Origin of the sequence: Holdemania sp. 1001095H_141210_F2 (genome assembly GCF_015558105.1) — a bacterium.
Taxonomy (GTDB): domain Bacteria; phylum Bacillota_I; class Bacilli_A; order Erysipelotrichales; family Erysipelotrichaceae; genus Holdemania.
Genome location: NZ_JADNPO010000008.1, coordinates 1 through 57,671, shown reverse-complemented (window position 1 = coordinate 57,671; position 57,671 = coordinate 1). Strand labels below are relative to the sequence as shown.

Below are 57,671 nucleotides of genomic sequence, written 5' to 3'. Positions count from 1 at the left end.
ACACTGTATTTCATAATGACGCCCCTTCCTGTCGTTATCTTCATTTTGATTATAAAGAAAAACAGTGCCGAATAAGAAAAAAGTGCACGAAATGCAAAATTTCATGCACGAATGGTCTTATAAAGGAAGCATAATTTCCGTGACGAAGATCCCTGGCTCATTCTTGCGGTTGATATACCCGCCGTACTTCTCCACTTCCCGATTGATGCGCAGTAAGCCATGCCCATGGTTGCCTCGTTTGTGCGTGATGTATTCATCATCCATCTTCCGCACCACCTCCGCGGTCGCATTGGCAACGGAGATGTAAAGCTGCTGCTTAAAGACGCCGATATATAAACGGATAAACCGGTCCGACGCCAACCCTTCGCACGCTTCCATCGCATTGTCGATCAGATTTCCCAGAATCACGCACAGATCCAGATCAGCGACAGTAAGCTGACTCGGCACGGTCGCTTTGTAATCCAGCGCGATCTCTTTCTTGATCGCCATCGACAGTTTTGAATTCAGGATCGCGTCGACGTTCAGGTTGCCGCTGTCCACCAGTTCATAGACGTCTTCCAGATCCTGTTCCAGTGCGTTCAGATAGTTCTTCGCTTCCTCGATTTGATTCATCCGCAGCTGGGCTTTCAGATTCTGTAAATGATTGTGATAATCATGCCGCCAGCCGCGCATAATCTGATAGATATTATTGACTTCCTCCATCTGCTGAACCAGAATTTTATTCTGATATTCCATCATCCGGTCTTCATAACTGCGCCGCAGCAACCGCTGGTTTTCGCAGCCGACGCCGTAAAGCAAAAGGCTGATCATCAGAAAAAGCAGAAGCTGATCCTGCAATACACCGCAGCCGACGAGGAAAAGCATACTCACGCCGATCACCGCCAGAATCGCCGGCCGGCTCTGACTTCGCTGCTGTTCAAGGACAAGACAAAGCAGATAAGCAACGCAGAAAAACGGCAGAAAGGAGCGGGTTCCCATATAACTGAGTGCCGCGCCGGCCAGCACCGCCAAATCCAGTGCCAGACTTTTTCGCTGAAACCGCAGCCAGAGCAGAATCATCAGTCCGATTCCCGGCAAACACTCCACAAGATAAACCGCGATCATAAGCCTGTTCCTTTGTTATATTGAATGAACGCCTCGTTGACAATCTTTAACTGCGACCGGGCGACCGGCAGCGTAAACGGACCCGCAGAGATATCCTCACGGCGGATCTGATCCACCTTGGCGATATTGACCAGATACGAACGGTGAATCATCACAAACGTTTCGTCCAGCATCGCCTTCAGCTCCCGGATGCCGATCTTCTCTTTCTGCCGATGATCTTCAAAAACAAGATGACAATAGTGGGCTTCCGCTTCCACATAAATTAGATCATTCAGGTTAATCCGACTTCCGTTTAATAAAATCGAGTGCTGAGCTGCAGATTGAATTTCATCGAGGATCGCGAACAACGCCGTATCCTGAACTGGTTTGATCAGATACCGCAGAGCTTTGACCTCATAACCTTCAAACACATACTCCTTGATCGCCGTTAAAAACAAGATCGGTACCTGCGCGTCAGTCTGACGGATCTTGCGCGCCAGCTCCATCCCGTTCTGTTTCTTCATCTGGATATCGAGGATGATCAAATCAAACGGATATCGGCCGTCGCACTCAAAAAGCATCTGTTCTGCACTTTCATACCAGACCAGATCTGTTTTGCCCCAACGGCCAAGCGATTCTTCCAGAATCGCTTTCTGAGTTTTTTCATCTTCACAATAAGCGATTTTCATAATTTCATTTTATAATGTTCTCGATCTTCGCACAAGCCGGAATTCAAGCGTGAAGGAATAAGCGAGGTCGATTATTTCTGTTTTTATGGAAAACAATCGTCAGATAAATAAAGTGTAACGCCTGTTTCTGATCGCTCCGATTGCATTGAAATCCATTTACGACTGTTTTATGGTTTGAAATTACACATTTTTCTAAAAAGCTACGATAACCAATCCACCTTCGAAGAATAAATGATTCAAGCGATCACGCCTGATCAAAGTAGCGGATTCAACGGCTGAGATCAGGTTCTTACCCGGTTTAGGACAGGAATAGCATTTCCATGCAAAGAAGCAGGCAAGATAAAGCTTGATATAAAACGTTATCTTGCCCGCCCTTTTTATTTTTGCCCAAATCCGATTAAGAACCTGAGATCAGCGGGCTGCCTGTCCTTTTTACGGTTTTGCTTTGCGTAAAAATTAAAAAACAGGCAGAACAAAGCTTGATATCTCTGTCCTGCCTGCTTGTTTGTAAGAAGTTTCAAGTCTTTCCCCCAAATCGGGTGAGAACCTTAAACAACGTCTTAAGTTCAGATTTATTTCAGTTCTGCCGCAGCGTTTTCGCCCGCGACCTTACCAAAGACAACCGACTGGGAATAACCGCCGGACTGCCATGTCACTTCTCCAGAAGCGTACAGACCCTTGACGACAGTGCCGTCTTCGTAGAGAACCTGTGCTTTTTCGTTAGCGACAACGCCGCCCTTGGTCATGTGATTTGCCGGTTCGACGCGAACGCCGTAGTACGGACCTTCCGCATCCAATGCACGGGAAGGAACTTCGCCCAAGACCGCGTTTTCTGCGCCCGCTTCCGCATCTGCGTTGTACTGTTCAATGCTGGCCTTCAACCCAGCCGCATCAACACCCAGCGCTTCCGCCAGTTCTTCAATCGTCTTGCCTTCCGCATAGTAGCCCAGACCGACATGCTTGCGGATCCGATAGAATGAATCGTAGCCCGTCTTATCTGTGATATAGAAAGCCGCGCCATCCAACTGACCCTGAACCATCGCTGCGCGATCCAGTCCGCCGTTGTTGTCGTTCAGCAGTTCGCCGGCTTTGTTGACTAACAGATTCATGTCCGCACCGCCTGTCAGATCCCGGCGTGGAACGATGATGTTGGAGAACACGCTCATCTTGCCCATGTTTTCCATCTGGAAGCCGTTCTTTTCAAAGACTTTGACAAAGTCGCCCGTCGTGCCCATCTGGTTCGACGTATTCATGACTTCGTAGCCCGGAGCATATTCGGCTAACAGCTCCTTGTTGCTGCAGAAGCCGCCGGTCGCGATGATGACTGCCTGCGCATTGATGTCATACGATTCGTTATCGTTGTTTGTGACTTTCACGCCGATGACGTCCTTGCCGTCCAGAATCAGATCTTCACCCTTAGTGCCGGTGCGGATATCGACGCCCAGGTCCTTCGCCGTCTTTTCCAGACCTGCCTGAATGACTTCGCCGGAATACTGGTTGTCTTCCGCCATGTGGTTGGTTCCACCATAGTTGTAGTTCAGCTCGACGCCCATCGCGCGCAGCCAGGCATCCAGTTCGTTTTCCTGGTTGGCCCAGACTTCGATGCGTTCGGCGCTTTCGCCGGATTTCGACTTGCTTTCAATGAAGTTTTCGACCTGATTGACCGTCCATTCCTCATTGCCCGCTTTTTTCTGAGCTTCGGTATTGATGATATCGAAGAAGTTCATATCGAATTTGCCGTTGCCGCTCAGGATATCCAGTTTTTCAACCAGAATCACGTTGGCGTTCGCATTGGTCTGCTTCGCGCCGATGGCTGCCGCTAATCCCGAAGGACCGCCGCCGACAACGACGATATCGCAGGTTTCCGCTTCACGCTGAGACGCTGGTTTTTCCGGTCCCTGCGTGGTCATTGTGATGTCTTCCACATCCATGCCCGCCTGCTTCATCGCATCCGCAACCGCAGCCTTCACGCCAAACGACGAGAATGTCGCAGCCGTCACGCTGTCAACGACCGGCGAGTTGGCTTCCAGAATTCTCTCTTTAATCACCGGGAACGCGCGATCAATGACGACATTGGTTTCGTGGCTGTCCACCAGCTCGATGTCCGTAATCTTCTGATCGGCGATCGTGACTTTCAGATTCATCTCTCCGCCATAACCTGTACCCTTGACGTCATAGACGCCGGAGTTTGCCGTGTCAGGAGTTTTTTCCTGACTTGGTTCCGCAGGCGTATTTGAGCAAGCAGTCATGCTTGCCGCTAATAAACCCGCAAGACCGACCTTCACAAATTTGTTGTTCATGTTTCCTCCTATGTAGATCTCCTCTACAACCCCTATTTTACAGAAATCTCTTCATCCGTCAAGTAAATATAATCACAAAGATTTCACAAAATAAACACAATATATCCAGATCATGGCTTCACTCTGAGGCTTTCTTGATCTTTCTGGAATCATTTTCAGGAACTGAAAAGTTTTTGGAAATGAAAAGAAACCCGCTTTCTGCTCGAAAACGGGTCTTTTTTGCTTTATTTTCGCATTTCTTCGCGGACTTCGCAGAAGCAGCGGACAATCGTGTCGATGTCTTCGCGGGTATGCGCGGCGCTGACCTGCGTGCGGATCCGGGCTTTCCCCTTCGGGACGACCGGATAGGAGAAGGCGACGACGTAGATGCCTTTGTCCATCATCCGTCTGGCCATTTCCCCGGCGGTCTTTTCATCATAAAGCATAACCGGCACGATTGGATGCACGCTCGGGATGATATCGAATCCGGAGTCCGTCATTTTCTGACGGTAATAAGCGGTGATGTCTTCAAGATGATCGCGCAGCGAGGTATCGGCTTCCAGAATCTTGAAGACTTCCAGCGAAGCGGCGACGATGGCCGGCGCCAAGGTGTTGGAGAACAGATACGGACGGCTGCGCTGACGAAGCAGATCGACAATTTCCTGACGCGCCGCCGTAAAGCCGCCGGAAGCCCCGCCTAACGCCTTGCCCAGCGTGCCGGTGATGATGTCCACACGCCCTTCCACGCCGCAGTATTCCGCCGTTCCCCGGCCATGCTTTCCGACAAAGCCGGCGGAATGACTGTCGTCGACCATGACCAGCGCATGAAATTCGTCGGCCAGATCGCAGATGGATTTCAGATCGGCGATGATGCCGTCCATTGAGAACACACCGTCGGTGGCGATCAGCTTAATCCGTGCTCCGGCTTCCTCCGCAGCGATCAGCTGCAGCCGCAGATCGGCCATGTCATTGTTTTTATAACGGAAACGCTTGGCTTTGCATAAGCGCACGCCGTCGATGATGCTGGCATGATTCAGCTCATCGCTGATCACAGCGTCCTCCGGTCCCAGAATTGTCTCGAACAGACCGCCGTTGGCATCGAAGCAGGAGGAATACAGGATCGTATCGTCCATGCCCAGAAAGTGCGAAATCGCCGCTTCCAGCTGTTTGTGGCTGTCCTGCGTACCGCAGATAAACCGCACGGAAGCCAGACCGTAACCCTTTTCCTCATACGATTTCTGTGCCGCCTGAATCAGACGCGGATCGTTGCCCAGACCGAGATAGTTGTTCGCGCACATGTTGATGACCTCACGGCCATCTTCCAGTCTCACATGCGCGGATTGGGGTGTGACGATCGGACTTTCACCTTTGAACAAACCGGCTTCTTTAATGTCTTTAACTTCCTGAGCGTAATAGTGCAGCGCTTCAATCTTATTCATTCTTTTTCCTCCTTCTGCAGCGAACTCCAGTCCAGCACCACTTTGCCGGATTGTCCGGAGTTCATCGCCGCGAATCCTTTTTCATAATCCTGAATATCGAACCGATGAGTGATCACAGCGTCGATGTTCAAGCCGCTCTGCAGCATCGTCGACATCTTATACCAGGTTTCCCACATCTCCCGGCCATAGATGCCCTTGATCGTCAGCCCGTTGAAAATGACTTTTTCCCAGTTGATCCGGGCGTCCGCTTTCTGTAAGCCCAACAGCGCGATCTTGCCGCCGTTTTTCATGTTGTCGATCATGTCGTTGAAGCCGGACTGCGCGCCGCTCATCTCCAGACCGACGTCGAAGCCTTCCTTCATGCCCAGTTCACGCATCACCTCCGGCAGCTTCTCCTGAGCGACGTTGACCGTGCGGGTCGCTCCGAGCGTCCTGGCCAGGTTCAGGCGGTATTCGTTGACATCGGTCACGACCACATGCCGCGCTCCGACATGGCGGGAGATCGCCGCCGCCATGCATCCGATTGGCCCGGCGCCGGTGATCAGCACATCCTCGCCGATCATATTGAACTGCAGTGCTGTATGCACCGCGTTGCCTAACGGATCGAAGCATGAATATAATTCCTCGCGGATCGACGGATCGCAATGCCACGCGTTTTTCGCCGGAATCACGAGGTACTGCGCGAACGCACCGTTGCGGTTGACGCCGACGCCCTGGGTGTTGCGGCATAAATGCGGCTGTCCCGCCAGGCAGTTCCGGCAATGGCCGCAGGTGATATGCCCTTCCCCGCTGACAAGGTCGCCAACCTGAAAGCCCTCGACATTTTCGCCAACCTCGACGATTTCCCCGACATACTCATGCCCGGCGGTCAAGCCGATCGGAATCGTATGCTGTGCCCATTCGTTCCAGTTATAAATATGCACGTCGGTGCCGCAGATCGACGTCTTGCGGATTTTGATCTTCACGTCATTTTTGCCGCATTTCGGAATTGGTACCTGTTTCAGCGTTAAGCCGACGTCTGCCTTATCCTTCACTAAAGCCCACATCCATTTTCCTTCGCTCATCTTGTTCCTCCTTCATTCTTGTAAGCGGTCTCTTTGATTTTATAGTGCCTTAGTTTCCAATGAAATGCAAGACACTTTTTTAAATTTGTCCGCAATATAAAGACAGTTCTTCGATTTATCCGCGATGCTTTCTGAAATTTGTGAAAACTCGCTGAAAATGAAAACTTTCCTCTGATTTACGCCCGGCTTATCTCTGCTTTTTTCATGATTCGACAAAATTCGGCAACAATAAAAAGGAGAAAGGAGGAATCGTGATTGAAAATCGAAGCTAAAAACACGAAGCGACAGCACCGGAGTTCCCGCCTGCCAATCCTGTTGTTCAGCATGGCAGGAATCGGCGCAGCAGTGGCCGGATCCCTGTTTCTGAGCACACAAGGCTGGTCAGAAACCACGCGCCCCAGCTTTCTGGAAGCAGAAGACCGGCAGTTGGATCAGGCGCTGCATGAAAAACAAGACGCGGCAGAAATTGTCGTTTTCTATCCGCAGGAACCGCAGGCTGTCCAAGCCACAGCCCGGCAGCAGGCTGGCTTGTTGATGAGCGCGTTGTCAACGGCATACGCCGAGTGGCCGGCTGCCAGTCAGGAAGATCCAAAACCGATCCTGATCAAAGCGGATTATCATACTGAAGCTTTGGCGCAGAACACCATGTCGGTTGTCTATTTAATTCAGAAAAAAGTCGGCGATCATATCGAGGAAGAACACTGGGGTTACATGCTTGATCAACAGACAGGGGAATTGATCGGCGCAGAACAGGCTTTCGATCAAACCGGGCTGGAGCGGATCTCCGCGCTTTTCCGGGATGCGATGAAAAATCAGGAGGCTACCCGCTCCCTCGCATACACGCTGCCGTTTATTCAGGCCAGCGCCCCTACGGCAGAGAATTTCTCCCGGTTTTATTCTGAGGGAGATCAACTGACATTCCTCTTTGATCTTCCCGTCCCCACAGAGACGTTAAAGGAAAACGGCGAGGCTGAACGGGAAGAAGAAACAAGCCACGACGAAGTCAATATTGACGCAGAAAGTAAATTGGATAAAAGCAAACAGGAAACCTCGGAACAGGAATCAATCCATCTGGACCCAGAAAGTCCGCTGCAATGGTCGCTGGACCGGGCGCAGCTGGGTTCTCATTTTCTGTTAAAACCTGCGGAAGACAGCGGGAATCTCTTCATTCCTCCAAGAACTGTCGATCCTGACCGGCCGATGGTGGCGCTCACCTTCGACGATGGTCCGCACCCCAAGAATACGCCGCGGATTCTGGAAGCTTTGCGAGCCAGCGACGGGGCATGTACATTTTTCATGGTCGGGACCAACGTCGAGCTTTATCCGGACGTTGTCAAAGCGGTTGCGGAGAGCGGCAGTGAAATCGCGTCGCATACTTACAGTCATCCGAATCTGACAAAACTGTCCAACGATCGCCTGAACTATCAGCTAAACCGCGTCAGCGAACTGGTCAGCGAGTTAACCGGCCGCCAGATACAGGTCAAAACGCTGCGTCCGCCCTACGGCGCTGTCAGCGAACAAGTCAAAGAGGCTTCCGCTTTGCCGCTGATCTTGTGGAGCATGGACACGCTGGACTGGAAAACCCGCGATGCACAGAAAACGATCAGCCATGTCCTTGAAAACGTGGAAGACGGCGATATCATTCTGATGCATGACATCCACGCGGAATCTGCGGACGCCGCCGCAGCGATTATCCCGCAGTTGACCGCGATGGGTTATCAGCTTGTCACCGTTCAGGAACTGATGGAAGCAAAGGGACTGGAAATGCTTCCGGGGCAGAAGATTTTCAGCGGTCATCCTGCTTCGCAATAATGGATCGCAAAGCGCCAGCTTGCTTTAAAAGACCGGCCGCAAGCTTCTGATTGCCTTGCGCAGACAAGCTTGCATGGTTAAAAACAATCCATGAACATTGAAAAAAGGCATATCCCCGTCTGACGTTCGACGCTTGGATATGCCTTTTTGATTTTCAGTTTACGATTCAGTTTCTTCCAGACAATGAATCAATTCCAGAATCCGGTTCAAATCCTGCGTACCGGAATACTGAATCACGATCTGTTTCTTATCGACCTTGACGCGGGTCTGCAGCTTGTTCTGCATGACTTCCTCAACATACAGCAGATTCGGGTCTTCCGCCTTTTTGGCGGCCTTCGGTTTCGGTTTTTCCTGCCGTTCCTTGACCAGCCGTTCCACCTCGCGCACAGACAGACCTTCCTCGGCGATCTTCATCGCCAGATCATAGGCTTCGCCCTCATCCTCAATCGTGACTAACGGGCGCACATGCCCCATTGACAATTTATTCTCCGTGACCAGCTGCTGGACGGATTTCGGCAGCTTTAACAGCCGCAGGGTGTTGGTGACGTGTTCGCGGGATTTCCCGACGCGCTGGGCCAGTTTTTCCTGCGTGTAGTCCAGCCGTTCGATCAGGCGCTGATATGCCTGAGCTTCTTCAATCGCGTTCAGGTCTTCGCGCTGGATGTTTTCCAGCAGCGAGATTTCCATCATCTGTTCTTCGGTGAACTCCATGACGATCGCGGGAATCGTCTTCAATCCTGCCTTCTTACTGGCGCGGACGCGGCGTTCACCGGCGATCAGCTCGTAGCCTTTGACCGATTTGCGCAGCAATACCGGAGTGAAGACGCCATGCTCCTTGATTGACTGAGCCAGCTCGCCGATCTTCTCGTCGTCGAATATTTTACGCGGCTGGTAGGGATTCGGCCGGATCTCCGACAGCTTGATCTCGCTCTGACGGCTTTCGTCGCCCTGCTGGATCTCCTCGATCACATTGCTTAAATCCTCGCCGAAAATGGCTCCCAGGCCTTTCCCCAGCCGGGCTTCATCCTTTTTCATTGGCTTTTGCCTCCTTTGCGTTATAGGAAATGACTTCCTTTGCTAACGATGCGTAGGCCTTGGCTCCTTCCGATTTTACGTCATATTCAAAAATCGTGGCGCCGCGGGAAGGCGCTTCCGACAGCTTGACGTTGCGCGGAATATACGTTTTATATACCCGCTCCTTGAAATACCGCCGGACTTCCTGCTGGACTTCGACGCTCAGCTTGGTCCGCGCATCAAACATCGTCAATAATACGCCTTCGATCATCAGTTTATTGTTGAAAAGACGCTGTACCAGACGAATTGTCGACAACAGCTGCGTCAAGCCTTCCAGCGCATAGTATTCACATTGCACCGGGATGATCACCGAATCCGCGGCCGTCAGGGCGTTGGTGTTCAGCAATCCCAGCGAAGGCGGACAGTCGATGATGATGTAATCGTAATCGTTCTTCACGGCGACCAGTTTGTTTTTCAGCAGCTTCTCGCGGCCGTATTTGTATTCAACCATTTCCAGATCCGCCCCGGCCAGGTCAATCGTCGCCGGCAGGATATCCAGCGGCGGAATCTTCATGGTTTTCACAGCGTCTTTCACTTCCACGTCACTCATAATGACGTCGTAAATACTTTTTACAAAGCTCTGGCGGGTCGCGCCGACGCCCTGTGTCGCATTGCCCTGCGGGTCAAAATCGACCAGTAATATTTTTTTGCCGAGATAGGCCAGTCCGGCGGAGAGATTGATGCTCGTCGTCGTTTTTCCGACGCCGCCCTTCTGATTGGCGATGGCAATGATTTTTCCCATTTTTTCACATCCTTTTATCTTGATTTAATCCTCACTCGGTATTCACAGAGCATAATTGTCCCCCAGCAAGGTAGGCGAACCTTCCTGTCTTACAGGCAATCTGTTTTATCCATCGCCTGTTGACCTCTGGCCTGTTTTTGTCAGGACCTTCCTTAAAAGTATGGGGTTTATTCCTTATTTATTGGGAAACTTAATGATAATCCGGACGTCGTTGTCCGTTTCTGCTTCCTCAGTTTCAATCGCGATCCCGGTGCGGCGAACCATCTCCACCGCCTGGTAAATTGTGTTCACCGCGATTTTAATATTGCGGGCAAATCCTTTGAAGACCGGTTTCTTCGCTTCAGTTTTCGGCTGCGGTGCTTCTTTCATGCTGGTGATCAGCTGTTCTGTCTGACGGACGTTCATGCCCTTCTTTACGATTTTTTCATAGACTTCCCGCTGCTTTTCCGGCTCCACCGAAAGCAGCGCCCGCGCATGGCGTTCCGTAATCTTACGGGAGGAGATACCTTCCTGAATTTCATCCGGCAAATTCAATAACCGCACCTTGTTTGCGATCGTGGACTGGGATTTTCCCATTTTGGACGCCAGTTCTTCCTGCGTCATGCCGGCAGAGCGCATGATCTGGATGTACGCCTTGGCTTCTTCGATGGAAGTCAGGTTCTCGCGCTGAATGTTTTCCACTAACGCCAGCTCCGCTAATTTTTGTTCGTCGGCGCTCATGACATTGCATGGAACTTCGCTGTATCCGGCCAGAATGCAGGCTTTGTAGCGGCGTTCCCCGGCAATGATTTCATACCCGTCTTCGTCTTCCCGAACCGTGATTGGCTGGATCAGCCCATTCTCCCGGATCGACTGCGCCAGCTCCATCAGCGCGTCTTCGTTAAATTCCAGCCGCGGCTGGTGACGGTTGGGATGAATCTGCTCGATTGATATTTCCCGAACTTCTCTCATAAAAACACTCCTTTACAACGGACTCTTTTTGATTTTCGCATAGGCGCGCGGATACTGCGGCGGCGTGGTTCTGACCTTGCGGTAGGTCAGATTGACGCGCGCTGAGCCGTCCTGCAGATGGACTTCCTCGGCCTTTTCCAATTCCGCGCCCAGAATTTTCGTCGCTTTTTCCGCCTCGGCTTGTTCTTCAAATCCGGCGGCCCCCTTCATGGCGACAAAGATTCCATTCTTTTTTACTAACGGCAGACACAGCTCCGACAGCACGCGCAGATTGGCGACGGCCCGCGCCGTGACCAAATCAAACGATTCGCGATGTTCTTTCGCGTAGTCCTCAGCCCGGACATTCAAACATTCAACATTGTCCAGCTGAAGCTCGCGGCATACTTCCTTGAGAAAAACAACCCGCTTGTTCAGCGGTTCTAAAATTGTGATCTTCATTTGAGGATTCATAATTTTTAACGGCAGGGAAGGAAAGCCCGCGCCCGCCCCGACGTCGCACAGGTGGACAGCGTCCAGCGCCATGCCGGCAAACGGAACCAGCGAATCATAGAAATGCTTTTCCAGCACTTCCTCCCATTCCGTGATGGCAGTAAGATTTATTTTTTCATTCCATTCCCGCAGCAGCTGCGCATACCGCACAAACTGATTCTGCTGAAGAGCGGAACATTCGATTTTCTTTTGCCGACAGGCTTCGATAAATTCTTCCCATTTCATACTGCATCCTCCGCATGGGTTATTATAGCAAAATTCTCTCCTGTTCTAAAGCACTTCTTCCCATGAAATTGATGTTTCATCGTTTTTCATCGCCGGGATTTTGCTTTCTTCTGAAACACGTTATGAGTTTTTACATCAGGAGTTTTCTTTGATGAAGAAGTTCTGCCTTCCTTTTCGGATTCTTTTCCGACTGAACTGTCTGATCAAGCGGCGGCAGGAAGCGCTGCATCTGTCTTTTGCGGATGCCGGATTGATTTCGATCTGACTTTCGCGGGTTGGCTTCATAAAGCCATTTCCTACAAGGTTTTCCTTTGCGGCCGGACTTTGATCGCAACGGTGAAAGATCTGTTTTGTTCCTTATACTAAATAAGGAGAAACTGCCGCGGATCGGGAATCCGGTTTGCCTTTCTTCAGCGATTGTGATACCCTGTTTTTAACGGATTTTTTCAGAGAGGAAAGGAGAAACCACAGATGAAGGACAGAAAACCAATCCGGCTGATCGCCAGCGATCTGGACGGCACGTTATATCATGGAGCGCAGGAACTGGGGAAAATGACGCCGGCCAACCGGGATGCGATCATCCGCTGGAAGGATGCGGGCAATCGGTTTTTGATCGCCACGGGAAGACGGGCATGTACGCGTGAGGAAATCATCCGCGATTACGCTGTCGACTGCGATATCATCGCCTGCAACGGCGCCAAGGTGATACTGAACGACCAGCTTTTATGGAGCCGGGAAGTCATGCCGCCGGAGCTGAACGAGCTGTGCGATTTGTGCGAACCCTTTCGCGATGAACTGGATTTCGTATTGGATATCGACATCACCGAGCGGATCACCTATCAGGCTGACAGCCTGATTCAAAAGCGATTCCCAGAAGATCTTTACCTGCGGCAGGTCCGCGATTATTTGAACCAGCCGCAAACCGCGTATCCCAATAAGATTTTTATGATCCTGGCCGATCCGGCAAGGCTCCCATTTTTCCTGGATTACTTCGGCAAACATTTCCAAGGCCGGCTGGCTGTGACCAGCAGCGGTCCGGATCTGGTGGAAATGAGCTGTGCAGGCTGCAGCAAGGGAGCTGCTTTATTGGAGATTCTGGATCGGTTAGGTCTGGATCGGAAACAGGCCGCCGCCATCGGCGATGAACAGAACGATCTGGATATGCTGCAAAGCATTCCGTATGGCTTCGCGATGAATTCAGCCCGCCCGGCGATCAAAGCTCAGGTTTCTTATTCTGTCGATTCGGTCCATGATTTGATCGACGCCTGTCTGCGGTACAATGCGGCATGCGAACAGCCGTCCGCCGCAAATGATCGAAATTTTCCCGAAATCTTTCGATCTTCCCACGCTTCAATTTACTAAACAATTCCTCTCGGACTTGTCTCTGGTCTTCAAATTTCAGTCTTTCCCGTAAAAAACGCAGGTCTGTTTTCAGATGCAGCATAGATCGTAATAAAAGGAAAAAACAATCATGAAAAATAAACTGTTCCGCGCTTTGGCGCTATCCAGCCTTGTTGCCCTGTTCACTGCCTGTCAATCCACACCAACCGCCACAGCGCCGTTAAGCGTGTCGCCGCACACGCTTTCCGAAGATACCCAGACTCTGCTTGATTTAATGCCGCAAGGGGATTCCACCTTCTTTTTTGATTTGCACCTCAACGAGACCGTCGATGGGCTGGAAGTTCAGAGCTGGACGTTAAACGCGGATCATCAATGGCAGGAGGAGGCCGGCGGCGGAACCAGCGGGATGCTTGAACACGACGATAAAATCCTGATGATTCAGGTTTTAGCCGATCAGTCCCGCTTTGCCTGGTCTTGCGGCGGCGTGTCTTCCCCGGGCGTCCCGATTGGCGAAGACGGTGCTTATTTCACTTCAGACTGGGGAGCACGCGGAACGGATCGTCTGGATGAAACCATCGACGTTCCGTTGAACCAACCGGTGCCGCTGCTTTTGATACTTGAAAAAGATGGCGGCAGCGATGGACAGCTTTCAATGGAGGTCAACGATCTGATGCAAAGTTTAGAACACCCGGAACAGGTCGATGCCGACCGGGCTTTGTTGATCACCGTCAAGTTTCGATAAAGGAAATTCAGATCATCCATTTTTAAAGAATGAAGATCGAAGGTTTTGGCGTTTATGCCTGAACCTTTTTTGATGTAAATTGCCAACGCGAACAGGATTTCTTTCTTCTTTCTTCATTAAAAGCACTGTTTCGCACGAAGAAGCAGGTACAATTTTTACAGTAAACCAGAAAAAAGCCTGGTTCGCCCAGGTTTTAGTACAAAGCAATGTCCGCTTCAGTTTGAAGCATTGCCACAAATTCAGTTGTTTTCCATTTTTGCCAAGTAGATTATCCTTGTTCAGCTTATTTTCTATACTGAACATGTTCAATGACTAGAAATAGGACAGTCATTATAAATGTCAAGCTATTCAGTATTATAAAAACGTTCGCCAAAAAATCCATATCTCTGAAGATATAACTTGTCAGAACGGAGCACAGGAGTAATAATGCAAATATTGCGCTTTTTTTACAGTAAATTCACTCTCATTCTTTAACATGGGAAATCTGATTTTTATTTTTTAACAACTTATAGATTCGTATCTGTGTATACGCAATCCTTTTGCCAAGCCAGATCTTTTCCGCCTTAGTAAGCAAGGAAAACATGATCCGCCAGGAAAACAGAACTATTGCCGCAAAGTATACGTCGCCTGTTGCCGAACTTCCTCTTTTGGAAGCAGCGCCCGGACAGCGTGCAGTAGTTCAAGTACCCCTTCCCGCTGCCCTTCGTCAGGAAGAGTCACGGTGATCAACGTCAGCTGTGCGCCGCAAATAATCTGGGCCGCAAGCTGAAGTTCGTCCTTGGACGCATACCAGCCATACCGACAGATGCCCTCACCCGCCTGGAATTCCTCGATGTCCGAGACTTTCTCAAATCCTTGCTCAAAGAAAATCGCATCTCCCTGATTGCGGGAAAACCCGATGATCTGCCAGAGCGGACAGAGCGGGTCGCTTCCATCTGTCCATAAATTGATTCCCCGGCCTTGTTCCGTCTGCTTATATTCATATTTATATTTCCCAGGGAATACAAACTTGACGTTGCCGAAATCCTGCGTGATCCGGTCCCGGCGATACCCGATCTTTGTTTCATAGCACAGCTCAGGAACCCCTGTCAGATCCAGCGGGTCTTTGCCATCCAGCTGACAAAGCTTGTAGTACGCTTCAATCGGAAATGGCAGCGTTCGGTCCATCATCAGCGCCTGTTCCAGATGGGAGAAGATAAATTCGTTGGTCTGCCGATCCAGCTCACTGCGGGAAGACGGCGCGAAATAACAATGCTCCCACAACTGGTTCAACGCACAGTTCCGGTAATACAGTGCGTCCTTGATCGGATTCTTCCAGATAAAGAACTGATCGGCGAATGACTCGATGCCGTCTTCCAGCTTCTCAGCCAATGCGGAAATTGAAAATCGACCCATGTGCGTGATGATCGTGCCAGGAATTTCCCGGGGCATATATTGATTCAGATCCCAGCATAAGCACAGGCTGGTATATTCATCGTCTTCCATCTGATGAATCGGAATCGTCGTCAGCGTTGCCAGCCAGGGATAAAAATGATCCTCTACCATTTTCTTAAAATCATGGTAGATCATATATTCCGCTTCATCCTCAAACAGAATTTCAAGATTCAGCCGATCCGCCAGCGTCTCAATAAAATCAGCGGCCGCTTTGTGCAGCCCCGGTCCGGCCGGTGTCGTCACGCACTCACCTGACATGATCCAATGATTCATCTCTTCCTGTTGGAATTGAATTTCCAGAATTCCAATCGGGCAGAACGATAAGCTCACGCTGTTTTCATCCGGAAAAGCCGGGATGTTCCACTGTTCCGCCAAGTCCATAATTTCTTCCCGGACTTCACTTACATCCTGAATCTGAGCCTCAAACGAAAGTCCAATACTCATCGCCAACCCTCCTGTTCTTTCTTTTTCTTATTATAACATATTCCCCACGCCGCATTTCCATCCGCAAAGAAAAGCGAGCTTCCATCTTTCCCTCGATGTGCCCGCTTGTTTCGCTATGATTCTGTTTTGTTATTCAGCCGCACTCTTTCCAATCACAAACGCGTACGCCCGTCCCGGCTGCGGATTTAATTCTTTATAGACGCTGTCCACCTCGGTAAAATCATGCACCGGTACATAGATTACATCTTCCCAGGTCAGTTCCGGATTGTGACAGACGAGGAAGTCCTCAACCGCGATCCGATGATCATGAACGCCGACGATCGTGATATGATAGGACGTTTCATCTAATTCATTCCAGCCTTCCAATAAGCCCCCCTGCGGCAGCGGATCTTTATACAGAAACAACAGATATTCCGAACCGTCGCGGCCGCCGTAATAGAAAGAATGTCCGATGAATGTTTTTCCATCCTGTGCCTTGTAGAGAAGCACGATGCGCTCAAATTCATCCAGACTGGTTTTGACTCTAAACGTTTCAATCATTGTTCATCACCTCTTGATTTCAGTATAAATAGCCTGCCCCAAAAGCTCAACTATGATTTTTCAGGTTTACTAAACCTTCCTTATTTTACAGAATGGATTTTTTCCCTTTCATTCTTCTGTATTTCAAAGATCGCTTCCCTTTTACAAATTTCGTTGGTAAGATGGAAGCAGGAATTTGTGTGATTTACGAAAAAAAGTGTGGCTTGCCTTATCATCCAAAGAAGAAGTTAAAGGTTAAAGCGGTCTGATTATTTCCCGGGAAAGTGCTTGATTCAAGTTCTCTGACTCTGATTTATGGAATTCAAATAACCGCTGTCCTCAGCACATGTCCGGGAAATTCAAAGAACACAACGACTTCGTTCATAAGGAGGAATTTTGATGTTCACTTCTGCTCGCAGCGCTCAAGTTGCCGTCAACGGCGATAAGATGAATTATCTAGTCTTTGGAAAAGGTCCAAAAACACTGGTCATTCTGCCCGGATTAGGCGATGGACTGACCCCGGTTCATGGTCAGTTTCAGGCACTCGCTTTTGCGTTCAGCTACCGACGGATTGCCCGGCATTTCAAAGTTTATTTGTTCAGCCGCCGCAATACGCTGCCCCCAATCTATTCCACGCGGCAGATGGCTGCCGATCAGGCGCTTGCCATGAAAGCTTTAGGCATTAAAGCCGCCGCCGTTCTGGGCGTGTCGCAGGGTGGGATGATCGCCCAGTACCTCGCGATTGATTATCCAGAGCTTGTCAGCCGCCTTGTTTTGGCCCTCACCACAGCACAGCCCGGACAAACAACTCGCGCCACCCTCCAAAGCTGGATCCACATGGCAAAACAGTCGGATTATTCTGGTTTGATGACGGATACGGCTGAAAAGTCTTACTCCGACGCCTATCTCAAAAAATACCGCCGGCTCCTTCCTCTGCTCAGCCGATGGGGGAAACCCCAAACCTTCGACCGGTTTCTCACGCAGGCTCAGGCTTGTCTTGATCATGACGCGCTGGAAGAAATCCATCGGATCTTTTGCCCGGTCTTCGTGATCGGAGGCGAGTGTGATCACATCGTCGGTGTTCAGGCTTCCCGCGATCTGGCTGAAAAGCTGAACACGGCATCTCTTTTGATTTATCCGGGCTTGGGTCATGCCGCCTATGAGGAAGCCGGTGATTTTCAACAACGGATCCTTGATTTCTTATCTCACGCATAACGATCTGCCAAGGTTGTCCCCTCAGATCATCATAGTCTGGCGGTGCATCAGTGCAAAAGAAAGACTCCCCCTCATGCGGATTTCTGTCAATCCGGTTGAGCGAGAGTCTTTTATACTGCTTTCAATTCTTGATTCTAAGCTGATTTCCTTGACAGTCCGCTTAATAAGCCAGCGTCGTGCCCCACTGTTCTTTATCCAGTCCGGACCAGACGATCACATGTCCCATGCCCTGACGCTCGTTGATCAGCACGGCGTCAGACGGTCCCATGTAATCCTCATGCGCGATCATCACGGTGAACTGATCGGCGCCCTTCTGGATCACCCAGCCTTCCGCGACCGATTTCGCAAACGGACGATCCTGCCGGCTGACCAGACTGACCGGAGCCGGCACCGCGAAGCACGGCGCTTTTTCCCCTTTCGGGTTGAGTGAGAAAATCGTTGTGATCGAAGTGAAACCCGCTTCGTTCAGCTCGGTTTCCAACATGACCGACGGCGTCGTCGTATTGTAATGCAGCGACAGCCGCGTGTCCGTCAGCCGGACTTCAGCCTTCTCCGCCAGCGTCAGCACTTCGCAGTCGCTGTTGTTCAACATCAGTCCCGCCGTCTGCCCTTTTAACATAACCTGAGCATCCGGCGAGAAATGCCAGCGCTGCACAATTTTATGCTTATCCTGCGGGTTGGCATAAATCTCGTCATGGACAAGAATCAGATCTTCCCGCAGCCAGACCACCTTCCGGCTGAGCACCGCGCTGCCGGTTTCCAAATCCATGTAACCTAACGCCGCCCCCTGCGCCAGCCGGAAGCTGCTGGCTTGACTCATCTGTGTGTTCAGCGACCAGGAGCGCTTATGATATCCCCAGGAACGCTTGCATTGAATTGACGGCTGATCGTCCAGCTCGATGACATTGTGCGCTCTCGGGCCTTTAAACTCATACCGTTCCGGCTTATCGACATACGTCAGCCGGCCGCTGTCGCGCACGATATCCTCGCCGCGGTAAAACAGATCGACATGCAGCTTGTCCTCATGGGCATGCCCGCCGCCATGGACGCCGTTGGTGAAATGCAGCCACGTTTGATCCGCGGAATCATCACTGTGCCAGAAAATATGTCCGCTGTCCGGGAAGATGACGCTTCGCTTGCCGGAGGGGATAGCCGGCATGTCCGCATACGCCTTCGCCGCTTCCGCGCCCAAATCAAACACACAGTCAAAATCAAACTCCGGATACCCGGCGGCTTTCCAGGCTGGATTGTTGAAGCTGACGGCTGCTTTGGTGATGATGTCGCGCACGTCGATATCGTCGCTGTCGCCCATCGCCATTTCAATCCCATCCGGTTTGCGGTGTTCGACGCAGAAGTCGATCATTTTCGCCAGCCGTTCATTATATCCAAAAGGCAGCTCGATACCGTTGCGGTCGGCCAGAATCTTCACTTCCAGAAAATCCTGCGCGACCTCGTTGTGATACATCGTCGATTGTTCCCAATGCACGCCGTCCGGATACACCTGCCGCTGCAGCTGCAGATCCAGCCGGCGCAGCGCTTCCCTGCGCATTTCCTCACTGAACGGATGTTCCGGCATCAACAAGGCTGCCGTAAACAAGCCGTGGTTTTCCAGCACGCCCCAGTTGGAAATGATCTTCGTGCTGTTCCAGACTTCGGCGATGAACTTTTCCTGCTCGAGGATTGATTCCTCAAACAACGAACAGAAACTGTCGGTCAGCGCCGGACTGTCGCGGAACAGACAGAAAGCCTTGATCCACAGGTTCATTCGGATTCCGGTTTCCAATGTCCGGCAGGCGTTGGCACAGTCCGGATCGCGCAGGTTGATCTGGCAGATCCAGCTCTTGCATTGTTTGACGAACGCCTCGGCGTATTTCTCATCGCCGGTCAGCACATACGCCTGTCCCATCGTGATCCAGAAATGATGGCGGTTAAACGCAAAGATCCATTCCGGGTCATCCGCCGGCTGATGCAGCCAGTTGATTTCCTTTTCAAACACGACCGGAATTTCCGTGTATTCCATATCCCAGCGCAGATCGAAACGGAAGCTCTGTGCGCAGGCTTCGTCCGCCCGGGCGATGATCTTGTCAATCTGATCCTGCGCGCAATGGGTTAGAACATAGTCCTTCACCGCCGCGGTGTCATTGACAAAAAATTGTTTCTTCTGTGCAAAAAATTCGCTTTTCTTCATGCTTTGCTCCTTACCAATACCGATTCCAGTCCGTCACCATCCGCGTCAGGGCTTCCATATAATAGTAGTCGCCCCAGCTGCAGCACTCGTCGACGCCTTTGTTGCGGCAGGTGTTGGTCGGCGTGTGGCGGTTATAGGTGCTGTGAAGCAGGATGCCGTTGGTCGAATCCCAATCCTTAACCTCATAGTTGTCGATCAATGATTTCATCATCTGATACGCAAGTCTCGTATAGTATTCCGCTTCTTCTTTGTCCAGCACTTTCGCCGCTTCCAGAAAGCCGCAGATCACAATCGCCGCTGAAGAGGAATCGCGCGGTTCACTGCTTCCGTCGGTAAAATCGAAGTCCCAGAACGGAACCAGATCCTTCGGCAGATGGCGCAGATAGTAATCGCTGATGTGGCGGAACAGCTCCAGGTATTCCGGATCCTGCGTATATTGATAGCTCAGAATCGTACCGTAAACGCCCCAGGCCTGCCCGCGTGCCCATGCGGAATTATCGCGGTTGCCCTGATGCGTGACGCCCTTGAGCGGCAGGCCGGTTTCCGGATCGAAGAAATACGTGTGGATCGTTGAGTAATCCTCACGCACGACACACTTCATCGCCGTGCGGATATGCTTGTGCGCGATGTCCGCAAACTTCGGATCACCGGTGACCTCGCTCGCCCAGTACAACAGCGGCAGGTTTAACAGACAGTCGATAATCAGCCGGTAGCTGTCCTTATCGCCCATCTCGCCCCAGGCCTGAATGAATTCGCCTTTTTCCTGAAAGCGGGTGATCAGCTTCTCCGCCGCCATGATCGCCGCTTTCTTCGCCGTTTCATCACCGGTCAGTTTGTAGCCCGCGACGCAGGAGAGGGAGTACAGGAAGCCAAGGTCATGATGATCGACGCTGAATTCCTCATTGATCCGCTTGTAGAAGTCCTCCACCTGAATCAGTGCGGCATACTTGAAGATGTTCTTTTTCGTGTGTTCATAAGCCAGCCAGATCTCGCCAGTCCAGAAGCCGTTGGTCCAGTCCATGTTGATGATCGGCTGGTAGAATAAATCGGTGCTGCTGGCAGCCTGATATTGATACGTGAACGCAGGCAGGTTTTTTTCTACCTGAGCGCAGGCACGGTCCAGCGCGGCGGTGATTTCTGCTTTTGCCGCCAGGGGTTTATCTAAAAATTGAATACGGTCCATGAACGGGAAACCTCTCTTTCTTCTCTGTCTTGAGTTTATCATCATTTTTCGCTATGATAAATAGGAAGGTTAAGGTTTTTTTGTATAAATTAAAGAAAGAAGGAAGGGAAATGCAGGATTTCAGCGTGACGTTCCGCTATGCAATTCAACGGGAATGTACTTTAGAATGGCGGGTGAATCGGGATCGCATCGACTACAACAACCTTGTGTTCATATTAAAGGGAAAAGCGTTGTATAAAACTGACGATAACGAACAGGTTCTGACTGAGAATCAGGTGCTTTTAATCCCGGCGGGCAGTCTGCGGGAGGCGGAGCGGTTTGCGGAGGAGCCGCTGACGCTGCAATCCTTTGATTTTTTCAGCGATCAGCCGCTGCCGGCCTTGCCTCAGCCGGTTCTGACCCTGGATTCGCTTGATTTCTATCTGCCGTTGTTTCAGGATTTCAACCGGCACTGGCTGACGGAAAAGCCGTTGTCCCGGCTGCATTGCAAAGCGGTGTTCTATCAGATTCTGGACGAGCTGTACCAGACGGCCTGGGCGCAGCAGGAGAATCCGCATGTCCGGCAGATGAAAAGCTACATCGAATCGCATCTGACGCAGACCATCACGATGGAGGATCTGGCATGGGTCACCGGCCTGAACGTCGTGTACTGCGGGGCGTTGTTCAAACAGGAAACCGGCGTCACGGCGCTGCGCTACTGGCGGACGCTTCAAATCCGCAAAGCAGCCCAGCTGCTGCGGGAACCGGACATCTCGGTCAGTGAAGCGGCATGGCAGTCCGGCTTTGACGATCTGTTTTATTTCTCCAAATTATTTAAAGAGATTCAAGGCGTATCGCCGAAGGTGTATCAGCGGCGGCATCCCTTATAAATCCTTATCGGGAATAGTTAACTCAATCCGCGTCCTCGTCCAGTGCTTCAATATAGAAGCTGACTGGACGGAAACCGTCGTTGCAGGAGATCATGGCGGAGCGCGGATTTTTCATCCAGCCTTCATAAAGATTTTCCCCGCCGTGAGCCAGCGTCATCACAAACGGGGACAGACTCGACCAGGCGCTGTCGCACAAGCCTTCCGGTTTCATCCAGCCGTTGGCGATAAAGACCTGCCCTTCCCGCAGATCGCAGGCGTGCAGCATCGGATTTTCATAGCGCGCCATCAAGTCGGTATGTTCTGTCACTTTCGCTACGGTAATTCTGCATTTTTTCATAACTTCTCCCGCTCCTTCCTTGTTTTCATTGCAGCACCGGTTTAAGAACCGGGGACCGGAAGGATTTCCAGCTTTCGCTTTCGATCCTTTGCCGGATGAATCAGTGAGCTGTGCCTGGGGCTGCTTCAATGCATCCTGCCTGGATTTATTCTGTGCAAACCTTTCCGCTGAAGATCAAAAAAACCTTGTCTTTGCGGCAAGGATTCGTTGTCTATGATGCAATGTTTATCACAACTTCATTTCAGCCCCCGATCGCAATGCCTGTCGGCGGGCTCGGATCCTCTGCCGCCCCGCTTTCCGATCAAGTTCGCCATCGCTATTGGGGACTTTGATGTTGATTGCGGATCTCGTTGATTTCATCAATATCGTCGAAGCATTGGGAATCAAAGAACTCCTTGAGCGAAAGATTCAGCGCCAGACAGATACTGTAAATCGTCGGCATATACAGCGTTTCCTGATCCTTCGACATAAAACTGGAAATCGTGCTGTTGCCGCAGGCCTTCTGACTCAGCGTGCTTGGATTCAGATCATATTCCCCGCATAATTCTTTAATTCTGATGCGTAATGCTTCACTAAATTTCATCGTTATAGTCCATCCTCTAAATTGTCGAATAACTCGCTGTCGAAGAATTGACTGAACGACATATTGAACGCGCCCAAGATCTTACAACACGTATGAAGCGTCAGATATTTATCCGGCTCCCGTTTATAATTGTAAAATGTATTTTTACTGACTCCGCTGACCTTGGCCAATTCATAATAAGTCCAGCCGCGTTGTGCGCGGAGTTCGTCGATTCTCTTAAGCGTCGCTTCGTTCAATTTCATGCCATCGCTACCTTTGTATCAACACTGAATTAGTCAATAACTTCCAATTCCTGCTTTTATTATAACTAGCTGCATGATAAAATTGGTTTGGAGGTTATGTGCTAACATTATGATAAACAAAGGTATTCCCGACGTCGGTTCCACCGTCCGTCAACTCCGGATCGACAAAGGCATGACAATCGAAGCCCTTTCCCGCATAACTAAAATTAAAATTGAAGAACTGACTTGCCTGGAACAAGGCGGAAACTGCCCGGTTCCCGATTATTTCGTAATCCTGACGGCACTGGGTTATGATTGGGACCAGATCGTCGACCTCCTACAGCGCGGTCAGGCCCGCTTCACCTGAATTTCTGCCGCAGAAAGCTGCCGATTCCCAGGTTGGAACACCTTGCGCAACAGAAAAGAAAAGAGGATGATCCGCTTCGGTTTTCCTTGACTTAGAATTCGGCATGGAAAGAAATCTGCGATTTCCGATATGATTCCGGATTTCTCATTTCTTATTTCCGTCCCGTCATCGCCAAGGAAGCGAAGCGCAATCATCCCGTGACCGTTCAGCTTAAATGCCTAAAAACTGGTAAAAACCAAATAAAGGAAAAGTACCTGATAAAACAGATAAGTAAATTAAATTCATCCCTGATTACTCCTCTCTTTTCAAGTACTTGATATAAAAATTATATTATCGGAACTCACTTTAAACAAGGAAACACGCTTAATAAAGATCGCTGGAAACTCGGCGCTGCCCTGCGGCGTTTTGATAAAATTTACAGTAAAGGAGAGCGAATGAAACAGATCAACGCTTTAATACGGATAACCCGTCTGAAAAAAGGAATTAAAGCGGCGGCGTTAGCCCATGAATGCCATATCACAGCCAGTTATTTAAGCCAGATCGAATCGGGAAAGGAGGTCGATCCGGCAATCACCTCGGCGATTCTGCGTCAGCTGGGGATTGGAATCAAGAAGAATAACAAACAGATTCAGAAATTTGACAAGCTGATGGATGATCTGATCACGGCGGCGGCTTTTTACGATGCAGTCACGATGAACACACTGTTCGATCAACTATCCCAATCGGAATCCAGCCTTATGGAATCTGAGCTGGCGTTGAAATTCACGCTGGCTGCCTTTATCACGCACGTCGTCAATAAAAATTATGCACAGATCAAAGAAACGCGGGATATCCTGAAGCAATGTGTAAAGCTGTTGAATCCGGAACTGCTTCAACTTTATTATCTGTATCTGGGAATGTCTTTTGCGGATGTCCGCGGCGATCTGTTTAAGGAATACACGCTGAAAGCGCTGAGCATGAAAGAAAAAGAATCCGTAACTTCGATTGCGCACTACAATCTGGCTATCTGTTATGCCCGGGAAAACAACCACTTTCTGGCGGACAAGTACAATCTGAAAGCCCAGCGCTCGTTTCTGGATGAACAGAATTACCTCCGGCTGATTTTCAGCAAGTCTTTTGAAGCCGTTCTGTATTCTGAAAATGGAATGTTTGAGGAAGCGTTGGAAATTTCCACTTCCATTCTGGATCAGACGATCATAAAGATTCCCGAATTTCAGCGGAAACAGGTGCTCCAGAATATTCTTTTTACCTGCATTCTGGCGAAAAAATATGAAGAAGTTCAACGCTATTGCATTCGGTATGCAGCCTCTGTCGAACTGACTGATTTTCACCGCGCCATGCAAGCCTGGGCTTTATATAAATTAAATCAGATGGAGGAAGCAGCGGCGCTGATTAAAACCTGCCATCAGGACAAAACCAATCCTTTTTCCTCGCAGTTTATCACGATCGTCAATCTGACGCTGGCGCAGGAGGAAGTCGAATTGCAGCATCAGCTGATCCAATTCCAGAAATTTGCGCTGAAGCTGGGCGACGATTTATCCGCCAAATTCATCACTGAATTGTTATGTGAATCCTATCTTCGCAAAAACAATTATTCCAAGGCTATTTACTATCAGAATCTGGTTGACCGCAAAAAATAAACGCGGTCATTTCCGTGAGAAAGGGGACAATTATGCTTGAAGGGGTACAGGAGCTGTTTGAACAGCTGGCGAAGGATAATCAGGTGAGCGTAGAGGATATTCAATCCGATTTACAGAAACGGATTGACACGGCATGGGCGGATCAAAATGAATCCTCCGCAGTGCTGCGCCGGTTTTTCAAAGACAAGAAACCGACCGCTGTTTTTTTCCTGTTTGCTTTTGATCAAATCCAGAAAATGAATGATCAGATTCAGGAAATCATCGAAGAAGTTTATCTGACTGAAATGAAGGCTGGCGGGAAGTCCTCAGTCGAGGTGACCGGAGAGCTGGATGCCGATCAAATCCAAGATCCGATCGAGACCTTTCTGGCTATTTTAAATTGTCTTCAAAGCAATGCGCTGATCATCGAAACAATTCGTCAGATGGACTGTCTACCACAGGAAAAGGATTGAACTTTCCAATCGTTCAATCCTTTTTTTGAGTTTGTTTGTCAGCAACGATCACGATCAGCTTTTCAAGGGGGTAAAGCGCTTTTTGCCAAGCGCTTTCCCTTTGTTCATGTTTCTCTTTTTGATTTCAAGCTTCATTTCCGGGGGGATTTCCAGGCAAGGATGCTGCTGACCCGCCTTATTAATTATCCTCTGTTTCCGCACTCTGTCTTATGCTTCAAAAAGTTCTGGATTGTCTGACAACCTTGGAACATAAAAAAGGGCTGACTTTTGTTCAGCCCCTTTTCCTCACTTTCAAATTCAGTTGTTCACGCTTTTAGAGAAAGTGTGTGAGGTTTCTTAAAATCCTTATTTCGCCTGATCTAAGCACTCAGTAACGCCTTTGATGACCGCGTTAGAAGAGTTGGTAGCGCCGGAAACCGTATCGACTTCCGCAGAGTTGGCTTCGACGATCGCCGCGCAGATCTTTTCCATCGCGACATCGCCCAGACCTGCAGTTTCGGCCTGTTCCGGAGTTGTGACGCTGGCGATCTTGCCGCCTTCAATCTTAACTTCGACAGTAACGTCGCCGTTGTTGCCCTTCTGTGTGGAGGTGTATGTGCCATCTTTGTAGCCAGCAGCGTCGCCGCCCTTATCCTTGCTTCCGCAAGCGCTCATGGACAGAACCATCATGCCAGCCAGAGCCAGTGCTAAAAACTTTTTCATGGTTATTTCTTTCTCCTTCCAAAAATATCGAACATTGTCGATGGTTTAATCATATCAACACCCGTTTCCAATGTCAATTCCTGAACGCTTCGTTCTTGTGAAAAATCGCTTTAAATTAAAGATATCAGCGGCTTACAGGTCGTCCTTGAGGGCGGAAGCCTTCGCATAAGCGCTGGAGCGGGCTTCGAAGAAATCGGTTTTGATCAGATTGGCATTGGCATACTGACTGACCCATTTCATCGACGCCGGTTCTTCCTCTTCGCCCGGATAAAGAATTTCCAGATGAATTGCCCGGGCGCGCAGGTTGCCGAGATAGCGGATGTAATCGCGGATCATCGTTTTGTTCAGCCCCGGGATCTCATCGCCCAGAATTGCGCAGCCCCATGCGATCTCCTCTTCGACGCCCTGTTTCAGCATATCCCGGTAAAGCTGTTCCAGTTGCGGCGTGAACAGCTGCGGCTCCTCCTTGCGCAGCTGTAGAATCATGCTGCGAAACAGCCACAGGTGGGTATTTTCATCGCGATTGATGTAACGGATTTCCTGCACTGAGCCGGGCATCAGTCCCATCCGGCCGAGATTGTAAAAAAACATGAATCCCGAGTAAAAGTAAATTCCTTCAAGAATGTAATTGGCGATCAGCGTCTTCATCAGCTGCACCGGCGTGCGTTGTTCCATGAACTCATTATACAGCCCTCCGATAAATTCATTGCGCTTCAATAGCCGCGGGTCGTTTTTCCATTGGTACAGGATCTCTGTGCGTTGATCCGGCGAACAGAAGGAATCGAGCATGTAGCTGTAACTCTGGGAATGCACCGCTTCCTGAAAGGCCTGAATCGTCAGGCACAGATTGATTTCGTTGGCCGTGATCACCTCGGCGATGTTGGGCAGGTTGGCTGTCTGGATACTGTCGAGAAAGATCAGAAACGACAGTGTTTTATCAAGTGCGGTCTTCACTGCCGGTTCCAGCTTGGGATAATCCTTGAGATCCTGTCCGAGGTTGATTTCCTCGGGAATCCAGAAATTGTTCATCGCCTGACGATACCAGTCCGATACCCAGCCATATTTCAGCGTGTTGAAATCATTGAGGTTGGTCGTGTTGCCGTTGATCATCCGGCGCTGGCGGACGTCGGTATCGCCCTGGGCGTTAAACAGCGCTTTGCGTTTGAGTTGTTCTGACATCGTGGTTCCTCCCTTGATCTGTGACGGTGGTCTTGAAATGAAGATTGATGTTTTAGAGATGGTCCTGAATTGAAGATTGATTCGTGATGGGATGAGGAAGATTCCGCCAACAGGCAGAGCTGCGCCATTGGACAAACCTTGTCTGATTGGGAATCAGGCGGAACAGGACTCACATTCTTCCACTTCCAGCGACTGGCTGCGGACGTAATAAAGCGTCTTCACGCCTTTCTCCCAAGCCAGAATCATCAGGTTCAACAGATCCCGCAGGGAATAATCGGTCGTAATATAAAGATTGACGGACTGCGCCTGGTCGATATGCCGCTGCCGCACGCCCGCGGCCCGGACAACCCAGGTCTGGTCGATCTGATGAGCTTTCTAGTAATACCAATAGGTTTTTTCATCCAGCTCAGGAGCGACGCGCGCAATGATGCTGCCCTTTTTCTCTTCAAGGAAAAACTTGTTCATGATCGGATCAACGCCCGCGCTGGTGCCGGCAATGACCGAGGTCGAGCTGGTCGGCGCGATTGCGAGCAGCCAGCCGTTGCGTAAACCATCCCGCGCCACTTGATTAGCCAGCAACTGCCAGGCGTCGGAGGTGTAGCCGCGCTTGGTAAAATAAGCGCCGGTTTGCCAGTCGGAGCCTTCAAAATAGGCATACCGGCCTTTTTCCTGAGCCAGCCGCAGACTGGCACGGATCGCATTGTAATTGATTGCTTCAAACAGAGCGTCGGCCGCTTTCAAATGTTCGTCAGACTCGAAGAAGATCGAACGCTTCGCCAGCCAGTGATGCAGGCCGCTGACGCCCAAGCCGATCGCCCGGCTGAGCTTGGCCGTATGCTGCGCTTGGGGCAGCGGGTAGGCGTTGAGATCGATCACATTGTCAAGCGCCCGCACGGTCACTTCGATGACCAATCGCAGTTCTTCTTCATCTTCGGTATTCAGCCGGCCAAGATTAAGGGAGGCGAGGTTGCAGACGACCATCTCTCCAGCTTTTGCCTGTTCGAGGATCACCGTTTCCCCATTGACCTCCGTCAGCCGGGTCTCAATTTCTCCAGCCGGCGCGATGTTCTGTGCGATTTCCGTGCATAAATTGGAACAGTAAATCACACCGCGGTGAGGATTGGGATTCATCGCGTTGACAAGATCGCGGTTAAAGACAAATGGCGTGCCGGTTTCAGCAGCCGATTTCAGAATCAGCCGGACGAGGTCCTTTAATAAGATCACGCGTTTTTCGATCCGCGGATCGGCAATGCATTCCTGATAGCGCTGTTCCCACAACTCGCCAGTGCAATCTTCCAGCGCATAGCCTTTCACCTGCCAAATTTGATGCGGGTCGAGCAAATACCAGTTCTGATCCAGATTTTCCTTTGCCATCCGCCAGAACAGATCCGGATAGCACACTGCCGGGAAGACATCGTGCGCCTTCATGCGATCGTCGCCATTATTGGTTCGGATCTGAAGGAATTCCGGCAGATCCCGATGCCAGCAGTCAAGGTAAACCGCGACGGCCCCCTGACGCACGCCCAGCTGATCAACCGCTACCGCGGTATCATTGACCAGCCGGATCCAGCGCAGCACACCGCCCGCGGCGCCCTGAAATCCCCGGATATCACTGCCGGAAGCGCGGACCTTGCCGAAGTACAGGCCCATGCCGCCGCCCTGTTTGGAGATTTGCGCAAAGCTGTCGAGCGACTTGTAAATTCCCTTCAGAGAATCCGCAACGACGTCGATAAAGCATGAAGCCAGCTGTGCTTTCGGCTTGCGGGCGTTGGCCAGCGTCGGCGTCGCCATCGTGACTTTCAGCTGACTTAAGACATCGTAGATTTTGATCGCCCATTCGACGCGGTTTTTTCCTTCCGGAATCGCCAGATGCATCGCGATCCCCATAAACATCTCCTGCGGCAGTTCCAGAACTTCACCCTGATGATTGCGGATCAGATAGCGTTTGATCAACAATTCCAGACCGCTGGCGTTGAACAGCTGGTCGCGGTCGTAGTCGATCGCCTGTTCCAGCCGGTTTAAATCGTTATAGCTGTAATGCTCGGCTAAGCTCGCGTTGATCAAACCCTGCGATTCCAGATATAACAGCTTCTGGGCCAATGTGCGGATCCCCTGTTGCTGCATCCGCTGGCTGACGGAGCGGCGCAGCTTGATCATCATAAACCGGGCCGCGGCCATTTCCCATTGCGGCGTGTGCGGACTGATCAGCTCGATGCAGGCGCGGATCAGATTGTCAAGCTGCTGGGAGCGTTTCATCTTCTCCTTGGAAAAAGCCTGAACTTTCTGAATCAAAGCGTCAAGCGACATCGCCGGCTGAGGAAAATCACGCTGCAGCTGACGGCAGGCGGCCAAAATTTCCGGATCCGGAATGATCCGGCAAAGCTGATCAATCTGATCGCGCAGCCTGGCATGTTCCTGACGGTACAGGATATAGTGGCGGGCTTCTTCATAACAATCCTGACGCATTAACGCCTGTTCCACCCAGTCCTGAATTTGTTCGACGCTGACCGGGGCCATTTCCGCCGCAGTGCGGATCTGGACTTCTACCTGATCGAGAATGGCTTCCTTCTTCATGTCCGGCAGCGGATGGCCCACGCTGTCAAAAGCCGCGCTCACCGCCCGGCTGATTTTCCGGCGATCATAGGCTTGAACGCTTTGATCTCGTTTGATGATCTCCATTTTGATTCTCCTTTTGCATGATCTCTTGTCCCGGTTTCCGTTTCAAATATTTCCGGGCGTTGGTGTGCTTATTATACAAAAGTTGTCCGCGCAAAGGAAAAGATATGCCCGCGATTTTCGAAGCGGGGCTAAAGGAAAAACAGAAGGTTGGATCGGAGGCAGGGCCGGGAATCGAAAAAGAAGGTTCTATATCTTCTAATTTCATAAATTTTAACGTCGGTGGAAACCAGTGCTTTTTTCTTGAACATAAAAAAAGGGTTCTATAAATTTTCGTGTTGGTGGAAACCAGTGCCTTTTTTATCTTGAACATAAAAAAAGACATAGGTAAGAATTCCCGTTACAATAAAGTTACCACACCATACAGAAAGGAAATCTCACTATGTCCGTTACTTATTTTATCTTATCTGCGCAAAAATTAAAAGACCCGTATCTTCATTTCTCGAATGTTGGCTTCTTTTCCCAATCCATTCGCAGCGTGGATTCCCCTGTCTTTTCCGGTTCGCTTTTCCAGACTTCACCGCCTTTCTGACCTCACGCTTTCACCAGTGACAACGTAAGGCCCACAAGCACAAAACCGTATTCTTTGGCTTTTTTCGCATAAAAAACACCGGGACATTACCCCAGTGTAAATTCAGATTTTACTCTTGTGATCGCCGATTATTTTGTCTCAATCATCAGTTCCTGAAGATTTTCCAGCTCCTGACTGACCCGCTGCGCATTTTCTGCGGCGGGCTGGAACAGTGAATTGTAGCTGAAGATGGAGAAGCCGGCCACATCCGCATGATCGCGCAGCTCCAGAATCTGCCGTTTCAGGATATCGTTGTGCTGCTGCCACTCAAACTTGCCTTCCTTGGCATAATTGTCCACGGTATTGATCTTATAGGCGGCCAGCCCGACGATCAGTTCGGTCGAAGTGCCCTGGGTAAGGTCTTCCCATTGTTTCAGGCATTGATCAAACGGCAGCGTGCCGTGCTCATAGCCGAAATAGATCTGCGGAAGAATGTAGTCGAGATAGCCGTCGTGGCGAACCCATTCCCGGACATCGCCATAAATGCTTTCCACCGAGTATTCCAGATTGCCGGCCGGACTGATGCCGACCTGAATCGTTTCATCAACCTGTTTCACCGTGGCGTAGAGACTGGCCACCATCTCATTGATGTTCTGCCGCCGCCAGTCGCCCAGCGACAGCTCCCCTCCGGTTTGCCGGTATGCCTGATAAGCGGGTCGATCAAAGCTTTCGCTGACACCGTCGGGATAGAAATAATCGTCCAGATGCAAACCGTCGATCGGATAGTTCTGCGCCAGTTCTTTCGCCACCGCGCAGATCAGTTCGCGGACCTCGGGATAGGCGGGATTGAGATACCAGCGCTCGCCTTCCGCAACGATCCGGGTGCCGCGCATCGCGGTGTCGTTAAGCCACTGGCCGATCACGGAGCTGGCAGGAATCTGACTTTCCTGATCGGTGCGGAACGAACGCATCGGATTGATCCATGCCTCGATGTGAAAACCCGCTTCATGGGCCTGCTTGACAAACAGCCCGAACGGATCATAATTCACATTCTGACCGATCTGACCGGCGACATATTGCGCCGCCGGATAGTATTGCGAGGGATAATAGGCATCGGTGAAGGCAGATGCGTGAACGTAGACCGTGTTGAAGTTCATGGTTTTCAAATTTTCCAGCATTGTCTTGACGCCCTGGATGTACTCAGCTTCACTGCGGTTGTCCAGAATTGATGATAATTCGATGTAGGAAATCCAGGCGGCCCGGACTTCGCCCATTTCTCCGGTTTTTTTGTGCGGATGACAGCCGGCAAAGATCAGCAGGATCACGAAGACGGCGATCAGGATTCGTTTTATGTGCATAAACTCGCTCTCCTTCAACCTTACTTTATGCGCGGCCGGGTATCCTTATGAAACGGTTCAGGCCGTCTTGCCGGTAATGAACTCGCTGTACGGCAGCGTTTCGATCCAGGCGCAGAAGGCCCGCCATTCCGGCAGCCGGTGCGTGCGGCGCTGCAGATAGATCGTTTTGAGCTGACGGTAGTTGGTCGTCATGCGAGCGGTAAGACGGAAGCCGCAGGGATTGGAATAGAGAATCTGCAAGTAGCGTTCGTTCAGCTCCGCCTGCAGCGTCTGCTTTTCCGCAGGATCTTCCGTTTCCTTCATCCGGGCCTGCAGGTCGTTGTAAGCCTGGACTTTTTCCTTCATGATCTGAACCATCCGCGGATCGACGTAATCAATATAGGCGCTGTCCAGATCAAATTTCGTAATCCGGTGCATCGTCGACTGACTCGATACGAAGTCGAGGAAATGGTAGCGCTCGGCTTCCACCCAGGCTTTGTTGGTCAGCGTCAGATCCATCTGCACGATGATGCCGTTCATAAAATTATCGTGGCCTTCGCCCTGCTTGCTGGTGGCGAGCTTGACGACGGTCGGGGTGACGTCCTCGCTGATCTTGCCCAGATCGGTCGCCATTGGGTATTTGCTTCCACGCACGCTTTCTTCCAAGCCGTAAACGTGGACGCGGGAAATTACTTCTTCATAGTTCATATTTTCTGTTCCTTTCTGTGACGTTGTTCCAGAACCATCGCGAGCATCGCAATGTCGGCCGGCGACACGCCGGAGATGCGGGAAGCCTGGCCCAGAGTGTGCGGCTGGATCGCCTTGAGCTTCTGGCGGCCTTCCAGCGAAAGATGCTGCACCTGATCGTAGTCCAGATCTTCCGGCAGGACCACATGATCCATCGCCATCATCTTCTCCGCTTCCTTGCGGGCTTTGTTGATATAGCCTTCATATTTCAGTTCGATTTCCGTCTGTGCGGCGGCAGCGGCGTCGAATTCAAAATCCAGCGCCGGTTTCAGCATCGCCACGGTGATGTGCGGCCGGCGGACGAGTTCCTCGGCGCTCACCCCATCGGTCAGCGCGGCATAGCCGACCGCTTCTAAAGCATCCTGAATCGGACTTTTCGGCGTCAGCCGGCAGGTCTTCAGCTGCTCCTTGAGTTGTTCAACCTGAGCACGGCGGCGTTGATAATCCTGCCAGCGTTGCTCGCTGATGCTGCCAAGTTTGTAGCCGTAGTGCATCAGGCGCTGATCGGCGTTGTCGTGGCGCAATAGCAGGCGGAATTCGGCCCGGGATGTCAACAGCCGGTAGGGTTCCTGCGTGCCTTTGGTGACCAGATCGTCGATCATCACGCCGATGTAGGCTTCATCCCGCCGCAGCACCAGCGGCGGTTGATTGCGCAGCTTGAGCACGGCGTTGATTCCGGCCATCAATCCCTGCGCGGCGGCTTCCTCATACCCGGATGTGCCGTTGATCTGACCGGCCGTAAACAGATTCTCCACAACCAGCGTTTCCAACGACGGTTTTAGCTGAAGGGGGTCGATCGCGTCATATTCGATTGCGTAGGCGTATTTGCGGATGACAGCGTGTTCCAGTCCCGGCAGTGAATGGACCATCTGTTCCTGCAGATCGCGCGGCAGCGAGGTGGAAAAGCCCTGGACATACGTGGTATCCAGTGATTCCGATTCCGGCTCCAGGAAGATCTGATGGCGCGGTTTATCGGAAAACCGCACGAGCTTGTCCTCAATCGAAGGACAATAGCGCGGGCCGACGCCTTTGACAACGCCGGAATACATGCTCGACTTTTTCAGATTCGTCAGAATCAGTTCATGGGTCTGGGGTGTCGTATAGGTCAGATAACAGAGCTTCTGATCTTCCGGTCGGCGGATGGTGCGGGTCGTCGTGGAAAAGGCGACGAACTGATCGGTGCCGGGCTGCGGTGTGGTCTTGGAAAAATCAATGGATTCCGTCAGCACCCGCGGCGGCGTTCCGGTCTTTAACCGGAAGGTTTTTAAGCCAGCCTGACGCAGCGATTCGGAGAGCTTGTTGGTGGTTGGTTCCCCATCCGGACCGCTGGGCGTCACTTCGCTGCTGATCATGACCGAGGAACTCATGTATGTGCCGGTGGTCAGAATAACAGCCCGGGCGTCTATTGTCTGACCGTCCTCCATGGTAATGCCGGTAATTTTCCCGTTTTCAACAAGGATCCCGGTACAGATTCCCAAAATCAGCTGCAGGTGCTCCTGATGCAGAATTTCTTCCTGCATCTGTCGGGCATAAGCAAGCTTATCCGACTGCACCCGCAGCGACTGCACCCCCGGGCCTTTGGTCGTATTTAACATCTTAAACTGCAAGGCTGTCTGATCGGCAGTGATGCCCATCTGACCGCCCAGCGCGTCGATCTCCCGGACGACGATGCCCTTGGCCGGGCCGCCGACGGAGGGATTGCACGGCATCTTGCCGATATTTTCCAAACTTAACGAAATCAGCGCCGTTTCGCATCCCAGACGAGCCGCGATCAGCGCCGCTTCAATTCCGGCATGGCCGCCGCCCACAACGATGACATCCAGCATGTTTGATCAAATCCTTTCTTCTCCCTGATTTAAAGCGTCGATGGCCCGCGTAACCTCATCAGGCAGCGGTTCTTCACCGACAATCTCAAAATGCAGCGGAATGTGATATTCGCTCCACCGGGAAAACTCCAGCTTCATCAGCGCGCAGTGGCCGATCAGATACTGCAGCTTCCGGTAGAAGTCTTTTGAAGTATAGACGAATGGGATCAGGATTTCAATCCTTTCACCCGTATAACAGACAAGTTCGGTTTTACTGCCCTTGATCAGCTCGATAATCTTTTTTTCTTCCGCTTTCTGATCCATCGTCTGACGGGCTAAGCGGCGCAGCCGCTTTTTCTCACTTTCGGTGTAGAAGGAGTCGCCGGCCTTTTCGATGATCTGCGACAGCTGGTGCTTGATCTGTTCTTCCTCGAGGTCGAAGTTCTGGCCGAGTGTCTCACTCATCGCTGCCATCCACATATCGACGCCGGTTTCCTTGGCTTTGTTCAGCACCTTGGAGGTCGCCTGCGGATCTTCCTTATCCAGATAGATATAGCTCTCCACTTTATTGGAGATGGCGACGCCAATCTCGCTTAAATAAATCGGCGCCTGAAAAAACACAACATCGGTGAGATACAGGCAATTCATCAGTTTTGGCATTTTCTTATTTTTGGAAACCTTGACGATCGCGTCATACAGTTCATCTTCGCTGGCATAGCCGTTTTCTGTGCCATAGACGTTCCACATCTGACGAAAACTGAGGGTATGGGCTTTTTGAAACCTACCGTAGCCCACAATTCCTTTCTCGCGATGACGTCCGCGCTCGCTGCCTTTGGCCAGAAAAAACAACAGGTCGCCCGGTTTGAAATCAGTAAATTTTTTGGAATTGCTGGGACGCCAGAAATTCATCTTCCGGTTTCCGTTCAGGCGATGAAATTCGATCATATTCCGGTCTGTAATGTATGCGATGGATGCCATGAAAACTCACCTCTATGCCTATTATTTTACCATTTTCCTGAGCCTGTGAAAAGAAAACAAAGTTGAACAAGCCCGGAAGTTGCAGGAATTTTTCAACGGTTTTCATATCCAGAAATCACAGATTCCTAAATATCCTGTTTTATTCTCATTTTAATCAATTTATTCGTGCCGCATTGCTTTGTAAAAAAGTTTAGATGAATATTATTCAAGTTCATTTGTTTGTTTTTGATGATCCTGGCAAAAAAAGATGAAGCTATTTTTAACGGCTTCATCTTGATTGAAATTCAATTTTATCCGAGGTTTCCGGTATTTCTGACCGCCTATTTTAAGACTTAGAAAATACCGTAGGAAATACCCTTTTCGTTGATCCCCATGTGCAGTGCTGCCGGATCCTTCGGCAGACCTGGCATCGTCATGATGTTTCCCGTCAAAACAACGACAAAGCCCGCGCCGGCGGAAATCCGCAGTTCCTGAACGTGAATATCAAACCCTGTCGGACGGCCGACGATTTTCGCGTCGTCTGTCAGAGAGTTCGGGGTTTTCGCCATGCAGACCGGCAGCTTATCCCAGCCTGCCCGTTTGTATTCTTCCAGCTGAGCTTTAGCCCGATCGCTGAAGATGACAGACCGCCCGCCGTAAATCTTTCGAACGATCGTGTCGATCTTTTCTTCCAGTGACAGATCGAGATCGTATAACGGTTCAAATTTGGAGTCTTCTTCACACATTCTGACAACTTCCTGCGCCAGATCGACAGCGCCCGCTCCGCCGCTGGCCCAGGCGTCGGATAAGACAACGCGGTGGCCATTGTCTTTGCACCAATTCAGAATCGCATTGACTTCCGCCTGCGTATCGGCGCTGAACTTGTTGATCGCGACGATATACGGCACGCGGTACTGCCTGATGGATTCGATATGCTTTTCCAGATTTTTAATTCCTTCCAGAATTGCCGGAACATTCTCTTCTTTCAGCTGATCTGCCGGCACGCCGCCATGCAGCTTCAGCGCTCTGGCCGTTGCGACAATGACGACGGCGTTCGGTTTCAGTTCGCCGTAGCGGCATTTGATATCAAAGAATTTTTCGGCCCCCAAATCTGCGCCGAAGCCTGCTTCAGTAACAACATAGTCTGAAAGCTTCAGTGCCATGCGGGTCGCGATCAGACTGTTGCATCCATGCGCGATATTCGCAAACGGACCGCCGTGGATGAATACCGGCGTTTTTTCCAGAGTCTGAACCAGATTTGGTTTCAGCGCTTCCTTCATCACCAGCGTGACCGCGCCTTCGACCTTGAGATCGCCGACCGTGACCGGCTGATCGTCATAGGTATAGGCAACGACCGCCCGGCTGACGCGTTTTTCAAAGTCCTGCAGGTCTTTGGACAGACACATGATCGCCATGATCTCCGTTGCCACGGTGATGATGAATCCATCTTTGCGTTCTACGCCGTTTGTTTTTTTATCCTGAGCGATCGTTATGCTGCGCAGCGTCCGATCGTTCATATCCAGACAGCGCTTCCAGACGACCTTCGTCGGATCAATGTTCAATTCGTTCCCCTGATAGATGTGATTATCCAGCACCGCGCTGATCAGATTGTTTGCCGCGGTGATCGCATGCATATCGCCGGTAAAATGCAGGTTGATTTCCTCCATCGGCACCACCTGGGCATATCCGCCGCCGGTCGCACCGCCCTTTAAACCGAAAACCGGGCCCAGAGAAGGCTCACGCAGACAGCCGATGACCATTTTGTTGATCTGAGCCAGACCGTCGACTAAGCCGATCGTCGTTGTCGACTTGCCCTCGCCGGCTTTGGTCGGATTGATCGCCGTGACCAGAATCAGCTTGCCGTTGCGGTTATCCGCAATCTTGTCCATGATTTTCAAATCGATCTTCGCTTTGTTTTTGCCGTACACTTCAAGGTAATCAGAATCAATCTTGGCCTTTCTTGCAATTTTTTCAATATTGTCCATCGTGTTTTCCTGTGCGATTTGTAAATCTGTTTTCATGTTAATCCCTTCTCTCTTATTTAAGACTTTTGCGTCCTTCGAACGCTTTGATCAGCGTCAGTTCGTCGGCATAGTCCAGATGGCCGCCCATAGGCAGACCGTGCGCGATGCGGGTGACAAGCACCCCTTTTCCGGAAAGCAGCTTGTCCAGATACAGCGCTGTGGTTTCACCTTCGATTGTGGCGTTGGTGGCGATGATCACTTCTTCAGTTTCCGGGCTGATTCGCTCCAGCAGCGCGTCGATATTCAGATCTTCCGGCATGATTCCCCTGGATGTGGAAATCAAACCGTTGAGGACATGGTAAACGCCGGCGTATTCCTGCATTTTTTCCATGGCGATCACGTCCTTCGGCGACTGCACGACGCAGATCATCCGCGGATTGCGATTTTCATTCTGACAGATCGGACATTCGTCCTGATCGCTGATGTTGCCGCAGATCCGACAGCGCTTGATGTCATTCTTGCAGCTGATTAACGCCTGAGCGAACAACTCAACTTGTTCCTGCGGCGCATCGAGCATCATAAAGGCGTAGCGTTCGGCTGTCTTGGCGCCGACGCCCGGCAGCAGCTGAAAGCATTCGATCAGTCGTTCAAATGACTTCGGATACATGCAATCAGAAAGCTCCCGGCATCTTGACGCCCTGCGTGATTTTATTCATCCGTTCTTCTTTATCTTTTACCGCGGCGGCCAGGGCTGCGTTCACCGCGATCATCACAGTATCCTGAAGCATCTCTTTGGAGTCTGCGGACAACAGATCTTCGCTGATCTCAATGCCGGTAACTTCCATCTTTCCTGTCAGCGTCACCTTTACCGCATCGCCGCCAGCTGTGGCCGTGTATTCTGTCGCTTCAATCTCTTTTTCTACCTTACCGATCTGATTCTGCATCTGCTGCGCCTGTTTTAATAAATGTTGAATGTTCATTTGTTATTCCTCCTCGATGATTTCGACATTTTCGGCTCCGAACAAATCGCACAGTTTTTCAACCACGTCCTGTTCTGGTTCCGTTTTCTCTGTTTTTCCGACTTCCTCGTCAATTTCTACCGGTGCGACCTGAGCCGGTTCCGGCAGTGTTCCGCTGCGCGAGCGGGCGAGGAAATCGTTCGTTTCTATTTTAAACTGTTCCTGCGTAATCGCAAAGAGTTGTTTTTTGATTTTCAAGCTTTCATAACAGAATTGATTGATCTGCGATTTCATTGCCGGATCGTTGATCTGATTGGCCAGCGCCTGATAGGATACGCAGATCAGGATATAGTTTTCTCCGCATGCAACAATTTTCCCATTGCGCAGCAGATTGGCAATCCGCGCACAGTTGAGATCACGGTCACGGCACTTCTGATCAATCAGTTTCCACTGACTTTCATCTTTCATCCGCATTTCTTTATTCGCGCCGGCCAGAAGCTGCATGACAAATTCATAATCCAGCGGCAGAATTTCGAACTCCGGATGGACCTCCGCCGGTTTTTCCTGAACAACGCTTATGTTTTCTTCCGGCGGCGTCGGTATGGACGGCGCTATTTCTATCGGCGGTGCTTCTTCCGTCAGATCGGCTTCCTCGTCTGTTCCCTCAGGCATGTTCGAAATTTCAATCTGCGGTTTAGCCGGGGACGCCGGCGCCGGAGCGGGTTTTACCGGCGCTGCGGCCGGTTGGGTATAAACGGTCTGAACCGGTGCGGCCGGGCGTTGGCTTGAATCCAGTTCAGCCATCATTTTCAATACCGCGACTTCAAAATACGATGCGGCGCTGCTTGCGGTCCGGTATTTTTCCAGAGTTTCCATCAGAATGTCAATCAGCGCTAATAACTCGCGCGAACTTTTGCCGCTGATGATCGTATTGGCTTCTTCTTCGTTAATCTTATTTAAAAGAGTCACGTCCTGCGTATAGATGAAAATTACGCATTCCTTCAAAATTTCGATGAAATCGGAGGTCAGACGTTTAATATCGACGCCTTTTTCATTAAGCGTGCGGATTTTTTCCAATAACAGCTGAGCTTGATGCTGAAAAATCCATTGCAGCATCTCAATTTTCTCACTCACTGTCGTAATTCCATAGATTTCATTGACATGTGCGGCGGTGATATGATTTTGAGCATAGGCGATACATTGATCCATAATGCTCAAAGCGTCGCGCATTCCGCCGTCAGCCAGTTGGGCAACCAGACGCAGCGCTTCATCGTCGCATTCAATATGTTCCTGTTCCAGAACACTGCGGACACGGGCCATGATTTCATTCTGACTTACTTTTGAAAAATCATAGCGCTGGCAGCGTGAAATAATGGTCGGAAGCACCTTCTGCGGTTCTGTCGTCGCCAGAATGAAGATGACGTGAGACGGAGGTTCTTCCAAAGTTTTTAACAGCGCGTTGAAGGCGCCGGAGGACATCATGTGAACTTCGTCGATAATATAAACTTTATAGCGTCCTTCCAATGGGGCATATTTTACTTTTTCAATGAGTTCCCGGACTTCGTCGACGCCGTTGTTGGATGCAGCGTCAATTTCCACGATATCGGGATGATTTCCCTGTTGGATTGCCAGACAGCTGCGGCATTGATTGCACGGTGCATTCTGTTGATCCTCGCAATTCACCGCTTTGGCCAACAGCTTGGCAATGGTCGTCTTCCCGGTCCCGCGGGGACCGCAGAACAAATATGCATGGGCGATTTTATTTTGCTTTACTGCGTTTTTCAGCGTCGTGACAATGTGCTGCTGACCTACGACTTCTTCAAAGGAGGATGGTCGATAGGTTCGATATAGTGCTTTATAACTCATGCCTGATTCCTCCTTCGCTGACTTACTTATTATAACAAAAATGAGTCGTCATTAAAATGAAAACCCATCTTTTTACGATATTCGTTTCTGTTATTTTCTGGCGTTTTCGCTGGCCTGTTCCGGATGGGAAAAATCTTTTGATTTTTCTTCTTTCAGGCCCTTTTTCTTGGCCCTTTTTTGTTTAAAGAACGTTTTTAACAGGGCTGCGCAATCCTCGCCAAGCACGTCTTTCGTCACTTCGGGATAGTGATTGAATCCTGGGATATCATAAAGGTTAAAACAGGTTCCAACACTGCCGCCTTTGGGATCCGCAGCGCCGTAAACCACCCGGGCAATGCGCGACTGAAGAATGGCTCCGGCACACATCGGACATGGTTCCAGCGTCACATAGAGAATACAGTTTTCCAGCCGCCAGGAATTCATTTTCCGGCAGCCTTTCTCAATAGCGATGATTTCCGCATGAGCCAGCGCAGACTGCTTCTTTTCGCGCAGATTATGTCCCCGGGCAATGATCTTTCCCTCATGGACAAGCACCGCTCCAATGGGAACTTCGTCGATCAACTCTGCTTTTTTTGCTTCTTTGATCGCCTGACGCATGAAATACTCATCATTTTTATCTTGTTTGTTCTCTGCCATGTTTTGAACCTCGATTCAAGAAAATAAAAAGGGTACACACAAACAGAGATTCTTATGGCTGCTACCTTCCGGTCCTGACCAGGTTCAAATATGTTTGTTGTACCGTTTATTATTATACTCAATCCTTGCTTAAACCGCAAGTGACTGTCTGTCTTTTTTGACACAAACTCTTTTCAAGTCTTAATGAGGAAATTATGAATGTTTCACGTGAAACACTCCAGATGAATTCAAAGAAATATCCTGTTGTTTAATAAACCATGACACATCTATCGGCTTCTTATGATTGTTCTTGTTGGGTTTTAGTTTCTTACAACGCGGATGACTTTTCCCAATCCGACAGCTTCTCTTCCTTCCATGATCTGAAACATTTGACCTTTCCTCACCTGATCATAGTGACTGTCCTGAAAAGTGAATTGGATTTTCGCTGTCGACCATGTTTCAAATTCTGATATGGAACAATCAATAAATGTTATACCCCAGTATTCATCCGGATTCTGCCCTTCAAATAAAGCATCAGGCCGATATCCAATGACAGGCAGATGTCGGCGCTTACTGGAATAAAAGAACACTTCTGACAGGATGACTTTGTTATCTTCCATAAGTATACCTTTCCTTTGTTATAAACTAAAAAGTTCGTATTGTTTTTAATTTAACTTTGTTTTACAAAACAATTTACACAGAAAGCGATTGAACAAAGCGCAATCTTTTAAATGTCTTCATCTTTATTTTGAGATTATAAACCAGTTTTTATTGTCTGATAACCCTCTCTTGATGGATTGCCATCGCAAAACTGGATTTTATCATCATTGAGATCATAGATCACAGACCAGACTGTATCTCCGCCGCGTCGACGGTCATATTGACATAAAAATCCTTGTTTTCCTTTTAATACCTCTTTTAAATATTCCATACTCAGCACATTTTGATGTTGAAAAGCTTTCTGACACGTTTTTAATCGCAGCCCTGATTCCATATCATCAATATTTTCTGGATTAGCTGGTTTCATGGCGTCGCTGACAAACTGATTTACTGAATATAAGATGGAATGAGATTGAATAATCTCGATATGCTGCGCACTGCATTCGACAACCGCTTTGTTGCCTGTGCTGTCAGCCATCGTTAAGATCTGAGATGAGCCGATCTTCATTTTCTTTAGCCTGGTAATTGCTTCATTTACGTTTGCACAGTGTTCTAATAAGATCCTGACGATCATTCCGGCGTTTAAACCAAAATGCTTTTGTGCGCTGTATACGAAAGTCAGCCCAACTGCGAGTCCTTTTTCATTCATGCCGTCTTCCATTTCAACAAAACCTGTTGTGTTTCCTGTAAAAGCATAGCCTGACGCAGGTTTAATTACGCAATGACTATACATTGGCTGCATCGCAGTCAAAAAATCACTGTTTCTTCCTAATAAGAGATGCCCGCGGTGATCTAATCCTGTAATGCAGGTACAGAAATTCATCGCCGTATAAACATACATGCTTAACAAGAATTGAGTCAGTACCTCCGCATCACATCCATTTCCTTGCGCCACTCCTTCAATTTCTTCCAGAATCGCCGGATAATCAGATTTATACAGGAATTTTACTGATTCACTGTATTCTTTTCGTTCTTTCGTTCCGGGAGGCAACGTTGCGGACAGATTAACGCCCAGTTCTGCAAAATATTTTCCATATTGAAAACCAATCTCTCGTGGAGTTCCAACTAAGTTTAAATTGTTCATCTTCTATTTTCTCCTGATTTCAGGAGCTGGCGCCAACCCCACAATTAGGATAACTGAATAAAAATTACTTGTCTATGCTTAAATTTTATTCTTAATTTTCTTTTTCCTTTTTCAAAGCTCACCTGTTTAATCTTATGTTTCACGTGAAACATTTGATATGGCTGTTATTATTTGATGTTACTCAATTACATTCTTTTCCACTGCATAAGAAGCTCAATTTCGCCTGTTTTCTGATCCATAAGCCGTTCACCAATAACAAAGCCTTCCTTAAGATAAAATTGCAACGCTCTTTGATTCTTTTGATATACGCTCAGCGTCAATTCTTCATTTCCTGTCTTAGCCCATTCGATTAAAGAATGTCCAATCCCTCTTGATTGAAAATCAGAACTTACAAATAAACCTTCAATTCTTGTTTCATTCATTCCAATGAAACCGACGATATGTCCATCAATTTCCGCGACTTGAATAAGACTGTGAGGGAGCATTTTTCTCACTTCTTCTTTATTCTCCTTCCAATAATCTGATTCAATAAAAGAATGAGCCTGAATATTGCTTTCCAACCAGATCTTAACAACATAATCAAGATCGTCTGTTCTCATAGTTCTTAACATATTTCCTCCAAAGTAATGAAAAAGGAGAGTTATCTCCCCTTTTCATACTATTTCTTCTCGATTTTTGTCTTTCCGCCCATATACATTCTTAACGGTTCAGGAATATTCACCGTTCCGTCAGCGTTTAAATTGTTTTCCAGGAAAGCAATCAGCATTCTTGGCGGAGCTACGACTGTGTTATTCAGCGTATGGGCAAAATACTTCCCTTCCTTGCCCTGAACACGAATGCCTAATCGGCGAGCCTGCGCATCGCCCAGATTAGAGCAGCTGCCTACTTCAAAATACTTCTTCTGACGCGGAGACCAGGCTTCTACGTCGCAGCTCTTTACTTTCAGATCTGCCAGGTCGCCAGAGCAGCATTCCAGCGTTCTGACAGGAATATCCAGTGAACGGAAGAAATCGACCGAGTTCTTCCACAGCTGATCATACCAGTATTTTGAGTCTTCCGGCTTGCAGACAACGATCATTTCCTGCTTTTCGAACTGATGAATTCGATAAACGCCGCGTTCTTCAATGCCATGCGCACCCACTTCTTTACGGAAGCATGGGGAATAAGACGTCAGCGTCTGCGGAAGCTGTTCTTCATCAATAATCGTATCAATGAACTTGCCAATCATGGAATGTTCGCTGGTACCAATCAAATACAGGTCTTCCCCTTCAATTTTATACATCATGTTTTCCATTTCCGCAAAGCTCATGACGCCTGTGACCACGTCGCTGCGGATCATAAATGGCGGGATGTAGTAGGTAAAGCCACGGTCGATCATGAAATCCCGCGCATAGGACAAAATTGCAGAATGCAGACGGGCAATATCGCCTTTTAAATAGTAGAAACCATTTCCACTCGTTTTTCTGGCACTGTCCAGATCAATTCCATCAAACGACTCCATGATCTCCGTATGATAAGGAATCTCAAAATCAGGAACGACAGGCTCGCCGAATTTTTCAATTTCCACGTTTTCACTGTCATCTTTGCCAATCGGGACTGTTTCATCAATGATATTCGGCAGCACAAGCATAATCTTTTTGATCTCCGCTGCTAATTCTTCTTCCTTCACTTCCAAATCAGCCAGCTGCCTTGCAATATTGGCAACCTCTTTCTTTGCTTCTTCCGCTTTTTCTTTTAAGCCCTGCTTCATAAAGCCGCCGATCTGCTTACTGATGGCATTCCGCTGTCCCCGCAGACTATCGCCGTCGGTTTTCGCCTTCCGGAACTGACGATCCAATTCGACCACCTTATCGACTAATTCCAATTTTTGATTCTGAAACTTCTTTTTAATGTTTTCTTTGACTACTTCTGGATTTGTACGCAACAAATTGATGTCCAGCATGACTATTTCCTCCTTTTAACATAAAAAAGGCCCGCCCACTCAGGGACGATGCCTCGTGTTGCCACCCTAATTACCAATGTTTCACGTGAAACATCAGTCACTTGAATCGTTAACGGCGATAACCGGAAAGGTTCACTTTCACTCCGAGGTGGATTTCAGCACGGATTGACAACAGTTTTCACCAACCACTGTTTCTCTAAAGAAAATCATGTACTTACTTATCCTCATCTACGTTTTAACACCTTCATTTTAATCAAGCCCCATTTTTTTGTCAATGGATAAAACGAAACCAACGTAATTCCGATTTCATTCCTTCTTCAGTTTGACCCGAAAGAAAGAAAATAAACGAGAAATTGAGATATTGAATCCGCAAAACGAAAATTAATCTGAAAACTTACGAACTGGGCGGATATATTTCCAGCACCGCTCAGGATTAAAATAGAAATAAATTAACCGTCCTGGAGTCGTTGTATCATAACCATATCCAGTGTCTTTGAAATCAAAATCAGCCATCGCCTTCTCAACTTTTTCCTCAACGCTGCGATTTTCCTGTTCATAATCAAACGGGCCATGCTCAAAAACGAGGTATTCGCCCTCAGGAATTTCTGTCAGCTGCATCCCTGTGGGAATTTCTCCTTGATACTCGTTGGGAAGCCGGACTCCGTAACACTCTGTACGGGGGAAGCCCCAGTCGCATAGCCGTCCTGACGGATCATTACGATAAGCCATAATCTGACCTCCGCCGCTGTTCGCTTCGCTTCCGCCCTCATCATCTAATTTTCCTTTGATACTGTCGAGCAATCCGCAAATCGTTGCCTGATCCTGACCTGGAATCTGATTTTGTTTCTGCCAGAAATCCCAGTATCCGTTACTCTCTTTATTTTCAACATACAAAAATTGATGAGCTGGAATCGTAACGAAATAAATTTTTAAAGCTTCTGATGACTTAACCATACCAATCTCTCCTTGTCCAAAAAAGTAGCGATCAAAAGGATTGATTTTCGTACGTAAAATAACTGGCACAGGATGTCTCCGATAATCGCTGGGCGTTATGCCATACAAGTTTTTAAACGCCCGGGTAAAGGCTTCATGGGAAGAAAAGCCATAATCCAGAGCGATTTCCAGGATTCCTTTCTCACTGTCACGGACTTCCTTTAAAGCAAAGGCCAGTTTCCGCCGGCGCAGATAATCCCGAAACACCATTCCCGATATTGCCTTAAATTTTCGCGCTGTATAAAACTCGGAATAGCCCAGCTGATCGGCCAAAGCATTCAAGGTCAGAAATTCGTCCTGATGCGCTTTGATACTCTCGTCAATCACATTAACGACGTACTGAATCTGTTTTTGCCATTCAAGCATAAATCTTTCCTCCTTTCGCTGCTTACTTTGCAATTATAGGCCACCCCCTGCTTCGCCGCTTGATCAGACTTGCCTTTTTCGTTTTTCACTTTCAGGAATTGAAGATCTTGATTTCAGCTTGAATATTATTCTTATTAAAATTGAGAACGCTTTTCTTCTCAGTTACATCCTATTCTTTATCCTGTTCTAAAAATTATTAAAGTGAATGTGAATTCCGAAAAAAAGCTATAATCTTAATCGACTATAGCTTTTTCATTACTTTTTAAAACCAGTTCTATTTCAGTCTATTCCTGAATCTCAGATTCAGATGCGTCCCCTTGAACTTCGCTGCTCTGATCCCCGGTTTCATCCGTTTCTACCGTTGAATTCAGTTCGCTGTTTCCGGCTTCGCCCTCTGTTTCCTCATCGTCTTCCGACTTGTAAACGATGGCAACCGTGGAAACACTCTGGCTGTCTTCTACGGAAATCAACTTTACACCCTGCGTATTCCGGCTGTATACCGAAACCTTTTCCAAACTGATTCGAATGACGATTCCTTCGTTGGTCATAATCAGGCAGTCTTCATCGCCGTTGACCGCGCGTAAGAAGACTAACGGTCCGTTCTTATCGGTAACCTGAACGGTCTTTACCCCCTTGCCGCCGCGGTTGGTCATTCGGTAATCCTCCAGCTTGGATTTCTTACCATACCCCTTTTCCGTAACGGACAGGATATACTGACCTTCAAAGTCGGTCGTCATGCCGATAACCCGGCTGCCGTTGACATTGAAGCCCTTGACGCCGGTTGCGGTCCGGCCCATCGGACGGACGTCGGTTTCATCGAAGCGAATTGCCTGTCCATTCGCCGCCGCAATCAGAATCTGACTGCTGCCGGTCGTCGGTTTCGCGCTGATCAGCTCGTCGCCCTCGCGCAGATTGATCGCAATCTTACCCGATTGCCGGATATTTTCGAATTCTTCAATCGGGACACGTTTGACAATGCCCTGCGCTGTGACAAAGAACAGGAACTTCGCCGGAGAATTCTCGCGTTCTACCGGTACCATTGCCAGTACCTTTTCATCCTTGTCCAGATTCAACAGGTTGACGATTGGAATGCCCTTGGAAGTCCGGGAAGCCAGCGGGACCTGATAGCCCTTGATCCGGTACACCTTGCCCTGATTCGTAAACATCAAAAGGTAATCGTGCGTCATCATCGTCAGGAACTGATCGACGATATCATCCTCATGCATGCTCATGCCCTTGATACCCTTGCCGCCGCGATTCTGCAGCCGGTAGGTATCGACCGGAATCCGCTTGACATAGCCGTTGACCGTCATCGTGATCACGACGTCTTCCTGCGGAATCAGATCTTCATCCTGCATATCAATTTCAGCGTCGATGATTTCGGAACGACGCTTGTCGTTGTACTTTTCTTTAATCTCCGTCAATTCCGAACGGATGATTTCCAAAACGCGGCTGTGATTGTTCAGAATATCCTTTAAATCGGTAATCTGCGCCATCAAACCGTCATACTCTTCTTCAATTTTCTGCCGTTCCAAGCCGGTCAACCGTCTGAACTGCATATCCAGGATCGCCTTCGCCTGAATTTCGCTCAGGCCGAAGTTTTCCATCAACCCGTTCATCGCAATGGATGTGTCCTTGGAACTGCGAATCAGGCTGATGATGGCATCAATGTGATCCAGCGCAATCTTCAAGCCTTCCAAGATATGCGCACGGTCTTCCGCTTTCTTCAATTCAAAGCGTGTCCGGCGCACCGTGACGTCGATCTGGTGATCAAGATAGCATTTTAAAACATCCTTCAATCCCAGCTGCTGCGGGGCGTTGTCGACCAGAACGATCATATTTACGCCGAACGACGTCTGCAGCGAGGTCATGCGGTACAGCTGGTTTAAGATAACGTCGCTCTGGACGTCCTTACGCAGTTCGATCACGATGCGGATGCCTTCCATGTTGGATTCATCGCGCAGATCAGTAATGCCCTCAATAATCTTCTCACGGACCAGACTGGCGATCTTTTCAACCAGCGCCGCCTTGTTGACGACATATGGAATTTCCGTTACGATGATCTGTTTCTTGCCGTTAGGCATATCCTCAACCTTGACCTTAGACCGGATCATGATGGATCCGCGGCCGGTTTCATAGGCCTGCTTGATGCCCGCACGGCCTAAGATATACCCGCCTGTCGGGAAATCCGGACCGCTGATGTAATCTTCCATCAGTTCCATGACCGTGATATCCGGGTTCTCCATCAACGCAATGACAGCGTCGATCGTTTCTCCGAGGTTATGCGGCGGAATATTGGTCGCCATGCCGACCGCGATGCCGGTTGTCCCGTTGACTAACAAGTTCGGGAAGCGGCAAGGCAGAACCACCGGTTCGTGTTCCTCGCCGTCGTAGTTATCCATCCAGTCGACAGTATCTTTATTGATATCGCGCAGCAGCTCCATCGAAATCTTGGACATGCGCGCTTCGGTATATCGCATAGCCGCCGCTCCATCGCCGTCAACCGAGCCGAAGTTGCCATGGCCGTCGACTAACGGATAACGATAGCTGAAATCCTGAGCCATTCGGACCATCGTTTCATAAACCGCGGTATCCCCATGCGGGTGATATTTACCGATAACTTCACCGACGATACGCGCCGATTTCTTATGCGGCTTATCCGCAACGATGCCCAGATCGTTCATCGCGTACAGAATGCGGCGGTGGACCGGCTTCATTCCATCCCGGACATCCGGCAGCGCTCGCGCCACGATAACGGACATGGAGTAATCCAGAAAGGATGTCCGCATTTCACTGGAAATATTCGTTGTTTTTATATTTCCGTGATTAAAGTTGTTCTCATCCATCGACGATCCTCCTTAAATATCCAAATTCTTCACGAAATGGGCGTTTTCCTGAATAAAGTTGCGGCGCGGTTCGACTTCGTCGCCCATCAGCATCGAGAACACGGCGTCCGCATCCATCGCGTCTTCAATCGTCACCTGAATCAGGGTTCTGACTTCCGGATCCATTGTCGTTTCCCACAGCTGTTCCGGATTCATTTCACCCAAGCCTTTGTAACGCTGAATATTCAGCCGGTCGCCCAGCTCAGCTTTGACATGATTCAATTCGTCGTCCGAGTAGGCATAACGAACCTGTTGGCCCTTCTGAATCTTATACAGCGGCGGCTGCGCAATGTAGACGAATCCGCCTTCAACCACCGGCCGCAAATAACGATACAGGAATGTTAACAGCAGCGTGCGGATATGTGCGCCGTCGACATCGGCATCGGTCATGATGACAATTTTATGATAGCGCAGCTTCGTCACGTCGACTTCCTCGCCGACCCCCGCGCCGAAGGCGGTGATCATCGAACGGATTTCGTTGTTGTCAAAAATACGGTGCAAACGGGCTTTTTCAACGTTTAAAATCTTACCCCGCAGCGGCAGGATCGCCTGAAACTTGGAATTTCTTCCCTGTTTCGCGCTTCCGCCGGCGGAGTCCCCTTCCACCAGGTAAATTTCGCAGATTTCAGCATTCTTACTGGAACAGTCAGCCAGTTTTCCCGGCAGTGAACTGATTTCCAGCGCGCTTTTCCGACGTGTCAGTTCACGGGCTTTTTTCGCCGCCAAACGTGCTTTGGAGGCCAGCTGCGCTTTTTCGATGATCAGCTTCGCGCTGTTCGGATTTTCCAATAAGAACCGTTCCAGCTGTTCGCCCAGAATGTTGGAAACGATCTTGCGCACTTCGACGTTGCCCAGCTTGGTTTTTGTCTGGCCTTCATACTGCGGATCCGGATGCTTGACGGAAATGATCGCGGTCAGCCCTTCGCGCACATCGTCGCTCTGCAGCCCTTCCTCGTCCTTTTTCAACAAGCCCGCCTCCTTGGCGTAGTTGTTTAACGTGCGGTTGAGCGCCAGCTTGAAGCCTTCCTCGTGCGTGCCGCCCTCGCCGGTATTGATGTTGTTGCAGAATGAATACACATTAGGCACATAGCCGTCATTGTACTGCATCGCAATTTCAACCTGGATGCCGTCCTGCTCGCCTTCCACGTAAATGATTTCTTCGTGGATCGGCGTCTTGTTTTTATTTAAAAACGCGATGTATTCCTTCAAGCCGCCCTCATACAAAAACGTATGCGTCCGCTTGACTTCATCTTCCATTCTCTCGTCCGTAAACAACAGCTTAATGCCCTTGTTTAAGAAGGCGATCTGGCGCAGCCGGTCATATAACACGTCGTGGTTGTAAGCGACGGTTTCCGTAAAGATCGTCGAATCCGCTTTGAAACGGACTAAACTGCCATGCTTATCCGGATCGCAGGTCCCGATCTGCTTCAGCGGCGCAACCGCCTTGCCGCCGTTTTCGAAGCGGATAAAGAAGACCTTGCCTTCCTTGTAGACCGTGACCTCCAGCCATTCGCTCAGCGCGTTGACGACGGAAGCGCCGACGCCGTGCAGACCGCCGGAGACTTTATACGCTCCGCCGCCGAACTTGCCGCCGGCGTGCAGAACAGTGAAAATCGTTTCTACCGTTGAAATTCCCGTCTTTTCATGAATTTCAACCGGCATGCCGCGGCCGTTATCCTCGACCGTGACGATATTTTCAGGATCGACAGTGACTTCAATATCCGTCGCATACCCGGCCAGCGCCTCGTCGATCGAGTTGTCGACGATTTCCCAGACCAGATGATGCAGGCCCTTTTCCGAAGTCGAACCGATATACATGCCAGGCCGTTTTCGGACCGCCTCTAACCCCTCCAGCACTTGAATATCATGCGAGGTATAAGAATGCTCTACTGGTTTTTCCATATTCAATTCATGTCCTCCTTCCAAGGTCGTATCTGACCGCTGTCTATTTCTGCAATTTTAACTTTTCGCGACAGAAACGGAAGCAGATCCGCAATTTCCGTCGTCGTAATAAACGTTTGGATTTCCGGGGAAATCAAAGAAAAAAGGTTTACCCTTTTTTGTTGATCCAGCTCCGACAACACGTCGTCCAAAAGCAATACCGGCAGTTCGTGAAGCTGATCTGCAATGAAGTCGATCAGCGACAGTTTCCACGCCAGTACAATCATTCTCCGCTGACCCTGGGAAGCATAGCTCAACACATCCCGTCCGTTGAGCTGAAAGCTCAGATCGTCGCGGTGAACGCCGCTGGACGTCGTCTTCAAAATCCGGTCGCGCTCGCGGTTTTCCAACAATTTGCGGCTGATTTCTTCCCGCATCGCCGCCGGCCCGGTTTGTTCCGTGATCGTATGGTAGGCCGCCCTGACCTGCGCTTCTTCTTCGGCCAGCGTGCTGTACATCCGGCTTAAACTTTCATTCATCCTGGCGATGAATTGCCGCCGCATCGTGATGATTGTCAGCTGCTGCTCGATCATCTGCTGATCCAGAACCTCCAGCATCGCGTTGTCGACGTGTTCGCGTTTCAAAAGGCTGTTGCGTTCTTTTAAAAGCTTCATCATCGCGCTCAGCGCCTGCATGTACCGCGGCGAAACCTTGCCGATCTCCACGTCCATCAACCGTCTTCGTACCTTCGGCGGCGCTTCAAAAAGCTCCAAATCCGAAGGCGCAAACAGCACCGCGTTGAGCTTGCCGATGAATTCGCTGGATCGGGATATCGGCTTCTGATGGATCATCAGCGTTTTTCCTTTTCCGTGAATCACCGCCGACAGCACCATCTCCGGCTCAGTATCCAGCCGGCATTCCGCCTTGCAGAAGTCCTGGCCTTCCCGGATCATATCCTGATCCCGCACAGCCCGGTGAGATCGTGTCGTCGAAAGCAGTACGATGCTTTCCAGAAGATTGGTTTTGCCCTGCGCGTTTTTCCCGATGATCACATTCATGTGCGGATCCGGGATAAACTGGCAGGAATCATAGTTTCTGAAATTTTTCAGGCGGATCTGATTGATCTTCATCGTTCGATCGTATAACGCTTATCCTCGATCCTGATTTCATCACCGGGATAAAGCTTGCGGCCGCGCCGGTCTTCTTTTTCACCGTTGACCGTAATCTTGAGTTCTTTCACTGCCAGCTTTGCTTCGCCCCCGGAGGAGATCCAGTCCGTCATTTTCAGCAGCTGCCCCAAGGTAATGAATTCCGTATCGATTTTGATCATTGTCAGAGTCCTTTCCTGCCTGTGGCCTATCGTATAGATTATACCACAAAAGCAAGCAAAAAGCACCGTCTGGGTGCTTTTATTTCGTGTTTCAGAAAGATTTAAGAATAGGTTCTGACCGGCAGAACCAGCTGCAGAATCGAGTCATCGTCAGTGTTGCGGATGACGAAGGGTTTCATCTCGCCGCTGAACAGAATTTTGATCGTCGTTGCGGATAAAACGCGGATCGCTTCAAACACATATTTGCCGCTGAATGAGATTTCAAGCGGATTGCCTTCATAGCCAAGGATGTTTAAATTTTCAACCGATGAACCGACTTCCTGTGATTTGCTGGAAATGACGACTTCCTCGCTGTTGGCACTCAGCTTGACGATGGAAATGCCTTCATTTTTGATGAACGACGCACGGTCGATCGCATTGAGCATGTCGCGGGAATCCACGGTCAGCTCATGCGCGAATTCTGTCGGAATTAAACGGGCGGTTTCCGGATAGGCGCCGTCGATCAGACGGGTCTGAATCACGGTTTCACCAATCCAGAACTGCGCTTTCTTATCCGAGACGGCGATCAGCACGCTGCTGTCCTGAGCGATCGTCTTGGACACTTCATTTAAGCTCTTGGCCGGGATGGTAATGTTAAAGTTGTTTTCGGAGGTCAGATCGACGATCTTGCGGGCCAAGCGGTAGCTGTCGGTAGCGACGCATTCCAGCCGCTTGCCGCTGCACTTCATGTTGACGCCGGTTAAGACCGGGCGGGTTTCCCGATCACTGGTCGCAAACGTCGTCTGGCTGATGACCTTTAATAAGACGTCGGCATCCATTTCAAACTGCTGACCCGGGCGGGTAAAGTCGATCGCCGGATAGTCCAGGGCGCGCATCCCGTTGATCCGGAATTCTGCCGACATCCCGCTGATCTTGGTCAGCGAACCGTCGACGATTTCCAGTTCGATTTCGTCGGCGTCGATCTTTCTGACGATTTCGAGGATATATTTGGCTTCAATCACAATCGAACCGGTTTCTTTGACGATCAGATTGGTTTCTTCATCGCTGCCATTTAATGTGGTCTGGATGGAGATATCGGAATCACTGCCGGTCAGTACGATGGAATCCTGATTCACTTCAATTTTGATGCCGGATAACGCTGGTAATGGCGAGTTGGAAGAAATCGCTCTGGATACGGTATTGAGGGCAGAGTAGAAAACTCGCTTGGAGATTTTGAAATTCATGGTGTACCTCCCTTGTGTTTTTATTAAGTATTCAAGTTCAACATCATTAGGACTGTGGAAAAGTGGATAACGTTTCAAAAAGCCTTATATTACAGGTCTATTTTATCACTTTTGACGGCGGAAATAAAGTGGAAAGCAGTGGTTAACTATTTGACCTGCATGAGCTTCTCCAGCTCGCCGACTGCCTGCCGGTAGGTCTCGTCGTTCTTTAACCCCTTCTCAACTTTCTCGCAGGCGCTCATCACCGTCGAGTGATCACGCTTGCCGAATTCATCGCCGATTTTCACGTAAGGCATGTCGAGATGCTTGCGGCACAGATACATCGCCATGTGCCGGGCGGTCGCGATGTTTTTCGTGCGCGTTTTGGAGACCAGCTGCAGTTTGGTCAGGCCATAGTAATCGGCGACGCAGCGGATGATCTTGGAGGCGGTCAGATCGTTTTTATCAATCGTCTGGGCCTGGCCGCGGAACGCGGAAACCGCCGTTTTGAAATCGATCCGGGTGCTGTTGGAGAAGTTGATTGAATAGAATAATAAACGGTTGAGCGCGCCTTCCAGCTTGCGCACATCCTGCGAAAAATTCGAAGCGATGTATGCCAGCACATCGTCGTCGATGATCGCCGGATCGACGCTCTGCTTTTCCAGCTTGACCTTTAAGATCGCAACGGACGTTTCAAATTCCGGCGAGTCGACGCCGACGGACAACCCGGAAGAGAAACGGCTGATCAGGCGTTCTTCCAGTCCTTTGATCTCGGTCGGATGGCGGTCGGAGGTCAGGCAGATCTGCTTCTTGTTGTTGACCAGTTCGTTAAAGATGTAGAAGAACGTTTCATGGCTCTTTTCCTTGCCGGCCAGAAACTGGATGTCGTCGACCAACAGGACGTCCAGATCGTTCATTTCTTCTTTGAATTCCTGAATCTGGCCGTTTTTGATGGAATTGACGACGGCGTTGACGAAGTCTTCGCTGGTCGTGTAGTAGACTTTTTTGTCCGGCGCATGGGCGCTGACGTAGTTGCCGATCGCGTTTAACAAATGCGTCTTGCCTAACCCGGAATTGCCGTAGATGAACAGCGGGTTGAAAAACTGTCCGGGATTGTAGGCACAGGCCAGCGCTGCGGAGTGGCTTTCGCGGTTGCTTCCCCCGACTACGAAATTGTCAAAAGTGTAATCCGGGATCAGGTTGGTCGTGTTCAATCCAGTGATCGCCGGCGCTTTCTTTTTCGCCGCCATCGGCCGGATTTTCTGCAGCTGGCTTTCCATGATAATCTCGCAGCTGATCTTCCGTTCCTGAACTTCGCTGATCGCTTCTTCAACGATCTCTTTGTTCTGCATCATAATCGTTTGCTGGATATACCCGGGCACGACGACCAGAGCTTTCTTTTCATCAAGGTCCATCAGCTTGGAATCGGAAAAAAACTGATTAAAGATCAGATTGTCCAGTTTTTCCTGCTGTTTCCCCTTTTCCAAGATCAGCGTCAGGGTTCGTTTCCAGATATCGGATAAGTAAGAATCCATTACTGTCATTTTTTATACAACTCCCATTCGTGGATAAGTTTCCATAGCACTACTAGTTTAGCTAATTTATCAGCATTTTTCCACGATGATTTTCTTCCAAAAAAAGTTTTCCACAGGATAAGTGTCCTTAAATCGGTGTTTATTGTTTGTTTATGCCGGGTTATCCACTGTAATCCACATCTTTTCCATTGTGGAGAAAGTGGGGAAAAGTGGACATGGATAACTTTTTTGGGGAAAATGGGGATAAAACCGGTGGAACATAAAGTTATCAATAGTTTATCCATATCAAAATAGCCTTTTATAAAAGTCTTTTTGACATAATCCACCATTATCCACAACTGTGGATAACTATTGAATGTGGAATGCGGAGAAGGCGTGGATAAAGAATTATCCAACCGCGGGAAAACCCCGAAAATCCGCGGGTTGGACAGAAGCTGCGGTTTTTCCTGTGGATATCTTGGGATTTGCTTACCATTGCCGCGATGGTATAATTACAATACGATAAAGTGAGGATTAAAAAATGATACGTTTGATCTTTTGCGACGTGGACGGAACGCTGGTTCAGGATAACGAGCAGGGGGAATACACGATTTCGGTGGAAAACCTCCGGGAAATCAACAAGACGGTGAACTCCGGCGTGCATTTCGCGCTGGCGACGGGGCGTCCCGCCGACTTTGTTCCGCGGACTTATGGCCGGCAGTTCAGCTTTGATACGGTCGCCTATTCCGGCGCTTACGTCACATCGCGCCAGAAGCTGATTTACGAAAGTGTATTTACGCTGGAAGAAGCGCGGCATGTCCATGCTTTGTTGGAAAATCAGCCGGCGGAACTGTTGTGCATCACGAATCAGAATGATTATTGCTTTGCGGATCGGAAACCGGAATACATCGACGAATTTTCCGATCCGGACAATGTGCCGGACCATCGGGAAATCCTGCCGTGGACACTTGCGGAGCTGAGCCATCGCAAACCTGAAATAACCTTTGTTTCGCTGGTGATTCTTTGCCATCAGCCGGAAACGTTAGCGCTGCTGGCCAGACAGGCTGCGCGATTGGGCTATGATCCGGTCATGACCCGCCATGATGGATACTCGATGATGAAACCCGGCGTCAACAAGGCCAGCGGAATTCAGAAGATCGCCGCGCTCGACCATGTGCCGCTGTATGAGATCGCCGTTTTAGGGGATTCTATCAATGATCTGGAAATGTTTGAATTGATTGAAGAAAGCTACGCGATGGAAAAAAGCAATCCGGAAATCCTGGCGCGGGCTAAATATATTGTGCCCGACGTTGCCGCGGCGCTGCGCCGGATTCAGGAGAAAAACCGCGAAGAACAGGAGATGAGCAAGTGTTGAAAATAACGAAAATACTGATTGCCCTGATGCTGGTCATGACGATCGGCGGTTGTGGAAAAAAGGCAAAGACGCCGGCCGAGGATCATTCTGCCCCTGCCGAAACGACCTCGCCGCAGCCAACTGATGCACCGGAGGAGACTCCGGCGTCGGGCAAGGAGGATGGGGAAGGAGATATTCTTATGGAAGTTCCAGATCTGACCAGTCTTGAAAGCATTACGCTGATCGTCAACAAGCAGCGTCCCTTAGGCAAAGATTATGAACCGGCCGACCTTGTGAAACCAGATGTGCCGCTGGCCAAGTCCTCCGTCACGCTGCGTCAGGAGGCGGCGGACGCGATGAAAATCATGTTTGACGCCGCAAAAGAAGACGGCATTTCTTTAATGATCGGCAGCGGCTACCGTTCTTATGATTATCAGAAAAATCTGTATAACAACTATGTCGCCCGCGACGGCGAGGAAGAAGCCAGCCGCTATTCCGCCAAACCAGGCCAGAGCGAGCACCAGACCGGACTGGCCGCCGATTTATCCGGAACGAACGGCAGCTGTTATCTCAAAGGCTGTTTCAAGGATACCGACGAAGGCGTCTGGCTGAAAGAAAACGCCTGGAAATACGGCTTCATCCTGCGCTATCCGGAAGGCAAGGAAGAAATCACCGGTTATATCTTCGAACCGTGGCATTACCGCTATTTCGGCACGGAAGAAGCGCAGAAAATCTATGAAAGCGGTTTAACCGTAGAAGAATATTACAATTTACTGGATTAGGCTTTTCAATTTCTAATTCATCTTCTATAATGGGGCTGTTTTTGAGCCAATGAAGAAGATGAAGGAGCAGCGATGAAGAAAAAATGTCTCTTTTTTGATATTGACGGTACGCTGGTGGATGAACAGACGCACCAGATTCCGCAAAGTACGATTGAAGCCCTGCACACGGCCCGGCGCAACGGCAGCGTTGTATTTATCAACACCGGCCGGCCCTATTCCCACGTTTCAGCGAGGATCAAAGCTTTGAATTTTGACGGCTACTGCTGCGGCTGCGGTACGGAAATTCTGGTTCAGGGAAAACCCCTCTACCGTCATCAGATTCCACAAACCGTCTGCCAGCAGATCAAGGAAAAAGCCGACGCGTGCCGGATCGACGTATTCGGTGAAAATACGCCGACCTGTTACGTCAGCCTGGGACATGTGGAGAACGGTTTTGTGAAGTCGATGGAGATTCTGCACAGCGAAGGCTTCAACAACATTGTTCCCTGGATTGACCACCGCTCCGAATTCGTAAAGTTCTGCATCGCTTATGATCAGCGCAGCGATCTGGAAGACTTCAAACATTTTTTGAAGCAGAAAGAATTTGCGTTTATCGACCGTTTCGACGGATTCGCGGAGATTGTCCCTCAGGCTTGCAGCAAAGCAACGGCGATTGACGTCGTGCGGGAAAAATACAATGTTGATCTGCAGGACTGCTACGTCTTCGGCGACAGCACGAACGATCTGCCCATGCTCAAACATGTGCCGCACAGCGTTTTAATGGGTAACGGTACGCCTTCCCTGCAGCCTGTCGTTGAAAAGGTCACGGCCCCGATCGATCAGGATGGCATTGCGAAAGCACTGAAAGAATACGGCTTGATCGGCTGAATTGATATAAAAAAGCAGAAACCTTCCGGCTTGCAAGATGTCGGAAGGTTTTATTCGTGTGCCGGGCATGGCATACATCTAGTTGGTGAAAATCCAACCACGGGTATTTAC

Annotated in this window: 50 protein-coding genes, 1 other RNA gene, 1 pseudogene and 1 other annotated feature (1 of these 53 running past the window's edge); of the genes and pseudogenes, 11 read left to right on the top strand and 41 right to left on the bottom strand. The window is 49.7% G+C overall.

Going from position 1 to position 57,671, the window contains the following annotated elements; all coding sequences use genetic code 11:
• From I2G61_RS07055 to tdh, 6 genes are all read right to left on the bottom strand, one after another.
• Window positions 1-14, bottom strand: the start of a protein-coding gene (locus I2G61_RS07055) for an ABC transporter ATP-binding protein (RefSeq protein ID WP_195548073.1). Its footprint begins 1,807 nt before the window's first position; 14 of the gene's 1,821 nt are visible here — the first part of the coding sequence; it begins with the start codon at window positions 12-14; its stop codon lies off the left edge, out of view.
• A 103-nt stretch (window positions 15-117) separates the two neighbouring features.
• Window positions 118-1,104, bottom strand: a complete 987-nt coding sequence (locus tag I2G61_RS07050) for a sensor histidine kinase (RefSeq protein WP_229100702.1) — start codon at window positions 1,102-1,104, stop codon at window positions 118-120.
• Entirely contained in the window at window positions 1,101-1,772 is a 672-nt protein-coding gene (locus tag I2G61_RS07045) for a LytTR family DNA-binding domain-containing protein (protein WP_072685137.1), read from the bottom strand. The genes I2G61_RS07050 and I2G61_RS07045 overlap by 4 nt, the downstream gene beginning before the upstream one ends.
• A gap of 572 nt (window positions 1,773-2,344) precedes the next feature.
• On the bottom strand, window positions 2,345-4,072 hold the full coding sequence (locus I2G61_RS07040) for an FAD-binding protein (RefSeq protein WP_072685138.1): 1,728 nt from the start codon (window positions 4,070-4,072) through the stop codon (window positions 2,345-2,347).
• Window positions 4,073-4,296: 224 nt separating this feature from the next.
• Window positions 4,297-5,490, bottom strand: a complete 1,194-nt coding sequence (locus I2G61_RS07035) for a glycine C-acetyltransferase (protein ID WP_072685139.1) — start codon at window positions 5,488-5,490, stop codon at window positions 4,297-4,299.
• Window positions 5,487-6,536 (bottom strand): L-threonine 3-dehydrogenase, encoded by a 1,050-nt coding sequence (gene tdh, locus I2G61_RS07030; RefSeq protein WP_369802557.1) that lies wholly within the window; start codon window positions 6,534-6,536, stop codon window positions 5,487-5,489. The genes I2G61_RS07035 and tdh overlap by 4 nt, the downstream gene beginning before the upstream one ends.
• Before the next feature lie 273 nt (window positions 6,537-6,809).
• Here tdh and I2G61_RS07025 point away from each other — a divergent pair, with 273 nt between their 5' ends.
• Window positions 6,810-8,366 (top strand): polysaccharide deacetylase family protein, encoded by a 1,557-nt coding sequence (locus tag I2G61_RS07025; RefSeq protein ID WP_195548072.1) that lies wholly within the window; start codon window positions 6,810-6,812, stop codon window positions 8,364-8,366.
• 159 nt (window positions 8,367-8,525) lie between these two features.
• On the opposite strand, the gene I2G61_RS07020 is transcribed toward I2G61_RS07025, so the two are convergent.
• From I2G61_RS07020 to rsmG, 4 genes are all read right to left on the bottom strand, one after another.
• Window positions 8,526-9,401, bottom strand: a complete 876-nt coding sequence (locus I2G61_RS07020; protein ID WP_195548071.1) for a ParB/RepB/Spo0J family partition protein — start codon at window positions 9,399-9,401, stop codon at window positions 8,526-8,528.
• Window positions 9,388-10,182, bottom strand: a complete 795-nt coding sequence (locus tag I2G61_RS07015) for a ParA family protein (RefSeq protein ID WP_072685143.1) — start codon at window positions 10,180-10,182, stop codon at window positions 9,388-9,390. The genes I2G61_RS07020 and I2G61_RS07015 overlap by 14 nt, the downstream gene beginning before the upstream one ends.
• 174 nt (window positions 10,183-10,356) lie before the next feature.
• Window positions 10,357-11,133: a nucleoid occlusion protein gene (gene noc, locus I2G61_RS07010; RefSeq protein ID WP_072685144.1), complete on the bottom strand. Its 777-nt coding sequence runs from the start codon at window positions 11,131-11,133 to the stop codon at window positions 10,357-10,359.
• A gap of 12 nt (window positions 11,134-11,145) precedes the next feature.
• Window positions 11,146-11,847: a 16S rRNA (guanine(527)-N(7))-methyltransferase RsmG gene (gene rsmG, locus I2G61_RS07005; RefSeq protein WP_195548070.1), complete on the bottom strand. Its 702-nt coding sequence runs from the start codon at window positions 11,845-11,847 to the stop codon at window positions 11,146-11,148.
• A 471-nt stretch (window positions 11,848-12,318) separates the two neighbouring features.
• Between rsmG and I2G61_RS07000 the strand changes: the two genes are divergently transcribed.
• Both I2G61_RS07000 and I2G61_RS06995 read left to right on the top strand, forming a co-directional pair.
• Window positions 12,319-13,209 (top strand): HAD-IIB family hydrolase, encoded by an 891-nt coding sequence (locus tag I2G61_RS07000; RefSeq protein WP_072685146.1) that lies wholly within the window; start codon window positions 12,319-12,321, stop codon window positions 13,207-13,209.
• A 109-nt stretch (window positions 13,210-13,318) separates the two neighbouring features.
• Entirely contained in the window at window positions 13,319-13,930 is a 612-nt protein-coding gene (locus tag I2G61_RS06995) for a hypothetical protein (RefSeq protein ID WP_072685147.1), read from the top strand.
• 603 nt (window positions 13,931-14,533) lie between these two features.
• Here the strand turns inward: I2G61_RS06995 and I2G61_RS06990 are convergent.
• Both I2G61_RS06990 and I2G61_RS06985 read right to left on the bottom strand, forming a co-directional pair.
• Window positions 14,534-15,808, bottom strand: coding sequence for a hypothetical protein (locus I2G61_RS06990; RefSeq protein WP_072685148.1), 1,275 nt, complete (start codon window positions 15,806-15,808; stop codon window positions 14,534-14,536).
• 129 nt (window positions 15,809-15,937) lie between these two features.
• Entirely contained in the window at window positions 15,938-16,348 is a 411-nt protein-coding gene (locus tag I2G61_RS06985; protein ID WP_072685149.1) for a hypothetical protein, read from the bottom strand.
• Between the two features lie 378 nt (window positions 16,349-16,726).
• On the opposite strand from I2G61_RS06985, the gene I2G61_RS06980 reads away from it, so the two are divergent.
• Window positions 16,727-17,542, top strand: a complete 816-nt coding sequence (locus tag I2G61_RS06980; RefSeq protein WP_072685150.1) for an alpha/beta fold hydrolase — start codon at window positions 16,727-16,729, stop codon at window positions 17,540-17,542.
• A gap of 160 nt (window positions 17,543-17,702) precedes the next feature.
• Here I2G61_RS06980 and I2G61_RS06975 read toward each other — a convergent pair whose 3' ends face one another.
• Window positions 17,703-19,730, bottom strand: a complete 2,028-nt coding sequence (locus tag I2G61_RS06975; protein WP_072685151.1) for an alginate lyase family protein — start codon at window positions 19,728-19,730, stop codon at window positions 17,703-17,705.
• A 10-nt stretch (window positions 19,731-19,740) separates the two neighbouring features.
• Window positions 19,741-20,913 (bottom strand): glycoside hydrolase family 88 protein, encoded by a 1,173-nt coding sequence (locus tag I2G61_RS06970; RefSeq protein ID WP_072685152.1) that lies wholly within the window; start codon window positions 20,911-20,913, stop codon window positions 19,741-19,743.
• A gap of 110 nt (window positions 20,914-21,023) precedes the next feature.
• Here I2G61_RS06970 and I2G61_RS06965 point away from each other — a divergent pair, with 110 nt between their 5' ends.
• On the top strand, window positions 21,024-21,782 hold the full coding sequence (locus tag I2G61_RS06965) for an AraC family transcriptional regulator (RefSeq protein WP_195548069.1): 759 nt from the start codon (window positions 21,024-21,026) through the stop codon (window positions 21,780-21,782).
• A gap of 22 nt (window positions 21,783-21,804) precedes the next feature.
• On the opposite strand, the gene I2G61_RS06960 is transcribed toward I2G61_RS06965, so the two are convergent.
• The 3 genes from I2G61_RS06960 to I2G61_RS06950 form a co-directional block, all read right to left on the bottom strand.
• The gene (locus I2G61_RS06960; protein WP_072685418.1) at window positions 21,805-22,119 is read right to left on the bottom strand and encodes a TIGR04076 family protein; all 315 of its coding nucleotides are present in this window, start codon (window positions 22,117-22,119) and stop codon (window positions 21,805-21,807) included.
• Window positions 22,120-22,435: 316 nt separating this feature from the next.
• Window positions 22,436-22,702 carry a hypothetical protein gene (locus I2G61_RS06955; RefSeq protein ID WP_072685154.1) on the bottom strand — a complete coding sequence of 89 codons (267 nt, stop codon included), beginning with the start codon at window positions 22,700-22,702 and terminating at the stop codon, window positions 22,436-22,438.
• Between the two features lie 2 nt (window positions 22,703-22,704).
• Entirely contained in the window at window positions 22,705-22,944 is a 240-nt protein-coding gene (locus I2G61_RS06950) for a helix-turn-helix transcriptional regulator (RefSeq protein WP_072685155.1), read from the bottom strand.
• A gap of 109 nt (window positions 22,945-23,053) precedes the next feature.
• Between I2G61_RS06950 and I2G61_RS06945 the strand changes: the two genes are divergently transcribed.
• The 3 genes from I2G61_RS06945 to I2G61_RS06935 all read left to right on the top strand — a co-directional run bounded on the left by I2G61_RS06945 (window position 23,054) and on the right by I2G61_RS06935 (window position 25,382).
• On the top strand, window positions 23,054-23,290 hold the full coding sequence (locus tag I2G61_RS06945) for a RodZ family helix-turn-helix domain-containing protein (protein ID WP_072685156.1): 237 nt from the start codon (window positions 23,054-23,056) through the stop codon (window positions 23,288-23,290).
• Between the two features lie 434 nt (window positions 23,291-23,724).
• Window positions 23,725-24,930, top strand: a complete 1,206-nt coding sequence (locus I2G61_RS06940) for a helix-turn-helix domain-containing protein (protein ID WP_195548068.1) — start codon at window positions 23,725-23,727, stop codon at window positions 24,928-24,930.
• A gap of 32 nt (window positions 24,931-24,962) precedes the next feature.
• On the top strand, window positions 24,963-25,382 hold the full coding sequence (locus I2G61_RS06935; RefSeq protein WP_072685158.1) for a hypothetical protein: 420 nt from the start codon (window positions 24,963-24,965) through the stop codon (window positions 25,380-25,382).
• 345 nt (window positions 25,383-25,727) lie between these two features.
• On the opposite strand, the gene I2G61_RS06930 is transcribed toward I2G61_RS06935, so the two are convergent.
• The 24 genes and pseudogenes from I2G61_RS06930 to dnaA form a co-directional block, all read right to left on the bottom strand.
• Complete coding sequence (locus tag I2G61_RS06930) at window positions 25,728-26,084, bottom strand: FMN-binding protein (RefSeq protein WP_195395498.1); 357 nt, start codon at window positions 26,082-26,084, stop codon at window positions 25,728-25,730.
• Window positions 26,085-26,216: 132 nt separating this feature from the next.
• Window positions 26,217-27,263, bottom strand: a complete 1,047-nt coding sequence (locus tag I2G61_RS06925) for a ribonucleotide-diphosphate reductase subunit beta (protein ID WP_195395497.1) — start codon at window positions 27,261-27,263, stop codon at window positions 26,217-26,219.
• A 153-nt stretch (window positions 27,264-27,416) separates the two neighbouring features.
• A pseudogene (locus I2G61_RS06920) lies at window positions 27,417-29,942 on the bottom strand (ribonucleoside-diphosphate reductase subunit alpha).
• 657 nt (window positions 29,943-30,599) lie between these two features.
• Window positions 30,600-31,808, bottom strand: coding sequence for a glycoside hydrolase family 10 protein (locus I2G61_RS06915; RefSeq protein ID WP_195395495.1), 1,209 nt, complete (start codon window positions 31,806-31,808; stop codon window positions 30,600-30,602).
• A gap of 57 nt (window positions 31,809-31,865) precedes the next feature.
• Window positions 31,866-32,495: a hypothetical protein gene (locus tag I2G61_RS06910; RefSeq protein ID WP_195395494.1), complete on the bottom strand. Its 630-nt coding sequence runs from the start codon at window positions 32,493-32,495 to the stop codon at window positions 31,866-31,868.
• Window positions 32,492-34,360, bottom strand: coding sequence for a tRNA uridine-5-carboxymethylaminomethyl(34) synthesis enzyme MnmG (gene mnmG / locus I2G61_RS06905; RefSeq protein WP_195395493.1), 1,869 nt, complete (start codon window positions 34,358-34,360; stop codon window positions 32,492-32,494). The genes I2G61_RS06910 and mnmG overlap by 4 nt, the downstream gene beginning before the upstream one ends.
• 6 nt (window positions 34,361-34,366) lie before the next feature.
• Window positions 34,367-35,317, bottom strand: coding sequence for a hypothetical protein (locus I2G61_RS06900; RefSeq protein ID WP_072685165.1), 951 nt, complete (start codon window positions 35,315-35,317; stop codon window positions 34,367-34,369).
• Between the two features lie 332 nt (window positions 35,318-35,649).
• On the bottom strand, window positions 35,650-37,317 hold the full coding sequence (locus I2G61_RS06895; RefSeq protein WP_072685166.1) for a formate--tetrahydrofolate ligase: 1,668 nt from the start codon (window positions 37,315-37,317) through the stop codon (window positions 35,650-35,652).
• A gap of 16 nt (window positions 37,318-37,333) precedes the next feature.
• Complete coding sequence (gene recR, locus I2G61_RS06890; protein ID WP_072685167.1) at window positions 37,334-37,927, bottom strand: recombination mediator RecR; 594 nt, start codon at window positions 37,925-37,927, stop codon at window positions 37,334-37,336.
• Between the two features lie 4 nt (window positions 37,928-37,931).
• Complete coding sequence (locus I2G61_RS06885; RefSeq protein ID WP_072685168.1) at window positions 37,932-38,240, bottom strand: YbaB/EbfC family nucleoid-associated protein; 309 nt, start codon at window positions 38,238-38,240, stop codon at window positions 37,932-37,934.
• Between the two features lie 3 nt (window positions 38,241-38,243).
• Entirely contained in the window at window positions 38,244-40,085 is a 1,842-nt protein-coding gene (gene dnaX, locus I2G61_RS06880; protein WP_072685169.1) for a DNA polymerase III subunit gamma/tau, read from the bottom strand.
• Between the two features lie 90 nt (window positions 40,086-40,175).
• On the bottom strand, window positions 40,176-40,721 hold the full coding sequence (gene tadA / locus I2G61_RS06875) for a tRNA adenosine(34) deaminase TadA (RefSeq protein WP_072685170.1): 546 nt from the start codon (window positions 40,719-40,721) through the stop codon (window positions 40,176-40,178).
• 16 nt (window positions 40,722-40,737) lie between these two features.
• An RNA gene (ffs, locus tag I2G61_RS06870) (signal recognition particle sRNA small type) lies at window positions 40,738-40,835 on the bottom strand.
• A gap of 185 nt (window positions 40,836-41,020) precedes the next feature.
• Window positions 41,021-41,320, bottom strand: coding sequence for a hypothetical protein (locus tag I2G61_RS06865; protein ID WP_072685171.1), 300 nt, complete (start codon window positions 41,318-41,320; stop codon window positions 41,021-41,023).
• Between the two features lie 134 nt (window positions 41,321-41,454).
• The gene (locus I2G61_RS06860) at window positions 41,455-42,444 is read right to left on the bottom strand and encodes a C45 family autoproteolytic acyltransferase/hydolase (RefSeq protein WP_195395491.1); all 990 of its coding nucleotides are present in this window, start codon (window positions 42,442-42,444) and stop codon (window positions 41,455-41,457) included.
• Between the two features lie 185 nt (window positions 42,445-42,629).
• Window positions 42,630-43,055 carry a GNAT family N-acetyltransferase gene (locus I2G61_RS06855; RefSeq protein ID WP_195395490.1) on the bottom strand — a complete coding sequence of 142 codons (426 nt, stop codon included), beginning with the start codon at window positions 43,053-43,055 and terminating at the stop codon, window positions 42,630-42,632.
• Between the two features lie 47 nt (window positions 43,056-43,102).
• The gene (gene serS, locus I2G61_RS06850; RefSeq protein WP_072685174.1) at window positions 43,103-44,386 is read right to left on the bottom strand and encodes a serine--tRNA ligase; all 1,284 of its coding nucleotides are present in this window, start codon (window positions 44,384-44,386) and stop codon (window positions 43,103-43,105) included.
• A 38-nt stretch (window positions 44,387-44,424) separates the two neighbouring features.
• Window positions 44,425-44,626 (bottom strand) — a binding site (T-box leader).
• Between the two features lie 141 nt (window positions 44,627-44,767).
• A complete protein-coding gene (locus I2G61_RS06845) occupies window positions 44,768-45,745 on the bottom strand; it encodes a helix-turn-helix transcriptional regulator (RefSeq protein WP_072685175.1) in 978 nt (325 codons plus the stop codon).
• Between the two features lie 284 nt (window positions 45,746-46,029).
• Window positions 46,030-48,591 (bottom strand): DNA gyrase subunit A, encoded by a 2,562-nt coding sequence (gene gyrA / locus I2G61_RS06840; protein ID WP_072685176.1) that lies wholly within the window; start codon window positions 48,589-48,591, stop codon window positions 46,030-46,032.
• A 12-nt stretch (window positions 48,592-48,603) separates the two neighbouring features.
• Window positions 48,604-50,532, bottom strand: a complete 1,929-nt coding sequence (gene gyrB / locus I2G61_RS06835; protein ID WP_072685177.1) for a DNA topoisomerase (ATP-hydrolyzing) subunit B — start codon at window positions 50,530-50,532, stop codon at window positions 48,604-48,606.
• Window positions 50,533-50,534: 2 nt separating this feature from the next.
• The gene (gene recF, locus I2G61_RS06830) at window positions 50,535-51,641 is read right to left on the bottom strand and encodes a DNA replication/repair protein RecF (protein WP_072685178.1); all 1,107 of its coding nucleotides are present in this window, start codon (window positions 51,639-51,641) and stop codon (window positions 50,535-50,537) included.
• Window positions 51,638-51,841, bottom strand: coding sequence for a S4 domain-containing protein YaaA (gene yaaA, locus I2G61_RS06825; protein ID WP_072685179.1), 204 nt, complete (start codon window positions 51,839-51,841; stop codon window positions 51,638-51,640). Before yaaA ends, recF begins: the two co-directional genes overlap by 4 nt.
• Window positions 51,842-51,942: 101 nt before the next feature.
• On the bottom strand, window positions 51,943-53,064 hold the full coding sequence (dnaN, locus tag I2G61_RS06820) for a DNA polymerase III subunit beta (protein WP_072685180.1): 1,122 nt from the start codon (window positions 53,062-53,064) through the stop codon (window positions 51,943-51,945).
• 146 nt (window positions 53,065-53,210) lie between these two features.
• Window positions 53,211-54,587, bottom strand: a complete 1,377-nt coding sequence (gene dnaA / locus I2G61_RS06815) for a chromosomal replication initiator protein DnaA (protein WP_072685181.1) — start codon at window positions 54,585-54,587, stop codon at window positions 53,211-53,213.
• Between the two features lie 511 nt (window positions 54,588-55,098).
• Between dnaA and I2G61_RS06810 the strand changes: the two genes are divergently transcribed.
• The 3 genes from I2G61_RS06810 to I2G61_RS06800 all read left to right on the top strand — a co-directional run bounded on the left by I2G61_RS06810 (window position 55,099) and on the right by I2G61_RS06800 (window position 57,560).
• The gene (locus I2G61_RS06810) at window positions 55,099-55,932 is read left to right on the top strand and encodes an HAD family hydrolase (RefSeq protein WP_072685183.1); all 834 of its coding nucleotides are present in this window, start codon (window positions 55,099-55,101) and stop codon (window positions 55,930-55,932) included.
• The gene (locus I2G61_RS06805; protein ID WP_083538604.1) at window positions 55,926-56,693 is read left to right on the top strand and encodes a M15 family metallopeptidase; all 768 of its coding nucleotides are present in this window, start codon (window positions 55,926-55,928) and stop codon (window positions 56,691-56,693) included. Before I2G61_RS06810 ends, I2G61_RS06805 begins: the two co-directional genes overlap by 7 nt.
• Window positions 56,694-56,765: 72 nt before the next feature.
• Window positions 56,766-57,560, top strand: coding sequence for an HAD family hydrolase (locus I2G61_RS06800; protein WP_072685184.1), 795 nt, complete (start codon window positions 56,766-56,768; stop codon window positions 57,558-57,560).
• Window positions 57,561-57,671: the final 111 nt, after the last annotated feature.

Bases quoted from the DNA above. Each gene is read 5' to 3' on its own strand.
- I2G61_RS07050 (WP_229100702.1), bottom strand. From the start codon at position 1,104: ATGATCGCGGTTTATCTTGTGGAGTGTTTGCCGGGAATCGGACTGATG.
- I2G61_RS07045 (WP_072685137.1), bottom strand. From the start codon at position 1,772: ATGAAAATCGCTTATTGTGAAGATGAAAAAACTCAGAAAGCGATTCTG.
- I2G61_RS07040 (WP_072685138.1), bottom strand. From the start codon at position 4,072: ATGAACAACAAATTTGTGAAGGTCGGTCTTGCGGGTTTATTAGCGGCA.
- I2G61_RS07035 (WP_072685139.1), bottom strand. From the start codon at position 5,490: ATGAATAAGATTGAAGCGCTGCACTATTACGCTCAGGAAGTTAAAGAC.
- tdh (WP_369802557.1), bottom strand. From the start codon at position 6,536: ATGTGGGCTTTAGTGAAGGATAAGGCAGACGTCGGCTTAACGCTGAAA.
- I2G61_RS07020 (WP_195548071.1), bottom strand. From the start codon at position 9,401: ATGAAAAAGGATGAAGCCCGGCTGGGGAAAGGCCTGGGAGCCATTTTC.
- I2G61_RS07015 (WP_072685143.1), bottom strand. From the start codon at position 10,182: ATGGGAAAAATCATTGCCATCGCCAATCAGAAGGGCGGCGTCGGAAAA.
- noc (WP_072685144.1), bottom strand. From the start codon at position 11,133: ATGAGAGAAGTTCGGGAAATATCAATCGAGCAGATTCATCCCAACCGT.
- rsmG (WP_195548070.1), bottom strand. From the start codon at position 11,847: ATGAAATGGGAAGAATTTATCGAAGCCTGTCGGCAAAAGAAAATCGAA.
- I2G61_RS07000 (WP_072685146.1), top strand. From the start codon at position 12,319: ATGAAGGACAGAAAACCAATCCGGCTGATCGCCAGCGATCTGGACGGC.
- I2G61_RS06995 (WP_072685147.1), top strand. From the start codon at position 13,319: ATGAAAAATAAACTGTTCCGCGCTTTGGCGCTATCCAGCCTTGTTGCC.
- I2G61_RS06990 (WP_072685148.1), bottom strand. From the start codon at position 15,808: ATGAGTATTGGACTTTCGTTTGAGGCTCAGATTCAGGATGTAAGTGAA.
- I2G61_RS06985 (WP_072685149.1), bottom strand. From the start codon at position 16,348: ATGATTGAAACGTTTAGAGTCAAAACCAGTCTGGATGAATTTGAGCGC.
- I2G61_RS06980 (WP_072685150.1), top strand. From the start codon at position 16,727: ATGTTCACTTCTGCTCGCAGCGCTCAAGTTGCCGTCAACGGCGATAAG.
- I2G61_RS06975 (WP_072685151.1), bottom strand. From the start codon at position 19,730: ATGAAGAAAAGCGAATTTTTTGCACAGAAGAAACAATTTTTTGTCAAT.
- I2G61_RS06970 (WP_072685152.1), bottom strand. From the start codon at position 20,913: ATGGACCGTATTCAATTTTTAGATAAACCCCTGGCGGCAAAAGCAGAA.
- I2G61_RS06965 (WP_195548069.1), top strand. From the start codon at position 21,024: ATGCAGGATTTCAGCGTGACGTTCCGCTATGCAATTCAACGGGAATGT.
- I2G61_RS06960 (WP_072685418.1), bottom strand. From the start codon at position 22,119: ATGAAAAAATGCAGAATTACCGTAGCGAAAGTGACAGAACATACCGAC.
- I2G61_RS06955 (WP_072685154.1), bottom strand. From the start codon at position 22,702: ATGAAATTTAGTGAAGCATTACGCATCAGAATTAAAGAATTATGCGGG.
- I2G61_RS06950 (WP_072685155.1), bottom strand. From the start codon at position 22,944: ATGAAATTGAACGAAGCGACGCTTAAGAGAATCGACGAACTCCGCGCA.
- I2G61_RS06945 (WP_072685156.1), top strand. From the start codon at position 23,054: ATGATAAACAAAGGTATTCCCGACGTCGGTTCCACCGTCCGTCAACTC.
- I2G61_RS06940 (WP_195548068.1), top strand. From the start codon at position 23,725: ATGAAACAGATCAACGCTTTAATACGGATAACCCGTCTGAAAAAAGGA.
- I2G61_RS06935 (WP_072685158.1), top strand. From the start codon at position 24,963: ATGCTTGAAGGGGTACAGGAGCTGTTTGAACAGCTGGCGAAGGATAAT.
- I2G61_RS06930 (WP_195395498.1), bottom strand. From the start codon at position 26,084: ATGAAAAAGTTTTTAGCACTGGCTCTGGCTGGCATGATGGTTCTGTCC.
- I2G61_RS06925 (WP_195395497.1), bottom strand. From the start codon at position 27,263: ATGTCAGAACAACTCAAACGCAAAGCGCTGTTTAACGCCCAGGGCGAT.
- I2G61_RS06915 (WP_195395495.1), bottom strand. From the start codon at position 31,808: ATGCACATAAAACGAATCCTGATCGCCGTCTTCGTGATCCTGCTGATC.
- I2G61_RS06910 (WP_195395494.1), bottom strand. From the start codon at position 32,495: ATGAACTATGAAGAAGTAATTTCCCGCGTCCACGTTTACGGCTTGGAA.
- mnmG (WP_195395493.1), bottom strand. From the start codon at position 34,360: ATGCTGGATGTCATCGTTGTGGGCGGCGGCCATGCCGGAATTGAAGCG.
- I2G61_RS06900 (WP_072685165.1), bottom strand. From the start codon at position 35,317: ATGGCATCCATCGCATACATTACAGACCGGAATATGATCGAATTTCAT.
- I2G61_RS06895 (WP_072685166.1), bottom strand. From the start codon at position 37,317: ATGAAAACAGATTTACAAATCGCACAGGAAAACACGATGGACAATATT.
- recR (WP_072685167.1), bottom strand. From the start codon at position 37,927: ATGTATCCGAAGTCATTTGAACGACTGATCGAATGCTTTCAGCTGCTG.
- I2G61_RS06885 (WP_072685168.1), bottom strand. From the start codon at position 38,240: ATGAACATTCAACATTTATTAAAACAGGCGCAGCAGATGCAGAATCAG.
- dnaX (WP_072685169.1), bottom strand. From the start codon at position 40,085: ATGAGTTATAAAGCACTATATCGAACCTATCGACCATCCTCCTTTGAA.
- tadA (WP_072685170.1), bottom strand. From the start codon at position 40,721: ATGGCAGAGAACAAACAAGATAAAAATGATGAGTATTTCATGCGTCAG.
- I2G61_RS06865 (WP_072685171.1), bottom strand. From the start codon at position 41,320: ATGGAAGATAACAAAGTCATCCTGTCAGAAGTGTTCTTTTATTCCAGT.
- I2G61_RS06860 (WP_195395491.1), bottom strand. From the start codon at position 42,444: ATGAACAATTTAAACTTAGTTGGAACTCCACGAGAGATTGGTTTTCAA.
- I2G61_RS06855 (WP_195395490.1), bottom strand. From the start codon at position 43,055: ATGTTAAGAACTATGAGAACAGACGATCTTGATTATGTTGTTAAGATC.
- serS (WP_072685174.1), bottom strand. From the start codon at position 44,386: ATGCTGGACATCAATTTGTTGCGTACAAATCCAGAAGTAGTCAAAGAA.
- I2G61_RS06845 (WP_072685175.1), bottom strand. From the start codon at position 45,745: ATGCTTGAATGGCAAAAACAGATTCAGTACGTCGTTAATGTGATTGAC.
- gyrA (WP_072685176.1), bottom strand. From the start codon at position 48,591: ATGGATGAGAACAACTTTAATCACGGAAATATAAAAACAACGAATATT.
- gyrB (WP_072685177.1), bottom strand. From the start codon at position 50,532: ATGGAAAAACCAGTAGAGCATTCTTATACCTCGCATGATATTCAAGTG.
- recF (WP_072685178.1), bottom strand. From the start codon at position 51,641: ATGAAGATCAATCAGATCCGCCTGAAAAATTTCAGAAACTATGATTCC.
- yaaA (WP_072685179.1), bottom strand. From the start codon at position 51,841: ATGATCAAAATCGATACGGAATTCATTACCTTGGGGCAGCTGCTGAAA.
- dnaN (WP_072685180.1), bottom strand. From the start codon at position 53,064: ATGAATTTCAAAATCTCCAAGCGAGTTTTCTACTCTGCCCTCAATACC.
- dnaA (WP_072685181.1), bottom strand. From the start codon at position 54,587: ATGACAGTAATGGATTCTTACTTATCCGATATCTGGAAACGAACCCTG.
- I2G61_RS06810 (WP_072685183.1), top strand. From the start codon at position 55,099: ATGATACGTTTGATCTTTTGCGACGTGGACGGAACGCTGGTTCAGGAT.
- I2G61_RS06800 (WP_072685184.1), top strand. From the start codon at position 56,766: ATGAAGAAAAAATGTCTCTTTTTTGATATTGACGGTACGCTGGTGGAT.